General features: G+C 64.4%; 48 protein-coding genes (1 of these 48 running past the window's edge). 29 read left to right on the top strand and 19 right to left on the bottom strand.

Annotated features, from left to right (window positions below; all coding sequences use genetic code 11):
- Positions 1-1,155 carry the 5' portion of an FAD-dependent oxidoreductase gene (locus G3N97_RS02485; protein WP_205991751.1) on the bottom strand. It extends 567 nt beyond the left edge of the window, so 1,155 of the gene's 1,722 nt are visible here — the first part of the coding sequence; it begins with the start codon at positions 1,153-1,155; its stop codon lies off the left edge, out of view.
- A 221-nt stretch (positions 1,156-1,376) separates the two neighbouring features.
- Positions 1,377-2,195, bottom strand: a complete 819-nt coding sequence (locus G3N97_RS02480) for a helix-turn-helix transcriptional regulator (protein WP_205991750.1) — start codon at positions 2,193-2,195, stop codon at positions 1,377-1,379.
- Between the two features lie 323 nt (positions 2,196-2,518).
- Here G3N97_RS02480 and G3N97_RS02475 point away from each other — a divergent pair, with 323 nt between their 5' ends.
- Positions 2,519-3,544: a VTT domain-containing protein gene (locus G3N97_RS02475; protein WP_205991749.1), complete on the top strand. Its 1,026-nt coding sequence runs from the start codon at positions 2,519-2,521 to the stop codon at positions 3,542-3,544.
- Between the two features lie 88 nt (positions 3,545-3,632).
- Here G3N97_RS02475 and G3N97_RS02470 read toward each other — a convergent pair whose 3' ends face one another.
- Positions 3,633-5,072 (bottom strand): DHA2 family efflux MFS transporter permease subunit, encoded by a 1,440-nt coding sequence (locus tag G3N97_RS02470; protein WP_205991748.1) that lies wholly within the window; start codon positions 5,070-5,072, stop codon positions 3,633-3,635.
- A gap of 233 nt (positions 5,073-5,305) precedes the next feature.
- On the opposite strand from G3N97_RS02470, the gene G3N97_RS02465 reads away from it, so the two are divergent.
- Positions 5,306-6,337, top strand: coding sequence for an aldo/keto reductase (locus G3N97_RS02465; RefSeq protein WP_183039269.1), 1,032 nt, complete (start codon positions 5,306-5,308; stop codon positions 6,335-6,337).
- 79 nt (positions 6,338-6,416) lie between these two features.
- On the opposite strand, the gene G3N97_RS02460 is transcribed toward G3N97_RS02465, so the two are convergent.
- The 3 genes from G3N97_RS02460 to G3N97_RS02450 all read right to left on the bottom strand — a co-directional run bounded on the left by G3N97_RS02460 (position 6,417) and on the right by G3N97_RS02450 (position 9,765).
- Positions 6,417-6,593 (bottom strand): hypothetical protein, encoded by a 177-nt coding sequence (locus G3N97_RS02460; protein ID WP_156773948.1) that lies wholly within the window; start codon positions 6,591-6,593, stop codon positions 6,417-6,419.
- 615 nt (positions 6,594-7,208) lie between these two features.
- The gene (locus tag G3N97_RS02455) at positions 7,209-7,910 is read right to left on the bottom strand and encodes a carbonic anhydrase (RefSeq protein ID WP_065065926.1); all 702 of its coding nucleotides are present in this window, start codon (positions 7,908-7,910) and stop codon (positions 7,209-7,211) included.
- A 610-nt stretch (positions 7,911-8,520) separates the two neighbouring features.
- Positions 8,521-9,765: an MFS transporter gene (locus G3N97_RS02450; protein WP_205991747.1), complete on the bottom strand. Its 1,245-nt coding sequence runs from the start codon at positions 9,763-9,765 to the stop codon at positions 8,521-8,523.
- A 124-nt stretch (positions 9,766-9,889) separates the two neighbouring features.
- Here G3N97_RS02450 and G3N97_RS02445 point away from each other — a divergent pair, with 124 nt between their 5' ends.
- The gene (locus G3N97_RS02445; RefSeq protein ID WP_205991746.1) at positions 9,890-10,771 is read left to right on the top strand and encodes a LysR substrate-binding domain-containing protein; all 882 of its coding nucleotides are present in this window, start codon (positions 9,890-9,892) and stop codon (positions 10,769-10,771) included.
- A gap of 641 nt (positions 10,772-11,412) precedes the next feature.
- The gene (locus tag G3N97_RS02440; protein WP_205991745.1) at positions 11,413-11,796 is read left to right on the top strand and encodes a BON domain-containing protein; all 384 of its coding nucleotides are present in this window, start codon (positions 11,413-11,415) and stop codon (positions 11,794-11,796) included.
- Between the two features lie 133 nt (positions 11,797-11,929).
- Here G3N97_RS02440 and G3N97_RS02435 read toward each other — a convergent pair whose 3' ends face one another.
- Entirely contained in the window at positions 11,930-12,883 is a 954-nt protein-coding gene (locus G3N97_RS02435; protein ID WP_205991744.1) for a LysR family transcriptional regulator, read from the bottom strand.
- Between the two features lie 104 nt (positions 12,884-12,987).
- Here G3N97_RS02435 and G3N97_RS02430 point away from each other — a divergent pair, with 104 nt between their 5' ends.
- The 3 genes from G3N97_RS02430 (at position 12,988) to mmsB (ending at position 16,845) form a co-directional block, all read left to right on the top strand.
- Positions 12,988-14,310: an MFS transporter gene (locus G3N97_RS02430; protein ID WP_205991743.1), complete on the top strand. Its 1,323-nt coding sequence runs from the start codon at positions 12,988-12,990 to the stop codon at positions 14,308-14,310.
- An 81-nt stretch (positions 14,311-14,391) separates the two neighbouring features.
- Entirely contained in the window at positions 14,392-15,918 is a 1,527-nt protein-coding gene (locus G3N97_RS02425; protein WP_205991742.1) for a CoA-acylating methylmalonate-semialdehyde dehydrogenase, read from the top strand.
- 27 nt (positions 15,919-15,945) lie between these two features.
- A complete protein-coding gene (mmsB, locus tag G3N97_RS02420; RefSeq protein WP_205991741.1) occupies positions 15,946-16,845 on the top strand; it encodes a 3-hydroxyisobutyrate dehydrogenase in 900 nt (299 codons plus the stop codon).
- 69 nt (positions 16,846-16,914) lie between these two features.
- Here the strand turns inward: mmsB and G3N97_RS02415 are convergent, their stop codons facing one another.
- Positions 16,915-18,000 (bottom strand): squalene/phytoene synthase family protein, encoded by a 1,086-nt coding sequence (locus G3N97_RS02415; RefSeq protein WP_205991740.1) that lies wholly within the window; start codon positions 17,998-18,000, stop codon positions 16,915-16,917.
- 79 nt (positions 18,001-18,079) lie between these two features.
- Here G3N97_RS02415 and G3N97_RS02410 point away from each other — a divergent pair, with 79 nt between their 5' ends.
- The 3 genes from G3N97_RS02410 (at position 18,080) to bamA (ending at position 21,984) form a co-directional block, all read left to right on the top strand.
- On the top strand, positions 18,080-18,868 hold the full coding sequence (locus G3N97_RS02410; RefSeq protein WP_205991739.1) for a hypothetical protein: 789 nt from the start codon (positions 18,080-18,082) through the stop codon (positions 18,866-18,868).
- A gap of 291 nt (positions 18,869-19,159) precedes the next feature.
- Positions 19,160-19,558 (top strand): hypothetical protein, encoded by a 399-nt coding sequence (locus G3N97_RS02405; RefSeq protein WP_065065970.1) that lies wholly within the window; start codon positions 19,160-19,162, stop codon positions 19,556-19,558.
- A gap of 179 nt (positions 19,559-19,737) precedes the next feature.
- Positions 19,738-21,984 carry an outer membrane protein assembly factor BamA gene (gene bamA / locus G3N97_RS02400; protein WP_241030339.1) on the top strand — a complete coding sequence of 749 codons (2,247 nt, stop codon included), beginning with the start codon at positions 19,738-19,740 and terminating at the stop codon, positions 21,982-21,984.
- 7 nt (positions 21,985-21,991) lie between these two features.
- On the opposite strand, the gene G3N97_RS02395 is transcribed toward bamA, so the two are convergent.
- On the bottom strand, positions 21,992-22,942 hold the full coding sequence (locus tag G3N97_RS02395) for a LysR substrate-binding domain-containing protein (protein ID WP_065065919.1): 951 nt from the start codon (positions 22,940-22,942) through the stop codon (positions 21,992-21,994).
- A 134-nt stretch (positions 22,943-23,076) separates the two neighbouring features.
- Here G3N97_RS02395 and G3N97_RS02390 point away from each other — a divergent pair, with 134 nt between their 5' ends.
- The 6 genes from G3N97_RS02390 (at position 23,077) to G3N97_RS02365 (ending at position 32,663) form a co-directional block, all read left to right on the top strand.
- The gene (locus G3N97_RS02390; protein WP_205991737.1) at positions 23,077-24,252 is read left to right on the top strand and encodes a M20 aminoacylase family protein; all 1,176 of its coding nucleotides are present in this window, start codon (positions 23,077-23,079) and stop codon (positions 24,250-24,252) included.
- Positions 24,253-24,334: 82 nt separating this feature from the next.
- On the top strand, positions 24,335-25,660 hold the full coding sequence (locus G3N97_RS02385) for an MFS transporter (RefSeq protein ID WP_205991736.1): 1,326 nt from the start codon (positions 24,335-24,337) through the stop codon (positions 25,658-25,660).
- A gap of 207 nt (positions 25,661-25,867) precedes the next feature.
- Positions 25,868-26,146: a hypothetical protein gene (locus tag G3N97_RS02380; protein ID WP_205991735.1), complete on the top strand. Its 279-nt coding sequence runs from the start codon at positions 25,868-25,870 to the stop codon at positions 26,144-26,146.
- Between the two features lie 276 nt (positions 26,147-26,422).
- Positions 26,423-28,033 (top strand): efflux RND transporter periplasmic adaptor subunit, encoded by a 1,611-nt coding sequence (locus G3N97_RS02375; protein WP_205991734.1) that lies wholly within the window; start codon positions 26,423-26,425, stop codon positions 28,031-28,033.
- A 3-nt stretch (positions 28,034-28,036) separates the two neighbouring features.
- Positions 28,037-31,198, top strand: coding sequence for a multidrug efflux RND transporter permease subunit (locus tag G3N97_RS02370; protein WP_205991733.1), 3,162 nt, complete (start codon positions 28,037-28,039; stop codon positions 31,196-31,198).
- Between the two features lie 4 nt (positions 31,199-31,202).
- On the top strand, positions 31,203-32,663 hold the full coding sequence (locus tag G3N97_RS02365) for an efflux transporter outer membrane subunit (RefSeq protein WP_205991732.1): 1,461 nt from the start codon (positions 31,203-31,205) through the stop codon (positions 32,661-32,663).
- A 46-nt stretch (positions 32,664-32,709) separates the two neighbouring features.
- Here the strand turns inward: G3N97_RS02365 and G3N97_RS02360 are convergent, their stop codons facing one another.
- The 5 genes from G3N97_RS02360 to G3N97_RS02340 all read right to left on the bottom strand — a co-directional run bounded on the left by G3N97_RS02360 (position 32,710) and on the right by G3N97_RS02340 (position 36,986).
- Complete coding sequence (locus G3N97_RS02360; protein ID WP_205991731.1) at positions 32,710-32,940, bottom strand: hypothetical protein; 231 nt, start codon at positions 32,938-32,940, stop codon at positions 32,710-32,712.
- 146 nt (positions 32,941-33,086) lie between these two features.
- Positions 33,087-33,452, bottom strand: a complete 366-nt coding sequence (locus G3N97_RS02355; protein ID WP_205991730.1) for a hypothetical protein — start codon at positions 33,450-33,452, stop codon at positions 33,087-33,089.
- A 335-nt stretch (positions 33,453-33,787) separates the two neighbouring features.
- Complete coding sequence (locus G3N97_RS02350) at positions 33,788-34,318, bottom strand: ankyrin repeat domain-containing protein (RefSeq protein ID WP_205991729.1); 531 nt, start codon at positions 34,316-34,318, stop codon at positions 33,788-33,790.
- Positions 34,319-34,575: 257 nt separating this feature from the next.
- Positions 34,576-35,967 carry a TIGR00366 family protein gene (locus G3N97_RS02345; protein WP_205991728.1) on the bottom strand — a complete coding sequence of 464 codons (1,392 nt, stop codon included), beginning with the start codon at positions 35,965-35,967 and terminating at the stop codon, positions 34,576-34,578.
- A 407-nt stretch (positions 35,968-36,374) separates the two neighbouring features.
- Positions 36,375-36,986 carry an alpha/beta hydrolase gene (locus G3N97_RS02340; RefSeq protein WP_065065908.1) on the bottom strand — a complete coding sequence of 204 codons (612 nt, stop codon included), beginning with the start codon at positions 36,984-36,986 and terminating at the stop codon, positions 36,375-36,377.
- A 228-nt stretch (positions 36,987-37,214) separates the two neighbouring features.
- Between G3N97_RS02340 and hutC the strand changes: the two genes are divergently transcribed.
- The 6 genes from hutC (at position 37,215) to hutG (ending at position 44,116) form a co-directional block, all read left to right on the top strand.
- The gene (gene hutC, locus G3N97_RS02335) at positions 37,215-37,958 is read left to right on the top strand and encodes a histidine utilization repressor (protein ID WP_110328605.1); all 744 of its coding nucleotides are present in this window, start codon (positions 37,215-37,217) and stop codon (positions 37,956-37,958) included.
- 335 nt (positions 37,959-38,293) lie between these two features.
- Positions 38,294-39,982: a urocanate hydratase gene (gene hutU / locus G3N97_RS02330; RefSeq protein ID WP_205991727.1), complete on the top strand. Its 1,689-nt coding sequence runs from the start codon at positions 38,294-38,296 to the stop codon at positions 39,980-39,982.
- The gene (locus G3N97_RS02325) at positions 39,979-40,659 is read left to right on the top strand and encodes a HutD family protein (protein WP_205991726.1); all 681 of its coding nucleotides are present in this window, start codon (positions 39,979-39,981) and stop codon (positions 40,657-40,659) included. Before hutU ends, G3N97_RS02325 begins: the two co-directional genes overlap by 4 nt.
- Positions 40,656-41,879, top strand: a complete 1,224-nt coding sequence (gene hutI, locus G3N97_RS02320) for an imidazolonepropionase (RefSeq protein WP_205991725.1) — start codon at positions 40,656-40,658, stop codon at positions 41,877-41,879. The genes G3N97_RS02325 and hutI overlap by 4 nt, the downstream gene beginning before the upstream one ends.
- Positions 41,876-43,291: a formimidoylglutamate deiminase gene (locus G3N97_RS02315; protein WP_205991724.1), complete on the top strand. Its 1,416-nt coding sequence runs from the start codon at positions 41,876-41,878 to the stop codon at positions 43,289-43,291. Before hutI ends, G3N97_RS02315 begins: the two co-directional genes overlap by 4 nt.
- A gap of 27 nt (positions 43,292-43,318) precedes the next feature.
- Complete coding sequence (hutG, locus tag G3N97_RS02310) at positions 43,319-44,116, top strand: N-formylglutamate deformylase (protein ID WP_205991723.1); 798 nt, start codon at positions 43,319-43,321, stop codon at positions 44,114-44,116.
- Positions 44,117-44,131: 15 nt separating this feature from the next.
- On the opposite strand, the gene G3N97_RS02305 is transcribed toward hutG, so the two are convergent.
- From G3N97_RS02305 to G3N97_RS02295, 3 genes are all read right to left on the bottom strand, one after another.
- A complete protein-coding gene (locus tag G3N97_RS02305; RefSeq protein WP_205991722.1) occupies positions 44,132-45,745 on the bottom strand; it encodes a phospholipase D family protein in 1,614 nt (537 codons plus the stop codon).
- A 178-nt stretch (positions 45,746-45,923) separates the two neighbouring features.
- Complete coding sequence (locus G3N97_RS02300; RefSeq protein WP_205991721.1) at positions 45,924-46,268, bottom strand: hypothetical protein; 345 nt, start codon at positions 46,266-46,268, stop codon at positions 45,924-45,926.
- Between the two features lie 257 nt (positions 46,269-46,525).
- Positions 46,526-47,386 carry a LysR family transcriptional regulator gene (locus tag G3N97_RS02295; protein ID WP_205991720.1) on the bottom strand — a complete coding sequence of 287 codons (861 nt, stop codon included), beginning with the start codon at positions 47,384-47,386 and terminating at the stop codon, positions 46,526-46,528.
- Between the two features lie 142 nt (positions 47,387-47,528).
- Between G3N97_RS02295 and G3N97_RS02290 the strand changes: the two genes are divergently transcribed.
- From G3N97_RS02290 to G3N97_RS02280, 3 genes are all read left to right on the top strand, one after another.
- Positions 47,529-49,166: a gamma-glutamyltransferase family protein gene (locus tag G3N97_RS02290; RefSeq protein ID WP_205991719.1), complete on the top strand. Its 1,638-nt coding sequence runs from the start codon at positions 47,529-47,531 to the stop codon at positions 49,164-49,166.
- A gap of 185 nt (positions 49,167-49,351) precedes the next feature.
- Positions 49,352-50,629: an MFS transporter gene (locus G3N97_RS02285; protein WP_241030336.1), complete on the top strand. Its 1,278-nt coding sequence runs from the start codon at positions 49,352-49,354 to the stop codon at positions 50,627-50,629.
- Positions 50,630-50,797: 168 nt separating this feature from the next.
- Complete coding sequence (locus G3N97_RS02280; RefSeq protein WP_205991717.1) at positions 50,798-51,043, top strand: hypothetical protein; 246 nt, start codon at positions 50,798-50,800, stop codon at positions 51,041-51,043.
- 82 nt (positions 51,044-51,125) lie between these two features.
- On the opposite strand, the gene G3N97_RS02275 is transcribed toward G3N97_RS02280, so the two are convergent.
- On the bottom strand, positions 51,126-52,115 hold the full coding sequence (locus tag G3N97_RS02275) for a D-2-hydroxyacid dehydrogenase (protein WP_205991716.1): 990 nt from the start codon (positions 52,113-52,115) through the stop codon (positions 51,126-51,128).
- 303 nt (positions 52,116-52,418) lie between these two features.
- Here G3N97_RS02275 and G3N97_RS02270 point away from each other — a divergent pair, with 303 nt between their 5' ends.
- The 4 genes from G3N97_RS02270 (at position 52,419) to G3N97_RS02255 (ending at position 56,193) form a co-directional block, all read left to right on the top strand.
- A complete protein-coding gene (locus G3N97_RS02270) occupies positions 52,419-53,609 on the top strand; it encodes a CoA transferase (RefSeq protein WP_205991715.1) in 1,191 nt (396 codons plus the stop codon).
- Between the two features lie 15 nt (positions 53,610-53,624).
- Positions 53,625-54,554: a hydroxymethylglutaryl-CoA lyase gene (locus G3N97_RS02265; RefSeq protein ID WP_205991714.1), complete on the top strand. Its 930-nt coding sequence runs from the start codon at positions 53,625-53,627 to the stop codon at positions 54,552-54,554.
- A gap of 31 nt (positions 54,555-54,585) precedes the next feature.
- Positions 54,586-54,969, top strand: coding sequence for a VOC family protein (locus tag G3N97_RS02260; RefSeq protein ID WP_205991713.1), 384 nt, complete (start codon positions 54,586-54,588; stop codon positions 54,967-54,969).
- Positions 54,970-55,284: 315 nt separating this feature from the next.
- Entirely contained in the window at positions 55,285-56,193 is a 909-nt protein-coding gene (locus G3N97_RS02255; RefSeq protein ID WP_205991712.1) for a LysR substrate-binding domain-containing protein, read from the top strand.
- An 89-nt stretch (positions 56,194-56,282) separates the two neighbouring features.
- On the opposite strand, the gene G3N97_RS02250 is transcribed toward G3N97_RS02255, so the two are convergent.
- The gene (locus G3N97_RS02250; protein ID WP_205991769.1) at positions 56,283-57,614 is read right to left on the bottom strand and encodes an MFS transporter; all 1,332 of its coding nucleotides are present in this window, start codon (positions 57,612-57,614) and stop codon (positions 56,283-56,285) included.
- Positions 57,615-57,671: the final 57 nt, after the last annotated feature.

Raw genomic sequence — 57,671 nt, 5'->3', positions numbered from 1 at the left:
GGGCGGCGCCATGAATTCCGTGCTTTTGGTGCCGTAGCTCAGATTTTCGTGCGCGGCGAACACGCGTTCGTCGGAGTAGCTGTCGAGCAGGCTCGCGTGCGCGCGGCCCTGCGTGACGTAGGCGAGTTTCCACGCGAGATTGTCGGCGTCGTCGATACCCGAATTCGCGCCGCGCACGCCGAATATCGGCACCAGATGCGCGGCGTCGCCCGCGAACAGCACGCGGCCGTGCCGGTAGCGTTCGAGCGTCAGCGCGTTGGCCTTGTAGATCGTGATCCAGACCGGCGACCACGGCGCGGTTTCGCCCATCATGTCGAGCAGGCTTTGCACGCGCGGCATCACGTTGGCGGGTTTGACGGCTTCGTCGGCGTCCTCGTCGTCGCGCAACTGATAGTCGATGCGCCAGACGTTGTCGGGCTGCTTGTGCACCAGCACCGTCGAGCCCGGATTCGACGCCGGATCGAAGTAGGCGAGGCGCTCGGTCGGGCGCGCGCTGTCGAGCAGAATGTCGACGATCACGTAGCGGCCTTCGTAGCTCGTGCCCTGCAGCTTCAGGCCCAGCGCGTCGCGCACCGTGCTGCGCCCGCCGTCGGCGGCCACGAGCCAGTCGGTCTGCGCTGCGTAGTCGCCCGCGGGCGTCGAGAGCGTGAGCGTCGCGCCGTGTTCGTCGTGGCGGATCGCCGTGACCCTGGTGCGCCAGCGGATATCGATCAGGTCGGCGTGCCGCTCGGCCGCGTCGAGCAGAAATTGCTCGATGTGGTACTGGGCGAGATTGACCATCGGCGGCAGCTTCTGGTTGTCGTCCTGCGGCATCGTGAAGTGCAGCACTTCGTCGTGCCGATAGAAGCTGCGTCCGCCGGTCCACGGCAGTCCTTTCGCGAGGAAGCCGTCGAGCGCCCCGAGGCGTTCGATGATTTCGAGGCTGCGGCGCGAAATGCAGATCGCGCGGCTGCCGTAGCAGACCGAGTCGTCGGCTTCGATCAGCACCGAGCGCACGCCGTGCCGCGCAAGACCCAGCGCGATGGCGAGGCCGACCGGGCCGCCGCCGACGATCGTGACCGCATGGCGCTGCGTTTCGCGGCCGCCGACGCAATCGGGCAGGCGTGCGTCGTAGCGCTTCGCGTTGAACGGATAGGGCTGGAAGGCGGCGTTCATTGCGCGGACTCCCGCGCGGAAGTGCCGGAAGCGGCGCACGAAAAACAGGCGTGGTGGGGCATGGCGAACTGTCTCCAATCTGGATTTTTCTCGCGGATCGTGCGGTTCTGTTGAACAGCCGATCCCGCGTCGATGGAGCCAGTATGGAGCGCGCGCGCCGTGGCGCTGTCCTCATTTTGGGTACAGCGCGGCCGCATTGCCCGCGCCGCGCGAGGCGCGTGTCAGCCGTTGCCGTTGGCGAGACAGAGCGCGAAAAGCTGGCGCTGACTGGAAATGCCGAGCCGCCGATACGCGCGCTTCTGGTACGTCACGACGCTGCTCGGCTTCACGCCCATGTGGTCGGCGATCTCGGCGGCGCTGTGGCCTTCGAGCACGCCGCGCAGCGCGTCGAGTTCACGCTTCGAGAGTTCCGGGCAGAGGCTGCGCAGGCGCGCGAGCATCAGCGGCGCAATGCCGGGCTGACGCTGGCCGCGCAGCGCGTAGTGATGCTTCGTGGCCTCGCCGATCAGCGGCGCGAGCGACTCCACGAGTTGCACCTCGCCGGGCTGGAAATTGCCGGCGTCGCGCTCGCGATAGAGATTCACGGAGAGCCAGATGTCGGCGGCGGGCTGCAGCAGCAGCGAGAGCCGGTCCGACACATTGGGCGTAGCGTAGCAGGCCGTGCGATAGCCGTCGTGCTCGATATCGGCGCTGGTCTGCCAGTGCAGCACGAGCGCGTTGCCGGGCGCGCCCGCGTCGTTGTCCGCGACGATGCGCTGGTTGCCGTCGAGCGCGTAGAAGAGGCGCGCGTAGGTGTCGGCGACGTCGCGCAGAAAGCGCCCGCCGCGATGGTCGGCGACCGAGACCGTGCGCGGGCGATTGCCGAATTCGTACGCGAACACCGTGCATTGCGACACCGCGGTGGCCGGCCCGAGCAGATTGAGCACCTCGGCGGCGAGCGCGTTGTCGTCGGCGCCGCCGATCGCGGACACGAGACGGGTGACGCGGGACAGATCGAACTGTCCCGTCTGGCTGGGACGGTCGAGACGCCAGTAGCGCATGTTTCGTAAAGGAAATCGGGAAAAATATCGGCGCGGTATCCGGCGGCGCGCGCGTGCCGGGCTTTCGAGCGTAGCACCGATTGCTTCGCGGGCGCATCGGGGTTACGCCTTGTACACGCGATGCGCCGATCGCATCCGAGTGCTTCCGATCGCTTTGATCACGAAAAGGGCCGGATCTGCGACCGCTCAAACGCTCCATTCAGGCATTGTGCGCGCGCCTGACCGCGAGCAAGAAATCACCTGGATGCGGTAATCTCCCACCTTGTGCTGCAAACGCACATGTTTCCTTTCTTCCCCAACGTTCCCGCGCAGGAAACCTCGACATGTGGACCCTCCCCACCGCCATCCCGCCCGATTTCGGCACCGGGGCGGTATTTCTCAGCGTGCTCGTGACGCAGCTCGGCGTGCCGGTTCCGGCCGCGCCCGTGCTCATTCTCGCGGGCACGATGGCGGCGGGCGGTGAGGCGTCGTATCCGAATCTGCTGGTGGCGGCCGTGTTCGCGACCTTGCTGGCCGATTCGCTGTGGTTCATGGCGGGCCGTCTGCGCGGCCGCAAGCTGCTCAATGCGCTGGTGCGTTTTTCGCTGTCGCTCGACACGACGATCCGCGTCGCGCGCAATGTCTTCGAGCGTCACGGCGCGCCGATTCTCACGGTGGCGAAGTTCGTGCCGGGTCTCGGTCTGATGTCCGCGCCGCTGCTCGGCACCACGTCGATGGAGATGCGCATTTTCCTGCTCTGGGACGCGCTGGGCGCGACCTTGTGGGCGGGCGTCTATCTGCTGGGCGGCGCGGCGCTGCACGCGGAAATCGCGCGCTTCGCGGTGTTCGTGCGCGCGAACGGCGGCACGATTTTCGACGTGCTCGCCGTGGCCGGTCTGCTGTTTCTCGCGTGGCGCTGGGTGCGCCGTCTGCAGTTCCGCCGCTGGCTCGCCACGCACCGTATTTCGCCCGATCAGCTCGACGAGATGATGAAGTCCGCCGCGCCGCCGATCGTGTTCGACGCGCGGCCGCACAGCGTGCGCGAGAAGGAGGCGTACCGCATTCCGGGCGCGCGTCCGCTCGATCTGGATTCGCACGACGAGATCGCGCCCGAACTGGTCGCGAGCCCCATCGTGGTCTATTGCGTGTGCCCGAACGAGGCGACCGCGAAGCGCATCGTCAATCAGTTGCGCAGCAAGCACATTCATCACGCGCATGCGCTCAAGGGCGGGCTCGATGCGTGGGAGCGCCGCGGTTATCCGGTGGAGCCGCTCTCGGCGGAATTCCATCCCGCGTATATTCGCGACGACGACGACTTCGAACCGGACGGCGAACAGGAATTTACGGTGCGCGCGAGTTTGTCGAAGTAATCGGGCCGCGACGGATGTCGTCGCGGCTTGGAATCATCAACTCATCATCAACGCATCGCCTTTTACGCGCGCCTGAAGCCGCACGACTTCACGCGCGCTGCCGGCGCGAGCCGCCGCCCATGTTGCGGCCCGCGTCGCGCGCCATCCGTGCATATCCCCACACCGACATCAGCGTGAGCACGCCCGCGCCCAGAAACGCGAGGCGGAAGTCGTCGAGCGAGAACGCGTGGCCGCTCGCCTCGCCGTGGTAGCTCGCCGCCACGCGCAGCGCGAGCGCGCCGAACGCAATGCCCAGACCGTTGGTCATCTGCGCCGCCGCGCTCCAGAGCGTGCTGGCGGCGCTCATCTGCGGTTGCGCGACGTCGGCGTAGGCGAGCGTGGCGAGCGTCGAGAATTGCATCGAGCGCGTCACGCCGTACACGAACACGACGATCAGCACGATGGCGAGCGGCACGCCGGGCGTGAGCAATCCGCACGCGATCATCGACAGGCCCGCGATCGTCACGTCGACGATCGACACCAGACGGAAGCCCCAGCGTTCGAGAATGCGCGTCGTGAGCGCCTTCATGCCGAGGTTGCCGAGCGCGCTGGCGAGCAGCAGCAAGCCCGACTTGAACGCCGACAAACCGAAGCCGATCTGGAACAGCAGCGGCATCAGATACGGCGCCGCGCCGATGCCGATGCGCGTGACCGAACCGGTCACGACCGTCACCGAAAAGGTCGGGATTTTCAGCGTCGACACGTCGATCAGCGGATGCGCATGGCGCTTCGCATGGAAAAACGCGATCGCGCCGATCAGCACGCCGACCGCCACCAGCGCCGCCGCGCGCCACGGATTTTCGCCGGGCTGGCTCGCGAGTTCGGCGCCATAAAGAATCGCCGTGAGCGACGCGCCGCTCAGCACGAGGCCGACGACGTCGAGCGGTTTGCGCTGCTCGCCGCGCAGGTTCGGCACCATCGCCATGATCGCGACGAGCACCGCGATGCCGAACGGCACGTTGAGCAGAAAGATCCAGCGCCAAGACGCGTACGTGGTGATGAAGCCGCCGACCGGCGGCCCGATCACGGGCGCAGCGATCGCGGGCCAGGTGATGGTGGAGATCGCCTGCATCAGACGGCTTTTGTCGGTGCTGCGCACGACGATCATGCGTCCGACCGGCACCATCATCGCGCCGCCGATGCCTTGCAGCACGCGCGCCGCGACGAACTCCGGCAGGTTCTGCGCGATCCCGCACAGCACCGAGGCGATCGTGAACGTGAGCACGGCGCCGAAGAACACCGTGCGCGAGCCGCAGCGGTCCGCCACCCAGCCGCTCGCCGGAATGAAGATGGCGAGCGCCAGCATGTACGCGGTCACGCCGAGACTCAGGCTGTTCGGGCCGATGCCGAACGAGCGCGCCATCTGCGGCAGCGCCGTGGCGATCACGGTGGTGTCGAGGTACTCCATAAAAAACGTGGCGGCGACGATATAGGGCAGCCAGCCGATGAGCGACGAGCGCGTCTGGGGCGTGGGCGTCGTGCTCGTCATCGGCGGGTCCCGGCGGGGAAAGTGTGGAAAGCGCTGCGCATGAACGGAAAGGCAAGAGAGTTGCCGATCGGAAACGCACGTTCTCGCTCGATTCGCGCGCGTGTTTCCGAAAGGAAAGAAAGCGCAACTGTACAGCGCTGACGTCGAATCCGCTGGCGCGGCAAATAAGCGATGACGCGCGTACACTCGTTGACCGGTTGTTTCGTCAGACACTCACTCGTGGAGGATCGGAAATGGAAACCCGTTTTCTGGGTGCATCAGGATTCAAGGTGCCGGTGTTGAGCTTTGGCACGGGCACGTTCGGCGGCAAAGGCGAATTCTTCGAGGCGTGGGGCGCGACCGACGTGGCCGAAGCGCGCCGCCTCATCGACATCTGTCTCGAAGCGGGCGTGAACATGTTCGACAGCGCCGACATCTACTCGAACGGCGCCTCGGAGTCGGTGCTCGGCGAGGCGCTCAAGGGACGGCGCGACAAGGTCATCATCTCGACCAAGGCGACCTTCCGTTTCGACGACGGCGCCAATAGCGTCGGCTCCTCGCGCATCCATTTGCGACGCGCCGTCGACGCCGCGCTCAAGCGTCTGCAAACCGATTACATCGACCTGTTTCAACTGCACGGTTTCGACGCGAAAACGCCCGCCGAAGAAGTGCTCTCGACGCTCGACGATCTGGTGCGCGCGGGCAAGATCCTCTACACGGGCGTGTCGAACTTCTCGGGCTGGCATCTGATGAAGTCGCTCGCGGTGGCGGACCGCTACGGCTATCCGCGCTATGTCGCCAATCAGACCTATTACTCGCTGATCGGCCGCGACTACGAATGGGAGCTGATGCCGCTCGGGCTCGATCAGGGCGTGGGCGCGGTCGTGTGGAGTCCGCTCGGCTGGGGGCGTCTGACCGGCAAGATCCGCCGCGGCCAGCCGCTGCCGCAGACGAGCCGTCTGCACAAGACCGCCGATCAGGGGCCGCCGGTGCCCGACGAGACCCTGTTCCGCGTGCTCGACGCCATCGACGAGATCGCCCAGGAAACTGGCAAGACCGTGCCGCAGATCGCGCTGAACTGGCTATTGCAGCGTCCGACCGTGGCGACCGTGCTGATCGGCGCGCGCGACGAGGCGCAGTTGCGCCAGAACCTCGGTGCGGTGGGCTGGAACCTCACGGCCGAACAGGTCGCGAAGCTCGACGCCGCGAGCAAGGTGCGGCCGGTCTATCCGTACTGGCATCAGGAAGGGTTCGCGGAGCGCAACCCGGCGCCGGTCGAGTGGTGAGCGGCTAGCGCCGATTTCGCCGATTTTGCCGATTTTGCCGATGGTAGGGCGAGCGATGCGCGGCGCTCGCCGCGCAGACTCAGTTCGCGACGGACGCGCGCAGGATTTCGGCCGCGCCGAGATGGATCGCCAGCGCGAAGAAGTCGCGCTCGGCGATGTTCGCGGAGCGGGCGATGGCGAGCGCGCGGTCGTGGTCCTGCGGATGCAGAAGCAGTTTGACTTCGATCTTCGCGGGCGGCTTGAGGCTGGACTCCATGGCATTGCTCCTTCGGTAACCGGGCGTTTCGCCCGTGTGGGTGCTTGAGCCCATTACCGGCCGCCAGTGCGCGAACGCGCGCGGGCCGTCGTCCGGGGCGAAAGCCTCGGCGGTCGAACGGCGCTTGACGTGGAGTGGGCCTGAAACGCCGCCTGCATCGTGTGGACGCAGCGGCGCGATGCGCGTGCGGGTGCTAGCGTGGCGCGCGCAGTCGCCGGGGTACGGCGACGAAATCGACAACGGGAGAGACGCTGAAACGGACTGCGGAACGGCCACCGAAACTGCCAACGCAGCCGCGGATGGAACCGGTGTCAGACAAAGACGAGTACGGCAAGGAAGCGAACTGCATAGCTGGCAACCTCCGGAATTATTTTTCTCGTGCGGCAGGGCGCCGCATCTGGTACGGGGCAGAGTATAGCCATCTCTTGACCTGGGGTAAACCCCTAGGTGTTACACCCTAGTCAAAAAATTGTTTCAGGAATTGAGGTAATCCAATTTTGAGGCCACCAAACGCCAACGCCGGACGGCGCCCTGAGGCGCGGTCCGGCGTTGGCGGGAACAGCGGGGAGATGCGCGGCCCAGGCTTCGGGAGCCGGGCCGCGTCAGACAGCGGATTTAACCCGTGGTGTCTTTGCGCAGACGCGAACGCGCCTCGCCGAGCGACTCGAAGCGGCCGTGGGTGTCGTCAAACACCGAAATCGTGCCGTGGCCGATGTCGTAGACCCAGCCTTGCAGCTCGAGCTGGCCTTGCGCCACGCGGGCCGCGACGGCCGGGTGGGTGCGCAGATGGGTGAGTTGCAGTCGCACGTTTTCCTCGACCAGCGCCTGCACGACCTGGTTTTCGTCGAGACCGCGCGTCTGCACGACGCTGCGCGCCGCTTCGGCGTTGCGCAGCCAGGCCTGCACGGTCGGCATGCCGGCGGTGGCTTCGGCGCCCTGGGCGAGGCCCTTCATCGCGCCGCAGTCGGTATGGCCGCACAGCACGATCTGGCGCACGTTCAGCGCGAGCACGGCGAATTCCACCACGGCGGACACGCCGCCGAGCATTTCGCCGTAGGCCGGGACGATGTTGCCGATGTTGCGGCAGACGAACAGCTCGCCGGGACGCACCTGCGTGATCATTTCCGGCGACACGCGCGAGTCGGCGCAGGTGATGAAGAGCGTGTGCGGCGCCTGGCTGTGCGCGAGGCTGCGGAACAGCTCCTTGTTGCCGGGGAACACGTTATGACTGAACTCGTCCACGCCGTCGAGCAGGTGCAGCAGATCGCAGCCGCACGATTCGGAGTGGTCGTCGTGCGAGTGAGTGTTGTCTGGCATGGGAGTTTCTCTCTTTATCATGAATCGACACAATCGAATGGCAACAGCGGGAGTTTACGCCGAGGCTACGCGTTTCGGATCGGAAACCTGCCGTCCGACCGTGCGTTTTCTCCTGCATTCCCCCGTTTTCTCCATTTCCTGCGTTTCGTTTTCCGTTTCCGATCGGCAACCGGCTGAGCCGGCCGCCGCATGGCGCGGCCTTGTGGGGGCGAACACGCTTCGGACGGGCGCTGGAGATTCGACACGCATTTTCTCACGCGCCGGGCGCCTGCGTGGCGCTGCGAGCAGCGATCGGTCTTGCGGGTCGAGCTTGTTGTCAATCAACCGGTCAGCGGGTCGGTGAACGCCGGCGCGGTGGCTGTTGAACTAGCCGTCCGACGCTGGCGGGGCAGCATTGTACGCGACCCGGCTGATTACGCGGATGTAGGTTTGTGAAAGGAAAGTGAAGGGAGATGGCGCGAGCACGCGGAGAGCGCGTATCCCGATCGGCGTGGCAAGGCGGTTTGCTGGCAGTTTTGCTGGCCGATTCCTGCCGATTCCCGCCGATCGCACCCGCTCGCCTACGCGCGCGAAGGCTGGCACCGAGCGGCGCCAGCCCTGCGCCATCCGCTCAGGATTCCAGCGCGGCGCGCGTGGCCGGGGCGCGGCGGCCCGGCATGAAGTACCACACGGCGGCCAGGGCCTGAATGGCGATGAGCGCACTCCAGACGGCCTGATGGGCGGCGACCGGATAGTGGCCGTCCACGGCGGTCCAGTGTCCGAGCGCGGCGCCGATCGCGATCTGCGTCACGAAGATGCCGACGAAGATCACGAGCGTGAACGTGGTGTTGACGCGCCCGATCATCCGCGAAGGGAAGTATTCGGCGAGGACCGCGTAGGTGAGGATGCCGGTGCCGCCCAGCGCGCCGTAGGCCGCCCAGAGCACGGGCGCGGGCAGCGGCACGCGCGCGGCGAGCAGCGCCTGCACGACCACGAACAGCACCATCGTCACGCCGGAAAAGTGCGCGACGCTCACGCCGCGCCGCTCGAAGCTGCGCGCCAGCGCGCCGAAACCGATATTGCCGACGATGAACGCCGCGCCCAGCACCGAGATGAGCGACGCGGCGCGGCTCGCCACGTCGGTGGTCCCGGCCGGCACGACATCGCGCAGAAACGCGCCGACCCAGAGCGACTGCATCGCGTAGAACACCGTCTGCGTGAGCGCCGAAAACGACGCCGTCTTCCAGAACGCGTGGCTGCGCAGGATGTGCGCGGTGCCCTTGAACTGTTCCAGCACGCTTGCCTGATGATGGGTGTCGCGGGTGCGCGGTCCGCCGATCCAGATGACCGCGGCGATGACGGCCGTGAACACCGCGAGCCCGACGCTCACCGCGCGCCACGGCGCGAACGAGAGCAGCCAGGAGAGCGGCGCACCCACCGCGACGCCGCCCAGTCCGCCGACCGCCATCACGAGGCCGTTGACGAGCGTCAGTTGTGCGACGGGGAAGTGTTGCGCGGTCGCCTTGAACGCGCCGCCGAGGCAGACGGAAACGCCCACGCCCACCAGCAGCCGCCCGAACATCATCGCGCCCATGCTGTGCGAAAGGCCGAAGACGAGCGCGCCCGTCGCCGCGATCAGCATGACGCACGCGGTCACGCGGCGCGGGCCGAAGTGGTCGAGCAGCACGCCCGCGGGAATCTGCGCGCCCGCGAAGCCGAGGAAGTACAGGCTCGTGAGCGTGCCGAGATCGGTCGCGGTGAAGCCCATTTCGTGCGTCAGGAACGGTGCGAAGCCCAGATTGACGCCGCGAAACAGATAGGAAACGAAGTAGCCGAGCGCGAAAACGGCAAAAACGCGCAATCTGAGAGCGGTCATGAGACGAACGGGCGCGTAGACGAAGCGAACGCGGATTGAATGGCTGGGTCACGATTATTGGCGAAAAGCCGGGCGCGAGGCCAGCGAGAGATTTCAGACGCGATTGTGAGTAGAATTTGACGTCATGTCCCGATCGCTCCCTCCCTTGCAGGCCCTGCGCGCGCTAGAAGCGGCGGCGCGGCGGCGCAGTTTCAGCCGCGCCGCGGAAGAATTGCATTTGACGCACAGCGCCGTGAGCCACCATCTGCGCGGGCTCGAAGCGGAACTCGGCGTCGAGCTGTTCCGCCGCGCCGGCGGCCAGATGATCCCGACCGCCGCCGGTGCGCAACTGGCCGACCGCGTGCGCCGCAGTCTCGACGACCTGCGCGACGCGCTCGACGCCACGCGTCCGGGCGTGAGCGGCGTCACGCGCCTCGAACTGAGCGTGATGGCCGATTTCGCCTCGGTCTGGCTGATTCCGCGTCTGGGCGACTTCTACGATCGCCACCCCGACGTCGATCTGTCGATGCGCATGCACGCCGACGTCACGCCGCCCGATCCTTATCCGTTCGATATCGGCATCTGGCATCGCCGCGTCGACGAGCCCGGTTTCCAGATCCGCAAGTTGCTCGACGACCAGGTCGTGGCCGTCTGCAGTCCTGCGCTGCTCGCGCGCTATCCGGATTTCCGCATCGAGGATCTGCCGGGCATGCCGCTGCTGCGCTTCGCGCGGCGTTCGTGGCGCGACTTCTTCGAGGCGGCGGGCGTGGCGGGCACGGAACCCGAGCGCGGCCCGGTCTTCGACGACGCGGGCCTGCTGCTGCAAGCCACGGTGGCCGGGCAGGGCGCGGCCACCGCGCGGCTGCAACTCGCGCGCGACTTCATCGAGCGCGGCGAGCTGGTGCAACTCGGCCAGGTGCGCATTCCCGCTTCGCTCGACTATTACTTCACCTGGCGCGAGGGCCATCCACGCGAAGCCGCGATCCAGCAGTTCTATCGCTGGGTCAAGTCGCAGCTCGCGCGTTGAATACGCGGGTTTTCGTCTGCGAATCAATGCGGGTAAAACCTGTGTCGATACGCGTCAACGCCAGGCGAATGCCATACGTTGTTTGCGATTATGGCCAGGCTATAGCGTCGAAATGGCATGGCAGTATCGCGTGAATGGCGTGGCAATGCACGCACCAAAAGCGCACCAATGCCGCGCCAATACAGCATCGAATAGCGAGCAATAGCGGGCAATAAAGGTTGAAAAGAAACATGCGTGTGCACTATTCATCGCGCATGCACTCTTCAGGCGCATTGTGCGCAATCCTGGTCATGCGCGTTTCGCGGGCCGTATTGCGCCGGCTTTGAAAATACGTAAATACGATTGAATGGCATTCCTTTGAATGTGCGTTGTCCTGGTGTTGTCCTGGCATTCGGGACAGCCCGTCAGAGCGGATTGCAGAGGCATGCCGATTCGTCTGTGGAAATGAAGTCACAGATTAGCCACAGACGGGCCGCGCGCCGACGGTTTCGCATCAAAGTTGAAATAAATGGAGTATCGTTAGTTCCCGATGCCATTGTCGCAGTCAGATCTGCCGCAATGACCGCGTCTGATTCGAAGTGAAAGCGTAGTGCACGGCCCTCGCGGGCTATCAAAAAACTGTGACAACAGGAGAAAACTGCATGAAGGCTATTCAGGCGTTCAAACTGGCGGCCGGCACGATGCTCGTCGCCGCTTCGCTCCACGTGTACGCGCAGGACGCCGCCAGCGCGCCGGCCGCTTCGCCGACCGACGCTGCCCGGGCCCAGATGAAGGACTCGAAGGCGCAATATCGCTCCGCCAAGGCCGCTAACCGTGCGCTCTCGCGCAAGGTGCGCTCGGCGCTCGCGAAGGCCAAGGACATCAGCGTGGCCAACATCACCGTGCGCGCTCGCGATGGCGCCGTGATCCTGCAAGGCACCGTGCCGGAGCAACCGCAGATCGACCGCGCCACGGAAGTGGCCAAGGGCGTGGCCGGCGTGACGTCGGTGAGGAACGCGCTGACGATCCGTCCGGTCGGGACCTGATCCGCTGCACGCGAACGGAATGCATCGCGCGCGTGGGGCGCGGGATGCAGTCCGGTTCAGCTTCGAAACCGCACAGGCTATTCGCGAACCGAATTGCCTGTGCGGTTTTTCTATTGGGCGCGCGCTCCTGAATTCAGGCCTCGACGTAATGCATCTCGGGCGATTGCCCCATCAGCAAAGGCTGATTCGCATCCGCGGCGGCGCGCAGATAATCCCACAGCGACGTGACGCGCCGCAGCTTGCGCAACTCCTCGCGGCTGCATAGCCAGAAACGCCGCGTCACCACGATTTCATCGGGCAGGATCGAGACCAGACGCGGATCGGGCTCGGCCATGAAGCACGGCAGGATCGCCAGCGCGCTGCCTTGCACGGCGGCGTGATATTGCGCGATCACGCTGGTGCTGCACAGATTCGCCTTGACGTTCGGCGCGGCGCGTTCGAGATAGAGCAACTCGTGGCTGAAGGCGAGATCGGCGACATAGCTGATGAACGCGTGATGGCGCAGATCGGCGGCGCTGCGAATCGGTGCATGCCGCGCGAGATAATCAGGTGTCCCATATAAACGCAGGCAGTAGTCGCTGAGCTTCGTGTACACATACTGGCCGCGTTCCGGGCGCTCCAGCATGATGGCCAGATCGGCCTCGCGTTTCGACAGACTCACGAAATGCGGCACCGGCAGCAAATCGATCGACATGTCGGGATGCTGACCTGTAAAGCGCGCAAGTTGCGGCGCCAGAAAAAAGCAGCCGAAACCCTCCGTCGATCCCACCCGAACGTGCCCCGAAAGCGATTGCGCGCCCAGCGCGAATTGCTCGCTCGCCGATTGCACCGTGGTTTCCACCGCGTCCGCGTAGGCGAGCAGGCGCTGTCCCTCGGCGGTCAGCACGAAACCGCCCGCGCGCGACTTGTCGAACAGCACCGTGCCGAGCGCGGCTTCCAGCTCGCGCACGCGTCGCGCCACGGTGGTGTGATCGACGCCCAGGCGCTTCGCCGCGCCGCTCGCGCGCTGCGTGCGCGCCACTTCGAGGAAGTAGCGCAAATCGTCCCAGTTCAATGTCTCCATCTGTCCCGTTGTGTTTTTTTGCATATCGGATGGGCTTTTTCATCTCTATGCCGTGGATATTCGAATAACTATACTCGTTTGCAGGTCGCTGAAAAGACGGCCGCACACAATATGGATGGAGACAAACGATGCACATGCAGTCCACCCCGGATGGGGCGGCAGTGGCCGTTCCCGTTCCAGAACAAAAACGCAGGGCGCGCGATTACCTGATCGCCGGCTGGGCCAGCATGGCCGGCACCACCATCGAGTGGTACGACTTCTTCCTCTACGGCACCGCCGCCGCACTCGTCTTCAACAAGGTTTTCTTTCCCACGCTCGATCCGATCCTCGGCACGCTCGCGGCCTTCGCGACGTATGGCGTGGGCTTCATCGGCCGGCCGATGGGCGGCATCGTGTTCGGTCATTTCGGCGACCGTATCGGGCGCAAGTCGATGCTGCTCGCCACGCTGCTGCTGATGGGCATTCCCAGCATGGCGATCGGCCTGATTCCCTCGTTCCAGAGCATTGGTTACTGGGCCGCGGTGCTGCTCGTCGCCATGCGATTCCTGCAGGGCATGGCCGTGGGCGGCGAATGGGGCGGCGCGGTGCTGATGGCCGTCGAACACGCGCCGCCGGGGCGCAAGGGCTTCTTCGGTTCGCTGCCGCAAACGGGCGTCGGATTCGGGCTGATTCTGTCGTCGATTGCGATGGCGGCTGTCACCGCGCTGCCCGAAGCGGATCTGCTCTCATGGGGCTGGCGCATTCCGTTTCTGGCGAGCATCGCGCTCGTACTGATCGGCTGGGTGATTCGCGTGCGCGTGCCCGAATCGCCCGATTTCGAACGCGTGAAAAAGGAGCGCGTGCCCGTGCAAGCGCCCGTGCTCGAAGTCATGCGACGCCAGCCGCGCGAGCTGCTCCTCATCATCGGCGCGCGCACGGCGGAGAACACGTGGTTCTATCTGGTGGTGGCGTTCGCGCTCGCCTATGCCGCGAATCAGCTCAAGATTCCCAAGGCGCAGATCCTGCACGCGATCACGGCGGGCGCCGTGCTCTCGCTGGCGATGATGCCGTTCTGCGGCTGGCTCAGCGATCGCATCGGACAGAAGCGTCTCTTTCTTGCGGGCCTCGTCGTGATGGCGGCCTTCGCCGCGCCGTTCTTCGCGATGCTCGAAACGCTGCATCCGCTGACCGTGTGGTGGGCGATGGTGCTCGGTGTCGGCGTGGTGTTTCCGATTCTCTATGCGCCCGAATCGCAATTGTTTGCCGCGCAGTTTCCGGCGGAAATCCGCTATAGCGGTATCTCGGTGTCGGTGCAGGTGGCCGGGGTGCTCGGCGGCGGCGTCGCGCCGATGATCGCGACCGCGCTGCTCGCGTGGGGCGGTGGCAATCCGCATTACGTGGTGGCGTATATGGTGGCGCTGGGCGTGATCGCGTTTCTGTGCACGCTGGCCATGCGCTCGCATCACGATTGATCGATATTTCGTATTCCTGTTCATCTGGTTAATCAAGTCGTCACGACCGGATCCGTTTATCTTTTTCGCAGAGAGTGCATCATGAACGCAGTCACCCAGGATTCCAACGCGCAGGTCTCGACCGTCAAGCTGCTGATCGACGGCGAGTTCGTCGAATCGACGAGCCAGGAATGGCGCGACATTGTCAATCCGGCCACGCAGGAGGTGCTGGCGCGCGTGCCGTTCGCGACCGTCGCCGAAGTCGATGCCGCAGTCAGGAGCGCGCAGGCTGCATTCGCCGAATGGAAGAACACGCCGATCGGCGTGCGTCTGCGCATCATGCTCAAATTGCAGGCGCTGATTCGCGAGAACATGTCGCGCATTGCGAAGACGCTCACGGCCGAGCAGGGCAAGACGCTGCCCGATGCCGAAGGCGATATCTTCCGCGGCCTCGAAGTGGTCGAGCACGCCTGTTCGATCGGCACGCTGCAGCAAGGCGGTTTCGCGGAGAACGTGGCGGGCGGCGTGGACACCTACACGCTGCAGCAGCCGATCGGCGTGTGCGCGGGCATCACGCCGTTCAATTTTCCGGCCATGATTCCGCTCTGGATGTTCCCGATGGCGATCGTGTGCGGCAACACCTTCGTGCTCAAGCCGTCCGAACAGGATCCGCTCTCGACCATGCAGCTCGTCGAACTCGCGCTCGAAGCGGGCATTCCGAAGGGCGTGCTCAACGTCGTGCACGGCGGCAAGGAAGTGGTCGACGCGATCTGTTCGCATCCGCTCGTGAAGGCGATTTCGTTCGTCGGCTCGACGGCGGTGGGCACGCATGTGTATCGCCTCGGCAGCGAGCACGGCAAGCGCGTGCAGTCGATGATGGGCGCGAAGAATCACGCCGTCGTGCTGCCCGATGCGAATCGCGAACAGACGCTCAACGCGCTGGCGGGCGCAGCCTTCGGCGCGGCGGGCCAGCGCTGCATGGCGACGTCCGTGGTGGTGCTGGTGGGCGCGGCGCAGCAGTGGGTGCCCGAACTCGTCGAGAAGGCTAAAACGCTCAAGGTGAACGCAGGTCACGAGCCGAAGACCGACGTCGGCCCGGTGGTCTCGCGCGCCGCGAAACAGCGCATTCTCGGGCTGATCGACGCGGGCGTGAAGCAGGGCGCGACGCTCGCGCTCGACGGCCGCGACGTGAAGGTGTCCGGCTACGAAAACGGCAACTTCGTCGGCCCGACGATCTTCACGAACGTGAAGACCGACATGAACATTTACACCCAGGAGATTTTCGGGCCGGTGCTGGTCGTGCTCACGGCGAATACGCTCGACGAGGCGATCGCGCTCGTCAACGCGAATCCGTTCGGCAACGGCGTGGGCCTGTTCACGCAGAGCGGCGCGGCGGCGCGTAAATTCCAGAGCGAAATCGACATCGGCCAGGTCGGCATCAACATTCCGATTCCGGTGCCGGTGCCGTATTTCAGCTTCACGGGTTCGCGCGGCTCGAAGCTCGGCGATCTCGGTCCGTACGGCAAGCAGGTCGTGCAGTTCTACACGCAGACGAAAACCGTCACCGCGCGCTGGTTCGACGACGCGACCGTCAACGACGGCGTGAACACCACGATCAGCCTGCGCTAAACGCGAACGACCAAGGGGGAGATGCTCATGAAAATCGGTTTCATCGGGCTGGGCCATATGGGCGCGCCGATGGCGCTCAATCTGATCAAGGCGGGCCACACGCTCAGCGTGTTCGACCTCAGCGCCGACGCCATGCGCACGCTCGCCGACGCGGGCGCGACGCTGGCGGCTTCGCCGAAAGCGGCCGCCACGGGCGCGGAGTGGGTCATCACCATGCTGCCCGCCGCCGCGCACGTGCGAGCGGTGCTGAGCGGCGAGGACGGCGTGCTGGCGGGCGTCTCGAAGGGCGTGACGATCGTCGATTCGAGCACGATCGATCCGGCCAGCGCGAAGGCCTTCGCGGCGCTTGCACAAGCGAACGGCAACCGCTTCGCCGATGCGCCCGTCTCGGGCGGCACGGGCGGCGCGGTGGCGGGCACGCTGACCTTCATGGTGGGCGGCACGGCCGAGCTGTATGAGAGCGTGAAGCCGGTGCTCTCCGGCATGGGCAAGAACATCGTCCATTGCGGCGAGACCGGCACGGGGCAGGTCGCGAAGCTCTGCAACAACCTCGTGCTCGGCGTGACGATGGCGGGCGTGGCGGAAGCGATGGCGCTCGGCGAGGCGCTCGGCATCGACGCGAAAGTGCTGGGCGGCATCATGAACACGTCGACGGGCCGCTGCTGGAGTTCGGACACGTACAACCCGTTTCCGGGCGTGATCGAGACCGCGCCTTCGTCACGCGGCTATACGGGCGGCTTCGGCACCGATCTGATGCTCAAGGATCTGGGCCTCGCCACCGACGCGGCGAAGCAGGCGCGTCAGCCCGCGTACATGGGCGCGCTCGCGCAGCAGCTTTATCAGGCGATGAGCAGCCACGGCGACGGCAAGCTCGACTTCTCGGCGATCATCAAGCTGTATCGTCACGAAAGCGGCGAGAAGGGCTGACAGCTTCAGCCCCGATTGAAAACGGCGCGTGCCTCGATGGGCTCGCGCCGTTTTTGCGTCGGCGGTGTTTTAATGCGCCTCGATCGCCTTCATGCGCGACTCGATGCGCTTGAGCAGCCGCTTGAACCACGCATCGAGCAGCGCGTTCGACGGCGCGGCGAGCGTCGAGCACGCGAGAATGCGATAGACGTCGTTGCGCGTGAGCTTGGACGGACGCGCGGGATCGAGCCAGTCCTCGTTGTCGACGAGACGTTCGAGCGTTTCGAGGCCGATCAGGATCGGCCACAGGCACGCGAGGCGCAGACGCAGCGACAGACGCGGCAGCGCGAACGTGTAGTCGATGGCCGCGCGGAAATGATCGAGCGCGATGCGCACGAGGCTGAACATCAGCGGACGCGCGCGCGCCGAGGTGCCCGGCTGCATCAGATCGGCGGGCGAGAGCGCCGCCTGCGCCAGCATCGTGGCGGGCAGATAGCAGCGGCCGATGCGCAGATCCTTGCCGCAATCGCGCAGCACGTTCACCATCTGCAGCGCCTTGCCGAAGCGCACGCCGCGCCGGTACATGGTGTCGCGCAGCGCCGGATCGAGCGCGCCGGGCATGTGCATGTAGGTCATCTTCGTCCAGAACTCGCCCACGCAGCCCGCCACCAGATACGTATAGCGGTCGAGTTCGTCCCACGTGCCGAGCGCGGCCACCTGGCCCGAGCGCTCGTCGGGGAAGGTGCGCAGATCGAATTCCATGCCTTCCGTGAGCGTCGTGACGATCTCGCGCGCGGCCGCGCGGTCGTCCTCGTCGAGCTGGTCGAGCACGTCGAGCGCGCCGTCGAGCGATTCGAGCAGCAGCTTTTCGTCCGATTGCGTCTGCTGACCGGCGACTTCGCTGGCGATGCGCTTGAGCGCGTCGCCGGACTGATCGCCGGCCACGCCGCCGGCGTTGCCGTTGACGCGCTCGCGGAACGCCAGCAGCAGCGCGAGACGCTGGGCCGGCGGGATCAGCGAGGTGTCGGCGATGGTGTCGGCGGCGCGCGCGAGCAGGTACGCTTCGCCCACCGGATCGCGCATGCCGACGGGCAGCACGCGCAGCGTGAGGTAGAACGAGCGGGAAACGCCTTTGAGCAACGGCCCGAGCAGGTAGGCCCGGTTAGAATTCTGCATGTCGGTTGGGGCTGGTGAGACTGGACGAGGCTGAATAACGGCAGCCGCATTGTAGCGTGGACGAGGAGGGACCGACCCGGTGACGCCCGAGCGTGCATTCTTCGACCTGCAACTGCGCTTTGCGAGCGAGGCCGCGCCGCGTCTGGGCTTCGCGCTCGAACGCGCGCTGCTCGACTGTACGAATCTCTACGTGCGTTTCGGGGCGGGCCGCGATTTCGACGCGGCCCGGCCGCTGTGGCGCGACTACACGGGCGGCGTGCGCGTCTGCGCCGACTTTCACGCACTCAGCGAATGGACGTGGCGTTTTTATCAGCGCTGTCCCGTGCAGCGCGCCGCGCCCGTCGTGGTGGCCGCGTTCGGCTGCTTTGCGTGGGCGCGCGATCCGCATGGCGGCGCGCGTGTGCATTTCGATCCGCACGCTGCCGCCTCACATACCTCACATGCCGACCATTCCCGTTCTCCGCTCGACGCGCGTGAAGCGCCACGCAGGCGCGATGAATTGCGCGCGCTGGTCGCCCATATGCATTCGCAAGGACTGAATGACGATGCGATGGTGCACGGCACGTCGTGGCTCTATAACGTGCCTGCGTATCGCCGTTTATTTCCCGACGCGTATGTGAATTCGGCGCAGCGCGTCGAGCGTTTGCGCGCGCTCTCGCTCTGGGGGCAATTCATCGATCGATACGGCCGCGTGCGGAATCACGCAGCGGCGGCGCTGCTCGACAACCTCAAAAGCCGCAATCGAATGGAGAACGACAATGAAACGTCGTGCGATTTCTCCACGCTCGCCCAACACTTCCCCTTGCAGGCGCTCGCCGTGCGCGCCCCATTGCGCGTTTTCGACGCACTGAATCACGCGCATCGTTGATCTTCTGTTCAGCTTGTTGTCGGCTTATCGACAGTCGCGGTAATCGTTTTGGTTACAACGTATTTTTCGCCCCTCTTGCCCCATTTCGCGCGACGTAATTTGAAAGGATTGCATTTAGCGCCTTCAAATACAGGCGGAACGTGCGATGCGGCCCGCATGATCGAGATGTAAATCGCCCATCTCTTACGCGGCAATATTGATGAAAGTAATACGCGTAACGCTAAGGGTAATGGCATCGCGGCGCCATCTCTCTACACTCCGCCGATGGTTTTCGTCACGGAGGCGCCGTCTATGTCCACGTCCACGTCACTTGCCATCGACTCGCTGCGCGGTTTCGAACTCACCGCGGATGGCCAGTATCTGATGGTGAACAGTAATCAGCCGGACAGCGTTGCCGTGCACTGTTCGGTCATGCATGAATTGCTGGCCGCGCTTTCCAACGCGATCGGCCGTTCGGAACGCATTCGCCACAAGAGTGCGAGCGTCAAATTCACCATGCCCTGCGAGGCATGGGAGATCGGCCGCGAGTCGGGGGCCGTGCAGCATCTGGTGGTGAGCTTCCGCCTGCCGGGCGGCGCGGAGCTGTCGTTCCGCCTGCACCCGTCGCAAGCCGCGCACATGACTGAAGTGCTCTCGCTCGCGACTGGTCTCGCCAAGCCGCTGCGGCCCGCTTCGATGCGCGTGCAATAGCGCATGGCGGCCGTGCGCCGGCCGCTTCGTCACGTGGCCGCGGCTCCCGCCGCAGCCGTCCTTCTTGCCGCGCGCGCAACGCGGCGTTCCCGTTGGCCTTACTCTCGACCTCCCGCATGACGGTTTCATCTACCACGCGCTACACCCGCGCGCTGACCTTCGCTGGCCTCGGCCTGAGCATGGCGGCCACCGCACACGCCGCGGATCCTTTCGTGGTCCAGGACATTCGCATCGACGGCCTGCAGCGTATCGAACCGGGCACCGTGTTCGCCTACCTGCCGATCAAGCAGGGCGACACCTTCTCCGACGACAAGGCCTCCGACGCAATTCGCGCGCTCTACGCAACGGGCTTCTTCAGCGACGTGCGCATTTCCACCGAAGGGCGCACGGTCGTCGTGCAGGTGCAGGAACGCGCGGCGATCGGCACGATCGACTTCGCGGGCATTCACGAATTCGACAAGGACAATCTGACCAAGGCGCTCAGCGCCGTGGGTCTCTCGCCGGGCCGCAGCTACGACAAGGCGCTCGTCGATCGCGCGGAGCAGGAGCTCAAGCGCCAGTACCTCACGCGCGGCTATTACGCCGCCGAGGTGACGACGACCGTGACGCCGATCGACCGCAATCGCGTCGCGCTGCTGTTCTCGGTGATCGAAGGCCCGAGCGCGAAGATCCGCCAGGTGAACTTCATCGGCAACAACACGTTCAGCGAAAGCACCTTGCGCGACGAGATGCAGCTGTCCACGCCGAACTGGTTTTCCTGGTACACGAAGAACGATCTGTACTCGAAAGACAAGCTCACGGGCGACCTCGAAAACGTGCGTTCGTACTATCTGGACCGCGGCTATCTGGAGTTCAATATCGACTCCACGCAGGTCTCGCTGTCGCCCGACAAGAAGGACATGTATCTGACGATCTCGATACATGAAGGCGAGCCGTACACGATTTCGAGCGTGAAGCTCGCGGGCAATCTGCTCAATCGCGAAGCCGAACTCACCAAGCTCATCGGCGTGAAGAAGGGCCAGCGTTTTTCGGCGCAGAAGCTCAAGGACACGACCAAGGCGCTCGTCGATCATCTCGGCGAATACGGTTACGCATTTGCCACCGTCAATGCCGAGCCGCAGATCGATCAGCAGCATCACACCGTTGCGCTGACGCTGCAGGTCGATCCGAGCCGCCGCGTGTATGTGCGTCACGTGAACATCACCGGCAATACGCGTACGCGCGACGAAGTGATTCGCCGCGAAATGCGCCAGCTCGAAAGCGCGTGGTTCGATTCGAACCGCCTCGCGCTCTCGAAGGACCGCGTGAATCGTCTCGGTTACTTCACCAACGTCGACGTGACGACGGTACCGGTGGAAGGCACGCAGGATCAGGTCGACGTGGACGTGAACGTCACCGAGAAGCCCACCGGCACGATCTCGCTGGGCGTGGGCTACGGCTCGGGCGAAGGCCCGATCATTTCGGCGGGCGTATCGCAGGACAACGTGTTCGGTTCGGGCAACACGCTCTCGCTGAACGTGAATACGGCGAGTACGTACCGCACGCTGTCGGTCACGCAGATCGATCCGTATTTCACGGTCGACGGCATCAAGCGCATTACCGACGTCTATTACCGCACGACCGAGCCGCTTTATTATTCGAGCACGAACGACACGAGTTTCCGTATCGTTTCGTACGGCGCGGATATGAAATTCGGCATTCCGTTCTCCGAAACCGACATGGTGTATTTCGGTCTCGGCATCGAACAGGATCGTCTGGATATCGACTCGACGACGCCGCAGACGTATAAGGATTACGTCGCCGATTTCGGCCGTGTGTCGAACATTATTCCGTTGACGGTGGGCTGGTCGCGCGACAATCGTGACAGCGCGCTGGTGCCGAGCCGCGGTTACTTCGCGCAGGCCAACGCCGAATACGGCACGCCGGCCGGCCTGCAGTACTACAAGGCCGACGCGCAGATGCAGTATTACTACTCGTTCGCACGCGGCTTCGTGCTGGGCCTGAACTTCCAGGGCGGCTACGGTAACGGCATTGGCGGCGCGTACCCGATCTTCAAGAACTACTACGCGGGCGGTATCGGTTCGGTGCGTGGCTACGAGTCGGGCTCGCTCGGTCCGCGCGACGCCAGCACGGGAGACCCGATCGGCGGCTCGAAGATGGTGGTCGGCAATATCGAACTCACGTTCCCGCTGCCGGGCACGGGCTATGACCGCACGCTGCGCGTCTTCACGTTCCTCGACGGCGGTAACGTCTGGGGCACGGAAGGCAACAGCACCGGCGCGAACGGCCTGCGTTACAGCTACGGTGCGGGTCTGGAATGGATCTCGCCGATCGGGCCGCTCAAGCTCGACATCGGCTTCCCGATCGTCAAGCATGCGGGCGATCAGTATCAGAAGTTCCAGTTCCAGATCGGTACGTCGTTCTAAGCGGCGCTCAGATCAGCAACTCGATCGAGTGATACAGGCGGCGCCGCTCCGGGTCCTGCGAGGCCTCCCCGGAGCGGATCGCCGTTTTGAGGCAATCGAGAAAGCATTCCGCGGCAGCCGAGAGCGGCACGCCGCGCCGCGCGACCACGCTCACCACGGTGCGGTCCACTTCTTCCTGTAGCGACAGCGCGCGCAGATTCTCGCGCGCGATGCGCGTCTCCACCAACGGCCACGGAAAAATGCTGGCCATGTCGGTGTGCATGATCAGTCCCATCGCGACGATGAACGAATGCGCGAGGTGCACCGTACGCGGCAGCGGCAGACCATGACGGCGAAACACGTCGTCGGCGATCATTTCCTTGCTGGCCGGATCCCAGTTGAGCAACCATTCGCAATCCTGAAGATCGCGCAATGAATGCGTTTCTTCCAGCGGATGACCCTTGCGCACGACCACGGCCGATTCGGTGGCGAAAATCGGCGTCTGCGTAAATTCCGTATGCAGCGAAGCCGGTCCCGGTTTGCCGAGCGAGAAGTCGAGCGAGCCGTCGCGCAGACGCGGCATCACGATATTGAGCAGCCCCTCGTAGAACTCCAGGTGCATGTCGGGCATGCGCGCGCGAAACAGCGTGACGGCGTCGGGCAGAAACGAGAGCGCGAGCCATGGCGTCACGCCAATCGCGAGTTTGCCGCCGCCGCGGCCGCGTCGCGCGTCGAGTTCGTCCTGGGCGCGCGACATCTGGTGCACGATCGCGCGGGCGTGCACGAGCAGTGCCTGGCCCGCCTCGGTGAAGGCGATGCCGTTCGCGTTGCGCGTCACCAGCGCGATCTGCTGCTCGGCTTCGAGTTCGCGCACGGCCTTGGTGGCCGCGGCGGGCGAAATGCCGAGCGCGCGGGCGGCGGCGCGGATGCTGCCGGTATCGGCCATGGCGACGAGCGCCCGGAACTGATGGAACTTCATGAGGGAAAACCCGAGTGCATACCTCTGGTTGGCGGGCCAACCATTGTAGGGCTGTCGGCGAAAAAGCGGCGTCATTATCCTGAGACTCGAAACGTATCGACCGTACCGAACCGTATCGAAGCAGGAGATTCCGGATGAACACGATGGCGATCCCGCCCGCAATTGCCGCGATCGAAGCAGAAATGATCGCGCTGCGCCACGCAATTCACGCGCACCCCGAACTCGGCTACGAGGAATTCGTGACCGGCGATCTGGTCGCGCAACGGCTCGTCGAGTGGGGCTACGAGGTCCATCGCGGGCTGGGCGGCACGGGCGTGGTGGGCACGCTCAAGGTGGGCGACGGCACGCGCCGTCTGGGCCTGCGCGCCGACATGGATGCGCTGCCGATACACGAAGCCACCGGGCTCGATTACGCGAGCCGCATTCCGGGCAAGATGCACGCGTGCGGTCACGACGGCCACACCGCGATGCTGCTTGCGGCGGCCAAACATCTCGCGCAGTCGCGCAATTTCGACGGCACGCTTCATCTGATCTTTCAACCGGCCGAGGAAGGCCTCGGTGGCGCGAAGCGCATGCTCGACGAAGGACTCTTCGAACGCTTTCCGTGCGACGCCGTGTTCGCGATGCACAACATGCCGGGCTTTCCGACCGGCAAGCTGGGCTTTCGCGCGGGGCCGTTCATGGCGTCCTCGGATACGGTCGTGATCGACATCGACGGGCGCGGCGGCCACGGCGCGGTGCCGCATAAGGCCATCGATCCGGTGGTGGTGTGCGCGAACGTCGTGCTTGCCCTGCAGACCATCGTGTCGCGCAACGTGCCGCCGCTCGAGATGGCGATCGTCACGGTCGGCGCGATTCATGCGGGCGACGCGCCCAACGTGATTCCGCAGACCGCGCAGATGAAACTCTCGGTGCGCGCGCTGCGTCCCGACGTGCGCGATTTGCTGCAGGAACGCATCACCGCGCTCGTGCATGCGCAGGCGAGCGTGTACGGCGCGACGGCGCGCATCGATTATCAGCGTCGCTATCCGGTGCTCGTGAATGATCCGGCCATGACCGCATTCGCGCAGGACGTGGCGCGCGACTGGCTCGGCGAAGACGGTCTGATTCACGACATGGACCCGCTCACGGGCAGCGAAGACTTTGCGTTTCTGCTCGAACACTGCGCAGGCAGCTACCTGATTATCGGCAATGGCGACGGGGAGGGCGGCTGCATGGTTCACAATCCCGGCTACGATTTCAACGACGATTGCCTCGCCACGGGCGCGGCGTATTGGGTGAAGTTGACCGAACGTTTCTTGCAACCGTGATCGCGAATAATTGATTCGGATATCGAACAATTAGAAACTCGAGCGCACCACGCGCTCGAGTCGAGACAGAAGGAGACACACGATGAACGCCACCTCGCTGCACAGCGGTTCCGGCGCGCCGCCGCATGCGCATTCGCGCGCCACGCGTGCGAAGGCCATCGCCGCGATCACGCTCGGCAACGGACTCGAGTTTTTCGATTTCACGGTGTATAGCTTCTTCGCCTCGACCATCGGCGCTCTGTATTTTCCGGTGCATGGCGCGTTGAATCAATTGATGCTGGCCGTCGGCAGCTTCGGCGTGGGTTTCATCGTGCGTCCGCTCGGCGGCGTCTTTATCGGTGCGTTCGCCGATCGCGCGGGCCGCAAAGCAGCGATGACGCTCACGCTCTGGCTGATGGCGCTCGGCTCGGCGCTCATCGCCTTTGCGCCCACCTATGCGCAAATCGGGCTGGCCGCGCCGGCGCTCATCTTGCTCGCACGTCTGATTCAGGGTTTCGCGGTGGGCGGCGAAGTGGGCGCGTCCACCTCGCTTCTGCTCGAATACGCCGACGACCGCACACGCGGTTTTTACGGCAGCTGGCAGTTCGTGAGCCAGGGGCTCAACGCCGTATGCGGCGCGCTGATCGGCGTCGCGCTCTCTGCGTCGCTCAGGCCATCCGCACTCGAAAGCTGGGGCTGGCGCGTGCCGTTCGTGCTCGGCATGCTGGTTGCGCCGGTGGGCGTCTATATTCGTCGCCATCTCGACGAAACACTCGTTCACGCGCAACCCGCAGAAAGCACCGCCGCTGAGGACATCGCGCGTCCGTTGCGCGAGATTTTCACGCGTCATCGCGTGGCGCTCGTCGCGGGCGTGGTCACGACGATAGGCGGCACGGCGGCCAACTATATCGTGCTTTTTTACATGTCGACCTACGCGATCCGGATTCTCGGCTTGCCGGTTTCGGTGGGCATGAGCGCCGCGCTGGTGGCCGCGCTCGTGACGGCGGTATGCTCGCCATTCGCGGGCTGGCTCTCCGACCGCGTGGGGCGCAAGTGGGTGTTCGGCGTCTCGCGCGTGCTGCTGATCGCCGCGATCTATCCGGCGTTCATGCTGATCCACGCGATGCCCACCGTTGGCATGGTGCTGTCCGTCGTGGCCGTGCTGGGCGCGCTCGTCGCGTTCACCGCGGTGCCGAATATCGTCATGCTGCCCGAATTGTTTCCGCAGTCGATTCGCGTGACGGGTATGTCGATCGTGTACTGCCTGGGCGTGTCGATATTCGGCGGCTTTGCGCAATTCTTCGCGACGTGGCTCATCAAACTGCTCGGTGATCCGCTTGCGCCCGCGTGGTATCTAATTGGCTGTGGTGCGGTTTCGTTGCTGGCTCTGCCGCTGATTCGCGAACCGGCGGGGCGGCCGCTCGATTGAAGCGGTGGCGGTATTGCCGTGCGCTATACGCTTTTGGCGCGCATCGCCCGTTTCTTTACGCGATTTTTGCGCGCGTCTTTCTAGAATCGAGCCATGTTCAACAATACGCGCGCCGCGCAGTCAGGCGGCGCACGACCAGACGACATGGCATCGCTCCTTCCGCATCATCTCGCTTCAATTTCGTCATTCAAACCGAAAGCTCGCCGCGTGCGTGTTGATGCCTCTTACGCCACGCAGCGCGTCACGCGCGTGCAGATGATCGTGCGTGTGGCCACGCCCGATGCGCAGCTCGCGCGCCGGTTGCTGCACGGCATGCTCGGCGATGCATTGGGCGTGCATACGATCGACATCGACCGGCGCAGCGAACTCGCCTGTCTGCATGTGGCGCTCGAACGCAGCCGCGTGCCGGACGCGATGGCTCTGCTGATTCGCACGCTGCCCGGCGCGGAATTCGGCGCAATCAAACGACTGGAACTCGATCATTGAAACACGTTGCAATGCATTGAAGCGTTCGCTGAATCGTTACTTGAATCGCACATGTTTGCAATCCCCGATTTCATTTCATTGCCGCCGATGCAATGCAGTTGGCGATTATTTCGCCATGCGTAGCAAATTAACGAGAATGGCAAACATAAACGTGCACGTACGTGAAACGCAGTAAGATTTGCTCCGAGCTTCAAGGCGGCGCACTACGTCCGGTATTGCCGGACTCGCCTCGGGTTCGTCGGTCCAGCGTAGATCGTCGACAACGGAGAGAACAGCATGTTATGCGGAATCCGGCTTGCCCGTTTGTGCCTGTCGTTGGGATTGCTGCTTGGAGTTGCTGCGTGCCATGAGAAGACGCCCGTTGCGTCGGCGCCGCCGCCTGCCAATGTCGATGTGATCGACGTCGCGTTGCGCGACGTGCCCGTGGTATTCGATTACGTGGCGCAGACGGAAAGCTCGCAGCAGGTTGAAATTCGCGCGCGCGTGAATGGCTTCCTGGAAAAGCGCGTGTATCAGGAAGGCTCGCTGGTTCATCAGGGCGATGTGATGTTCGTGATGGACCGCAAGCCGTTCGAGGCCGCGCTCGATGCCGCGCGCGCCGAATATGCGCAGCAGAAGGCGCGACTCGATACGGCGCAGGCCAACCTGAATCGCGTGCGTCCGCTGGTTGCCAAGAACGCCTTGAGCCAGAAAGACCTCGACGATTCAGTCGGCCAGCAACAAGCCGCAGCCGCCGCGCTCGAACAGGCGCGCGCCAATGTCACGAGTGCGAGCCTCAATCTCGGCTATACGACCATCACCGCGCCGGTGACCGGCTTGTCGAGTTTCGCCAAGAAGCAGGACGGCTCGTATATCGACGCCACCAATAGCCTGCTCACGTATGTCGCCAAACTCGATCCCATGTGGATCAACTTCTCGTTGTCCGAGAACGAGATGCTGGATCTGCGCACGCAGGTCAAGAGCGGCGCGCTCAAATTGCCGCAGATCGGCAAACTCGAAGCGGTCATCGTGCTCGCGGACGGCAGCGTGTATCCGTATCGCGGCCGCATTGCATTTACCGATGCGTCGCTGAGCACGGAAACCGGCACGTATCTGATTCGCGCCGAAGTGCCGAATCCGAATGGTGCGTTGCGTCCGGGGCAGTTCGTGCGAATCAAACTGCTTGGCGCGGATCGCGCGAGTGCGGTGGCGGTGCCGCAGGACGCGGTGATGCAGGGGCCACGCGGCGCGTATGTGTGGACTGTCGACAAGGATGGCAAGGCGCAGCAGCGCTCGGTGGAAACGGGCGAATGGAATGGCAACGACTGGGTCATTCGTTCGGGACTCCACGCGGGAGATCGCGTGGTGGTCGACAATACCTTGCGGTTGATGCCCGGCGCTGTCGTGAAAGCAAACGTGGTGGCGACGCCGCCGGCGAGCGTGAAGATTCCCGGTGCGGATACGGATAACACACAAGTTGGGAATGCTGATAAATTAACAAACCAGCCCGAGGCAAAAAACGGTGCAGGCGCTTCCGGTGCGAAAAGCGCGGCCACGTCGTCTTCGACCGGAGCCAATGCCGCTGCACTGACCCAGCTTTATTTCGAAGTCGGCAGCGCCAGTCTTGACGCACAATCGGCCAGCGCATTGGCCGCCGTCGCGCAGCGTCTCGTGAGCGCGCCCGACACGCACGTGGTCATCTCCGGTTACACCGATTCGAGCGGCTCGTATGCCGCGAACGAACGTCTGGCCGCCTCGCGTGCGGCGACCGTGCGGGCGGCGCTGATCGTGGCGGGCGTGCAGAACGCACGCATCGACATGCGTAAACCCGCGCGCATCGTCGCCACCGATCCTCCCGACAAGTCGCGCCGCGTGGATGTCACGCTCTCGCCCACCGCAGGGGGGTGAGCGATGAAGTTATCCCACTTCTTTATCGACCGGCCGATTTTCGCGTCGGTGCTCTCGATTATTCTCGTGGTGGCGGGCCTGGTGTCGATGTTCAATCTGCCGATTGCGCAGTTTCCCGACATCGCGCCGCCGACGATTACCGTGAGCGCCACGTATCCGGGCGCGAGCGCCGACATCGTCGCGCAGAATGTGGCTGCGCCGATCGAGCAGCAGGTGAATGGCGCCGACAACATGATGTATATGAGTTCGTCGAGCTCGTCGACGGGCAATATGACGCTCACGGTGTATTTCAATATCGGCACCGATCCGTCGCTCGCGCAGGTGGACGTGCAGAACCGCGTGAATCTCGCGCTGCCGACGCTGCCCGATGCGGTGACGGCGCAAGGCGTCTCGGTGCAAAAGCGCTCATCGGCGTTCATGATGGTGATTGCGATCTATTCGCCCGACAACGCCTATGACCAGGCGTATGTGGCGAATTACGCGAACGTGTATGTGCTCGACGCGCTCAAGCGTATTCCGGGCGCGAATCAGGCGTCGATTTTCGGTTCCGCCGACTACGCGATGCGCATCTGGCTCAAACCCGATCGCATGGCGAAACTGGGCATTACGGTGGCCGACGTGCAGAACGCCGTCAGTGCGCAGAATCAGCAATTTTCCGCAGGGCGATTAGGTCAGTCGCCCACCGACTCGCCCGTGCAGCAGACGTTTCCGGTAGCGACCAAAGGGCGTTTGACGGAGCCGGTCGATTTCGACAACATCATTCTGCGCGCGGGGTCGGGCGACGCCGCCATCGTGCGCATCAAGGATATCGGTCACGCGGAACTCGGCGCGAAGGATTATTCATTGCGCGGCCGTTATAACGGCAAAACGGCGACGCTGATCGCGGTTTATCAGCAACCGGGCGCGAATGCTCTGCAAGTGGCCAAACAGGTGCGCGCGACGCTGGAGCAATTAAAGAAGAATTTCCCGCCCGGCCTCAAATACGAGGTGGCGCTCGACACCACCGAATTCGTGCGCGAGTCGATCGGCGAAGTGGTACATACTTTGCGCGACGCCGTGATACTCGTGATTCTGGTGGTCTACATTTTCCTGCAGAGTTTTCGCGCGACGCTCGTGCCGATTCTCGCGGTGCCGGTGTCGATCATCGGCGCATTCATCGGCATGGAGGCGTTCGGCTTTTCGATCAATATGCTCACCTTGTTCGGTATGGTGCTGGCCATCGGCATCGTGGTGGACGACGCGATCGTCGTGATCGAAAACGTCGAGCGCAATATGAGCGAATTTAAATTGCCACCGAAAGAAGCGGCCAAACGCGCGATGGACGAAGTGAGCGGGCCGGTGGTGGCTATCGTGCTCGTGCTGCTTGCGGTGTTTATTCCGGTGGCGTTTCTATCTGGTATCACAGGCCAGCTTTATAAACAGTTCGCGGTGACGATTGCGGTGTCGGTGGTGTTGTCGGGCGTGGTCGCGCTGACGCTGTCGCCCGCACTGGCCGCCATTCTGCTCAAGCCGGGCGAGCATAAGAAGAACCGCTTTTTCCGCTGGTTCAACGAAAAATTCGACAAGATCACCAACGGCTATGGCAGTTGGGTGCAAACCGCGATTCGCCGCGTCATGCTGTCGATCGGATTGATCGTCGTGATGCTGATTGCCACGGGTGGTCTCTTCAAAACCATTCCTTCGTCGTTTTTGCCGGTCGAGGATCAGGGCTATCTGCTCGGCGCGGTCGTGTTGCCCGATGCGGCCAGTCTCGATCGCACCGGAGAGTTGTCGAAGAAGGCGGAAGACTGGTTCGCGAAGCAACCCGCCGTGAGTTCGGTCGCAGCGCCAATCGGCTATAGCCTGATCGACTCGCAATACAAGTCGAATGCGGGCACGTTGTTCATCACGCTAAAAGGGTTCAAGGAGCGCGGCGAAAACGGCACGGCGCAGGATCTGATTCGCGAGGCGACGAAAGTGTTTTCGGGCTTCAAGGAGGGCGCAGTGGTGCCGCTCAATCCGCCTTCGATTCCGGGCCTCGGCACCACGGGCGGATTCGAATTCTGGCTGCAAAGCACGGGCGATGGCAGTTATCAGCAACTCGAGGAAAAGGTGCGCCAGTTCATTGCCAAGGCGCGCCAGAATCCCGCGTTGCGCAGCGTGAATTCGACCATCAATACCAATTCGCGGCAATTGCTGGTGGAAGTCGACCGCGAGCGCGCGGAAACACTCGGCGTACCGATTCAGGACGTCTATTCGGCGTTGCAGACGATGTTCGGGTCGTCGTATGTGAGCCAGTTTCCAAAGGGTAGCCGCTTGTTTCAGGTGATCGTGCAGGCGGAGCCGCAATACCGCACGCGTCCGGAAGATATTCAGCAGCTTTACGTGCGCAATACCAGTGGGCAGATGGTGCCGATCAAGGCGCTGGCCACGGTCCGTTTCGTGCCGGGCGCGGATATCGTGAATCGCTTCAATAATTTCCCGGCGGCCAAGCTGACCGGCGATGCCGCGCCGGGCCACAGTTCCGGTGAAGCGATTGCGGCGATGGAAACAATCGCACGCGAAACGCTCGGCGACGGCTACAACTACGAATGGAGCGGCCAGGCCTACGAAGAAAAGCAGGCGGGTTCGACCGCGGCGCTGGTGTTTGCCTTCGCGTTGCTGATGGTGTTCCTGATTCTCGCCGCGCAATACGAAAAATGGTCGCTGCCGATTGGCGTGCTGCTCGCCGTGCCTTTTGCGTTGTTTGGCGCGCTGGTGGGCATTTTCATACGCGGTATGGAAAACGACGTGTATTTCCAGATCGGGTTGACGGTGCTGATCGCGCTGGCCGCGAAGAACGCGATTCTTATTTTCGAATTCGCGGTGGAAATGCGCGAGAAAGAAGGGCTGTCGCCCTACGACGCGGCGTTGCGCGCCGCGAAATTGCGGCTGCGTCCGATCATCATGACGTCGCTCGCGTTCATTCTCGGTTGCGTGCCGCTTGCGATTGCCAGCGGCGCGTCGGCGGCGAGTCGGCGCTCGCTCGGCACCGGCGTGATTTTCGGCATGCTCGGCGCGACGGCGATCGCACTGTTCTTCATCCCGATGTTCTTCTGGGGCCTCGAAACGCTGTCGTCGCGCAAGACGCCGAAGGCCGAGCCGGATCTGCCGCCGCCGTCGGCGCCGCCCGCGCAGGAGGGTTGAAGCCATGACGCCGATACTCCAGCGCGCGTTGTTACGCACCGCACCGATCGCACTCGCGGCCAGTTTTGCGGCCTGTCTTGCTGCCTGCGCCGTGGGGCCCGACTATCATCGGCCTGAGGTGGAATCGCCGTCGTCCTATCGTTTTGCTGCGCCCGGCGCGGAGGTGGTCGATCCCTCGCTCGACTGGTGGACGCAATTCAACGATCCGGTACTCGACGATCTGATTACGAAAGCGCTCGCGCAAAACAAGGATTTGCGCATTGCCGCCGCGCGTATCGAGGAATATTACGGCCGCTACGTCGTCACACGCGCGGGCCTGTTTCCGCAAATCGGCGCGAACTTCGGCGCGTCGCGCAGTCGTGGTGTGCCCGCGCCCGGTTATCCGCCCGCGGTGGGCAATCAGGTGCAGCTTGAAGGCGTGGCGTCGTGGGAGCTCGATCTGTTCGGGCGTCTGCGGCGTTTGACCGAAGCCGCGCGCGCCGATTATCTCGGCACGCAATCGGCGCAGCAGGCCACGCGGATTGCGCTGATTGCGAATGTGGCGTCGAGTTATCTGCAATTGCGCGATTACGACAATCAACTGACGATTGCGCAGGAAACGCTCAAAAGCCGCCAGGGCGCGCTCGATCTGTTTAACGAGCGTTTTTCGGGCGGCGTGGTGTCGAAATTGCAATTGAGTCAGGCGCGTTCGGAATATGAATCCGCGCAAGCGTCGGTGTATTCAATCGAGCAGCAGATCGCGCAACAGGAAACGGCGATTTCGCTTTTGCTCGGTCAGAATCCGGGGCCGATTCCGCGCGGCAAATCGATTACCGAATTGACCGCGCCCGCCATTCCGGCGGGCCTGCCTTCGTCGCTGATCGAACGCCGCCCCGATATTCTCCAGGCCGAGCAGGCGCTCGTTTCGGCCAACGCATCGATCGGCGCGGCGCGCGCGCTGTATTTTCCGCAGATATCGCTCACGGGTTTATTCGGCGCGGCGAGCACGGCGCTCTCGGGCTTATGGACGGGACCGGCGCGCGTCTGGTCGTTCGCGGGCTCGGTGACGCAGCCGATTTTCGAGGGCGGCGCGATTGCGGGCTCGGTGCATCAGGCGGAAGCGGTGCAACAGGAAGCGCTGCTGAGTTACGAGCAGACGATCCAGCAGGCATTCGCCGACGTCGAGAATGCGCTCGTCGGCGTGGCGCGCACGCGCGATCAGCTCGAAGCCACGACGCGTCAGGTGGAAGCGCTCACGCAATATGCATCGCTGTCGCGCGATCTTTACGAGGGCGGTTATACGAGTTATCTGGAAGTGCTCGATGCGGAACGCAGTTTATTCAGCGCGCAATTACAGCAATCGTCGTTACAGGATCAGCAGCTCGCGCAGATCGTGAGCCTGTATAAAGCGCTCGGTTATGGCTGGACGCCGCCGGCGGCGGAGAAGGGTGTGATCGGCATGACGAAAGCCGCTCCGCAGTCGTGAATGGCGGAGCGGTCGCTGAAAAAATGAGTTTGAATGCGCGCTGCATTCAAGGCGATTCCGCTAGCAGATAGCGCAGCGACTGAGGTTCGGCGCGCGTCGCTTTCGCGACGTGCAGCGATTTGCGGTCGGTCTTCGGCGCGATTTTCTGCACCGGTTTGCCGCTATTCATGCCGGTCATCGGCGCGTCGTGCTGCGCAAATGCCGACGTGCTCGCCGCCGATGCGCACGCGCACAGAACAGCGGCCACGAAGGTGCCGGCAACTCGAGAGGGGATCATCGGAACGCTCCCGCAGCGGCGCGAAGCCGCGAATGCGCGAGCGGGGGCTCGCGCTGCGTTCCAGAGTATGGTCCGGCGTCGCGCGCGCCGCCTCCATCGTCTGATGGAGAAACGTGCGAGGCGCGCGCGGGTGCGCCTGGCGCGAATTAATCGGCGGCGCGGCGGTCGGAGAGCGCGAGCTCGCAGTCCTTGAGCACCTGCAGAACCAGCTTCGCCTGGTAATTGAGGTCGTCGGTGTCGAGGATTTCCTCGACGGCGTCGCGCGCCCAGGTCGCGTCGACGAACCATGCGTGCTGCTTGGCGATTTCCTGCGCGATCGCGGTGAGCCGCGCGATGGCGAGCCAGTCGGCTTCGCGCGCGTGGCGGTCGAGCCACTTGTGCGCCGCCTGCACGTGAAAAGCCGCGTTTGGCCAGGATTCGTTGAGGTAGTAGACCCCGAGGCTCCCGCACGTGAGCCAGCAGAGCAATTCCACGCGGTCGCGCGGGCTTAGATGGTGGCGTACATCACTCATGGCGACGCTCGCGAAGGTGACGAAGTTCGATTGACGGGCACATGCACGTTACGACTCCAGTGCCAAAACAATATCACGTAAACGCGCTGGAGCAACACACGTGCCGCTTTACGCGGGCTACAGGCGTAGCGTCGCCTGGAGGCGCTCGTATGCAAACCAGGAGTGACACCAGGGCTGTGTGCGCCAGCGCGCCAATCCGGCGGGGGATGAATCGGCCGCGAACATGCGTGGCGCATTCGTGCCGGACGGTCGGATCGCGCCAGACTCGAGCAAGTGCGACCGCGCGATGAAGTTGCGATTCGAGCCCTTAAATCGCGGCGTAAAACGACGGCGCGTTATACGGTCCTGCCGCTTGCGCGTGCGAGCCAGGCGGCGGCGTCGGATGCGCCCATGCCGTTCGCGACGTCGAAGGCGGTATTGCCCGCGCCGTCCTGCGCGGAAGGATTGGCGCCGCGCGCGATCAGCATTTCGACGATGTCCACGCGGTTGAACATGGCCGCGATCATCAGCGCGGTGCGGCCGTCGGGCGATGCGCCTTCCACGTCGGCGCCGTTGTCGAGCAGCGCGGAGATCACCTCGGTATAGCCCTTGAAGGCGGCGCCCGCGAGCGGCGTCTGGCCGTTGTCGTTGCGCAGGTCGGGATCGGCGCCGCGTTGCACCAGCGCGCGCACGGCGTTGGCGTGGCCGTGGTAGCTCGCGAGCATCACGAGGCTGTCGCCTTTATCGTTGCGCAGATTGGGCGGCAGGCCCTGATCGATCAGCGAGGCGAGCGTGGCGGCTTCGCCGCGGCGCGCGGTGTCGAAGACTTCACGCGCGAAATCGAGCAGGCGCGGATCGAGATCGTCGGCGGAGGGATTGGCGGTCACGGCGGGCTCCTTCGGTTCGGTCGGTGGCGAAGCCCGCGCGCTGCCGGGCGAGCCTCATTGTCGCCGATTCGCGCGCGGGGTGCGCGAACTACGAAAGTGCACCATGCCGCACGAAAAAACGGCGCCGCGCCGGGCCGCGCGAGAAACACACGCGGCAGGCGCGGCGCCGTTGCGCCGCCGAAGCGGGAAATGCTGCGTCGCTGGTGAATGCGCGACGATCGACTATCAGGCGATCACGGCACCAATCAGGGCACCAATCACGGCACCAGCCAGAGCGCGACCGCGTAGATCACGAGCGAGACCGCGAACGTCACGGCGGTGTAGCCCATCACGCGCTGGATGCGGATGCCCGCGATGGCCACGATCGGCACGGCCCAGAACGGCTGGAGCATGTTCGAGACGTTTTCGGCCATCGCCACGCCCATCGCGGTGCGCGGCACCGACGCGTGCAGGCTCAGCGCGGCGGGCAGCACGAACGGTCCTTGCACGGCCCAGTGACCGCCCGCGCTCGGCACCAGCAGCGTGATGATGAGCGAGCTCAGGTAGCTCCAGATCGGCAGCGAAACCGGCGTGGCGATCGTCACGAACGCCTTGGCGATCATCGACGCGAGACCGGTGCCCTTCATGATGCCCATGATGCCGCCGTAGACCGGGTATTGCAGCAGCATCGAGCCGGTCTGGCGCGCGGCGCGGCGGATCGCGTTCGCGTAGGCGATCGGCGTGCGCTGCAGCGCGAGGCCGATCAGCAGGAAGATCAGGATGGTCGTGTTGATGTCGAGATCGAAGCCTTTTTCGCTCCACTCCATCGCCAGAAAGCCCACGCCCAGCGCGAGCATCAGCAGCGTGCCGAGCATCGACTGTTCGAGGCGCGTGGCGAACGACGGCGTGTCGCTGATGCGCGCGTGCGGGTCGTCGCTCGGGGCGCTGTCTTCGTCCTGCGCGGCCTGATTGAACGCCACCACGTCTTCCGCTTTCGGGTGCATGCGGATGAAGATCGCGGTCATCACGACGACCACCAGCACGGTCGGCACGAACACGAACGGCGCGAACACGGTCTCGGCGAGGGGGATGACGTGGCCCGTGGCCTTTTCGACCAGATTGAGCGCGTTGCCGTGCGAAGCCTGCGAGAGCGCGATGGAACTCGACAGACCGCTATTGCAGATCGACCACGCCGAATAGCTGCCGGCCACGAGCCACGCGAAATCGACCTTCACGCGCCGCGCGATTTCGCGCGAGAGCAGCGCGCCGACGATGAGGCCGAGGCCCCAGTTCAGCCACGCGGCGACGGCGACCACCGGAAACACCAGCAGCGCGGCGCGCGCGGGCGTCTGTGCTTTCGCCGCGAGCGCGCGCAGGCCGCGCTGGACGATCGGCGCTTCGGCGATGGCATAGCCGGTCGCGAGAATCAGGATCATCTGCAGCGCGAAGCCGAGGATGCCGAAGGTGCCCGTGTACCAGGCGTCGAGCAGCGTCGGGAGATGGCCTTGCGGCGCAATCGCGAGCGCGAGCACGGCGACGAACGCCGTGAGGCAGATCGAGAGAACGAAGGGGTCGGGCATGACCCGCTCGAACACATAGACGAGGGCGGCGACGACGCCGCGGCCTTTGGCGGATTGCGGTTGAGCGATGGGAGGGTTGTCTCTTTTCATGCTGTTATGAGTCGCGCAGTGTGTGGCTGCAAGCTGATGTGCGCCACGCGCGGCGTGTCACGAGGTGTCACGGCGACGTGCGGCGGCCTGCTCGTTGTTGTTATCGTGCGTTCGCAATGCGAACTACGTTTCGTTTATCGAACCGGCCAATAGTCGCTTTATGCCCGCTGAATGTCAAGCCGCAATCACGTCAGTTCGCGGCTTTTTCAAGGCAGATCGCGGCTGATTGAATGGTTAATGAAAGATATTGAAAGCGAAAAGGAAAGTGCGGGGCGTCGCTCCGAGCGTGACTCGGGACGTGCGGGCGTGCAGCCGGCACAGCGTGCGTGCGGCAGACGAAAAAGCAGGAGAGCGGAGAAAGCGGAGGAGACAGCGCGCGCGGCAGGACGCCGCGCGCGAGAAGAACATCAGGCTTGCTGCAGGAATTCGTCGACGAGCGGGGCGAGCACGCGCGCATGCGCGTTGGCCAGATCGTGGCCGCCGCCGTTCACGAGATCGAGCTCGGAATTCGGCAGCAATTCGAGCAGCTTTTCGCCCACGGAGAGCGGGCTGATGGGATCTTCGTCGCCCCACAGCAGCATGACCGGCTGCTGGATATACGGCAGTTCGCCCGTGAGATCTTCGCGCAGCGTCAGGAACCAGTCCGGCAGATGCGGGTTCTCCTTGCCGAAGCTCTCGCGCCAGTCGCTCGCGCCCAGCGCCTGCATGTCGAGGCCGCCCGAGGTGACGGCCAGCACCAGATGCGTGACGAGCGCGGGCTTTGCGAGCGCCGCGCGCAAGGCCAGCACGCCGCCCATCGACTGGGCGATCAGCGCGGTCGGACGGTCGATGCGTTGCACGAGGCGGCGCACGAGGTCCTCGAAATTTTCGACGTCGGGATCGGCAGGTTCGGCGCCGAAGCCCGGATAGGCGAGGAACTGATGCTCGGCCTCGTAGGTGAGCGCGTTCGCCATCGGTTGCCAGAACGCGGGGTCGCCCGAGGCGCCCGGCAGGAAAATGAGTTGGGTCGGTGCGTTCAAGGTCGTTTCGCTCGGAGCGCGCGTGAAAGTGGCGTGAAGTGGAGCAGCGTCGCGAACGCGCGCCGCAAGCGGGCCGGACGCGGCCTCGACCGGCCGGGTCTGGGTGCAGTCTGGGTGCAGAAGCCGCCGATCTTAGCACGCAAGCGCGCGGTCCTCGCGCGTGGCGTCAGTGAGACCGGCCGCGCCGCCGACGCCGCGCGCGCGGCGGCCCGGAGCGCGAACGGTACAATGTGGCCGGTTCATTTTCCGCTCGACACCATGCAAAAAAAGCCGGCTCACGGTGCGCCACTGCCCGCCTACGAACAGATCAAGCGTCACGTCCTCGCGCAGATCGAAAGCGGTGCGCTCAAGCCGGGCGACGTCGTGCCTTCCGAAACCGAGATGGTCAAGGAATTCGGCGTCGCGCGCATGACGGTGTCGCGCGCGCTGCGCGAGCTGATGGCCGACGGCGTGCTCAACCGCGTGCGCGGCTCGGGCACTTACGTCGCGCCGCGTCAATACGAGTCGACGGCGCTGCAGATCCGCAATATCGCCGACGAAATCGCCGCGCGCGGCCATCGCCATAGCGCGAACGTGCTCGCGCTCGAAGCCAGCGACGACGAGAACGCCATCGCCGCGCTCGAACTCGAACGCGGGCCGGTGTTCCATTCGCGCATCGTGCACAGCGAAGAGGGCGAGCCGATCCAGTACGAGGATCGCTACGTAAATCCTGAAGTGTTTCCCGATTATCTCCAGCAGGATTTCACGGTCGAAACGCCCAATCACTATATGGTGCGGCTCGCGCCGATCCAGCGCGCGGAATTCCGCATCTACGCGCAGAAGCCCGATGCGCGCGTGCGCCAGTATCTGGCGATGGAGATCGGCGAGCCGTGTCTGCTGCTGCTGCGCCGCACGTGGGTCGGCCAGCATGTGGCCACGTCGGTGCGGCTCTGGCATCCGGCTTCGCGCTTTCATCTGGCCGGCACGGTCTGACGCTTTCTTCCCGTTCTTCTCGCGTTTCCGCTTTCTCCGCTTTCTTTGCTTTCTCCGCTGCGCGCCGTTCCGGGCGCGCACGTCGCATCATCTTGTCTAGTCAATGAGCGCCCGATTGGCGCGCTCGATTCCCTGCTAACACGCTAAAAAATCCCGGAAAATCGCCAGGGTAATTCCCTACGCTCGTTTTATTGAAACGAGTTGTATATACAACTTGGCAGGGTTAGACTTGCTCTCACGTTGCCGCCACGCCTTCACAGGGAACCCTGCAACAGAAAGGCCGCGCGGCTTGCGCCAGAACTTTTCTTTCGAGACTTCCGAGACGAACGAACGCCATGAACCATCCGAACTTCACCGATCCCCGCCTCGATCCTTCCCGCACGATCCGCGCGCCGCGCGGCAGCGAGAAAGTCTGCAAGACCTGGCTGGCGGAAGCCGCCTATCGCATGATCCAGAATAATCTGGACCCGGAAGTGGCCGAGCATCCGCACGCGCTGGTCGTGTACGGTGGGATCGGTCGCGCCGCGCGCAACTGGGAATGTTTCGATCAGATCCTCGCGTCGCTGAAGGACCTCGGTGAAGACGAAACGCTGCTGATCCAGTCGGGCAAGCCGGTGGGCGTGTTCCGCACGCATGCCGACGCGCCGCGCGTGCTGCTCGCGAATTCGAATCTCGTGCCGCACTGGGCCACGTGGGAGCATTTCCACGAACTCGACCGCAAGGGCCTCATGATGTACGGCCAGATGACGGCGGGCAGCTGGATCTACATCGGCTCGCAGGGCATCGTGCAGGGCACCTACGAAACGTTCTATTCCGTGGCGAACCAGCATTTCAACGGCAATCCGAAGGGCCGCTGGATTCTCACGGGCGGTCTCGGCGGCATGGGCGGCGCGCAGCCGCTCGCGGCCACGATGGCGGGCTTTTCGATGATCGCGGTCGAATGCGACGAGACGCGCATCGACTTCCGTCTGAAGACGCGCTATGTCGACCGCAAGGCGAAGACGCTCGACGAGGCGCTCGCCATCGTCGAAGAAGCGAAGCAGACGGGCAAGCCGGTCTCGGTGGGTCTGCTCGGCAATGCGGCGGACGTGTTCGCCGAATGCGTGGCGCGCGGCATCACGCCCGACTGCGTGACCGACCAGACCAGCGCGCACGATCCGATCAACGGCTATCTGCCGCAAGGCTGGAGCGTCGAGCAATGGCGCGAGGCGCAGAAGGTCGCGCCGGAGAGCATCATCAAGGTCGCGAAGCAGTCGATGGCGCATCAGGTGCAGGCGATGCTCACGCTGCAGGAGCGCGGGGCGGCCACGCTCGATTACGGCAACAACATTCGCCAGATGGCGCTGGAAATGGGCGTCGAAAACGCCTTCGATTTCCCGGGCTTCGTGCCCGCGTATATCCGTCCGCTGTTCTGCGAAGGCAAGGGGCCGTTCCGCTGGGTCGCGCTTTCGGGCGATCCCGAGGACATCTACAAGACCGACGCGAAGGTCAAGGAACTGATTCCCGACGATCCGCATCTGCACAACTGGCTCGACATGGCGCGCGAACGCATCGCGTTCCAGGGCCTGCCCGCGCGCATTTGCTGGGTCGGCGTGAAGGATCGTTATCGTCTGGGTCAGGCGTTCAACGAGATGGTCAAGAACGGCGAGCTGAAGGCGCCGATCGTGATCGGCCGCGATCATCTGGACACGGGTTCGGTCGCGAGCCCGAATCGCGAAACCGAATCGATGAAGGACGGTTCGGACGCCGTGAGCGACTGGCCGCTGCTCAACGCGCTGCTGAACACGGCGGGCGGTGCGTCGTGGGTGTCGCTGCATCACGGCGGCGGCGTGGGCATGGGCTTCTCGCAGCACGCGGGCGTGGTGATCGTCGCGGACGGCACGCAGGCGGCGCACGAGCGTCTGGGCCGCGTGCTGCACAACGACCCGGCCACGGGCGTGATGCGCCACGCCGACGCCGGCTACGAACTCGCGCAGCAGACCGCGCGCGAAGCCGGTCTCAAGCTGCCGATGCTGGGCCGATGAGCGAGGCTCGCACGACGCACGCGCCGCGGCTGACGCTGCTGCGCGGCGCGGATCGGGTGGCGTCGCCGTGGAAGAACGGCGGCGGCGTCACGCGCGAGATCGCGGCGGAATCCGCGCCTGTGTCGGCCGATGCGGTTGCGCACGACGTCGCGTTCGCGTGGCGTGTGAGCGTGGCCGATGTCGCGCAGGCCGGGCCGTTTTCGCGCTTTGCGGGCGTGGATCGCACGCTCGTGCTGCTCGAAGGCGCGGGCATGTTGCTCGATGAGCGCGATGCCGACGGCGCGAATGTGTTGTCGACGCATGCGCTGACGCACGCGCTCGATATCGCGCGCTTCGACGGCGCAGCGTCGATCGACGCGCGTCTTGTCGATGGCGCCACGCGCGACTTCAATCTGATGGTGCGACGCGACGTGGCGCACGGTTCGCTCGAGGTCTGGCGCGAGGCGGGTTCGCATCGTATTCCCGCGCAAACGGATACCGTGCTGCTGTACGGCGCGCAAGGCGTCACGCGCGCGCGCGTCGGCGAGGGTGATAACGAAGGCGAATGGATCGCGCTCGAAACCGGCGACACGCTGCGTATCGACTGCGCCCAGCACGTCACCATCGAAACGCAAGGCGAGGGCGTGCTGCTCGCCATTACGCTGAACGTGCAACGACATCCGAAGAAAGCGCCATGAATCAAACCGTCTGGCACCACCTCAAACTCTGCGCGCAGGGCGACCCGCGGGACACGCTCGACGACGCGGCCATCGCCGTCGACAACGGCACGATTGCGTGGCTCGGCGCGGCGGACGATCTGCCCGCTGCGTTCGCGCAATGGCCGCGCGAAGACCTCGGCGGCGCGTGGGTGACGCCGGGTCTCGTCGACTGCCATACGCATCTGGTCTACGGCGGCCAGCGCGCCGATGAATTCGCGCAACGTCTCGCAGGCGTGAGCTACGAGGAAATCGCGCGCCAGGGCGGTGGCATCGTCTCGACCGTGCGCGCCACGCGCGCCGCGAGCGAAGCCGAACTCTTCGCGCAATCGGCCGCGCGTCTCGAACCGCTGCTCGCGGAAGGCGTGACGGCCGTCGAAATCAAATCGGGCTACGGTCTCGAACTCGATGCGGAGCGCAAGATGCTGCGCGTCGCGCGGCAACTGGGCGAGCGTTATCCGGTCACGGTGCGCACGACGTTTCTCGGCGCACATGCCTTGCCGCCCGAATACGCCGGACGCGCCGACGCCTATATCGACGAAGTGTGCGAGCGCATGCTGCCCGCGCTCGCGGACGAAGGTCTCGTCGATGCCGTCGATGTGTTCTGCGAGCGCATCGGTTTTTCGATCGCGCAAAGCGAGCGCGTGTTCGAAGCGGCGGCGCGTCGTAATTTGCCCGTGAAAATGCATGCGGAGCAATTGTCGAATAGCGGCGGCGCGGCGCTGGCGGCGCGTTATGGCGCGTTGTCGTCGGATCATCTGGAGTTTCTCGACGAAGCGGGCGTGGCCGCGATGAAGGAGGCGGGCAGCGTGGCCGTGCTGCTGCCGGGCGCGTATTATTTCATTCGCGAGACGCAGTTGCCGCCGCTCGATCTGCTGCGCCGCTACGAGGTGCCGATTGCGATTTCCACCGACAGCAATCCCGGCACCTCGCCCGCGACTTCGCTGTTGCTGATGATGAATATGGCGACCACGCTGTTCCGCATGACCGTGCCTGAAGTGCTGCAAGGCGTGACGCGGCACGCGGCCCAGGCGTTCGGCGATACCGCGCGCCACGGCACGCTCGGCGTGGGACGTCCCGCCGATTTCGCGGTCTGGCAGGTGCAGTCGCTCGCCGAACTCGCCTACTGGATCGGCCGTCCGCTGTGCGCGCGCGTCGTGCGCGGCGGCCAAACCGTTTTCGAACGCGATCAACGCGCATGAATACCTTGAATTCCGATTTCCCTCAGCGCGCGCTGTTCGCCGCGCATGCGTGGCTGCCGGATGGCTGGCGCCGCAACGTGTTGCTCGAATGGGACGCGCACGGCACGCTGCTGCGCGTGCAGCCCGATCTCGCCTCCGCGCCCGCGGGTGTGGTAACGGCATCGGGCCCGGTAATACCTGGGATGCCTAATCTTCATTCGCATGCGTTTCAACGCGCGATGGCGGGCCTCACCGAGTATCGCGCGAATCCCACCGACAGTTTCTGGAGCTGGCGCGATCTGATGTATCGCTTCGCCGCTCGCATCACGCCCGACGATCTTGGCGCGATCGCGCGCTGGCTCTATGTGGAAATGCTCAAGGCGGGTTATACGTCCGTCTGCGAATTCCATTACGTGCATCACGCGCAGGACGGTCAGCGTTATGCGAGTCCCGCCGAACTCGCGCAGCGCGTGGTGGGCGCGGCGCGCGAGACGGGCATCGGCATGACGATGCTGCCGGTGCTTTACCAGTACAGCGGCTTTGGCGCGCGTGCGCCGCGCGACGATCAGCGGCGCTTCATCAACACGCCCGCGCAACTGATTGAGATTATCGAGGCGCTGTGCGAAACGTATCCCGAGCAGGGCGCGTTGCGTTATGGCGTCGCGCCGCATTCGTTACGCGCGGTCTCGCAGGATTCGTTGCGCGACATGCTCAACGGTCTCGACGCGATGTTGCCCGGCGCGCCCGTACATATTCACATCGCTGAACAAACCGCCGAAGTCGAGGCGTGCATCGAAACCGAAGGCGCGCGTCCGGTGCAATGGCTGCTCGATCGTTTCGACGTGAATGCGCGCTGGTGCCTCGTGCACGCGACGCACGTCGACGCGCAGGAGACGCTCGCGCTCGCGCGCAGCGGCGCGGTGGCGGGCTTGTGTCTGACCACCGAAGCGAATCTCGGCGACGGCATTTTCCCGGCGCACGATTATCTCGACGCGCAAGGCGCATTTGGCGTCGGCTCGGACAGCCACATCGGCGTGGATTGGCGCGCGGAATTGCGCCTGCTCGAATATGGCCAGCGTCTCGTGCGCCGCGAGCGCAACGTGCTCGCTTCGCCGCAAACGGCTTATGTGGCCGACCGGCTGTATGCCGGTGCGCTGGCGGGCGGCGCGCGGGCGACGGGGCGTCGCGTGGGCGCGCTCGAAGCGGGCGCGCGTGCCGACTGGATCGTGCTCGATCCGCAGCATCCGAATCTGGCCGGGCAGACGCCGCGCACGTGGCTCTCGTCGGTGGTGTTCTGCGAACACGGCGAGACGCCGGTGCTCGATGTCTATACGGGCGGCGAGCAAGTGATCGCGCAGCGCCGCCATCGCGACGAAACGCGTCTTTACGCCGACTATCGCCAGACGCTCGCGCGTCTGCTCGCCGATGCGTAAGCACACAGCCATTCAACGGACCGGATCATGACCGAACTCTTTACGCTCGAACGCGGCACGGCGCCGTTGCTCATTTCGATTCCGCATCTGGGCACCACGATTCCCGCCGATTTGCGCGATCGCTACAGCGACATTGCGCTGAGCGTCGCCGATACGGATTGGCATCTCGATCGTCTTTATGCCTTTGCGAAAGAACTCGGCGCGACGATTCTGGGCGCGCGTATTTCGCGTTATGTGATCGATCTGAATCGTCCGCCGAACGACGAAAGCCTTTATCCGGGGCAAACGACCACGTCACTGTGTCCCACGGAAACGTTTCGCGGCGAGCCGCTTTATCGCGAAGGCCAGGCGCCGGATGCAGCGGAACGTCAGCGCCGCGTGCAGATATATTGGCAGCCGTATCACGACACGTTGCGCGCCGAGTTGCAGCGCTTGCGCGCCGACCATGCGAACGTGCTGCTCTGGGAAGCGCATTCGATTGCGAGCGTGCTGCCGCGACTGTTCGAGAATAAATTGCCGGATTTGAATATCGGCACGCAGGACGGGCGCACGACGCATGCATCGGTGCAGGCGGCCGTCGAGCGAGGCGCGGGCGCAAGCTTTACGTCGATTGCAAATGGCCGTTTCAAGGGCGGTTATATCACGCGCCATTTCGGCGCGCCGCAAGACGGCGTGCATGCCGTGCAGCTCGAAATGTGCCAGTCGACCTATATGAACGAAGACGCGCCGTTCGACTATCGGCCCGATCTCGCGCAAAAAGTGCAGCCGGTTCTGCGCGCGATGGTGGGCGGCGCGCTCGACGCGGTACAGGCGCTGAATCGTTGATTGACGTGGCTGCGGTTACAGCAGCCACTCGATCGGCAGAATCGAAAAGAACCACACGGCGAGGCGCGTGCTCCAGCGCGAATTCGGCTCGACGTCATAGCGGATCGTGCTGTCGCCATCGCGGCGTATCCAGTAGATCGAGCCGTCCGGCGCGAGTCGCGTTTCGTAGGCAAGCTGCGGAATCTGCACGACGAACGCATGCTCGATCTGGCTGGCCAGTTTCGGACTTTCGATCACGAGGCCGAGTTCGGTGTTGAGATTCGCCGAGCGCGGGTCGAAGTTGAGCGAGCCGACGAATACGCGCTTCGCATCCACGGCGAAGGTCTTCGCATGCAGGCTCGAACCGGAGCTGCCGAACATGCCGGGCGCCTGTTCCTTCGCGCCGCTCGCGCCTGCCGCGCGGCGCAATTCCCACAGTTCGACACCGCTTTCGAGCAGCGCCTTGCGCCGTCTCGCATAGCCGCCGTGCACCGGCATGACGTCGGTGGCTTCGAGCGAATTCGTGAGCACGCGCACGGTCACGCCGCGTTGGGCAAGCTCGGTGAAATAACGCGTGCCGAATTCGGCGGGGACGAAATACGGCGAGACGAGATCGAGTTCGCGTTGCGGCTCGCCGAGTATGTCCTTGAGCTGACTGAGAATGAGCGAGTCTTGCGGCGCTTTGCCAAGCGCTTTCGCAGGATCGTCGCTGACGAGCCGCGCCGGTGCCCATTCGAATTCGAGCGTGCCGTCGAGCAAATGGCGCACGTCGGTTTTCGCTTCGAGCGACGCGATAAAGGCGCTGGCAGCCGGATTGGTCTGCACCGCCAGCGCGGCGCGGTCGAGCACCGCGAGCTGGTCCGCGGACACGGCGGGCAGGATTTCCTTCGCGGGCCACGCCGATGCACTCGACCAGTAGCGGTCGAAATCGTGCGCGACGTCCGTGGCGGCGGGACCGATTGCGAGCACGTCGAGATCGGCGAATACCACGCCGTCCGTCGCGCCGAAATATTCGTCGCCGATATTGCGCCCGCCGAGTATCGTCGCCACGCCATCGGCCGTCAGCGACTTATTGTGCATACGCCGGTTCAGACGCGAAAAGTCGGTGATAAAGCCGATGAATTTGGGCTTGCGAATCACGAAGGGATTAAACAGGCGTACTTCGATATTCGGATGCGCGTCGAGCGCCGCGAGCGTGCTGTCGAGCGAAGAGGGAATGCCGTTGTCGTCGAGCAGCAGGCGCACGCGCACGCCACGGTCAGCGGCTTTGCGCAATTCTTCGAGCAGCAGCGTGCCGGTGAGATCGTCGCGCCAGATGTAGTACTGCACGTCGATCGTGCGTTGCGCCGTGCGGACCAGGTCGACGCGCGAGGCGAAGGCTTGCAGCGGCTCGGTCAGCGGATCGATGCCGGTCAAACCAGGGTGACCGGCTCGCTCCTTGTCGATCGCCTGGCCGAGCTGCGTGCTGCTCGCCTCCTCCGAGGTGAGCGCCACCGATTGCGTGCGCGGCCCGGGTGCGGGCAATTGCTGGCATGCCGTGAGCGTCGTTGCGCCGAGCGCGGCGCACAGGCAGGCCGCGAGCCAGACCGTGGCCGAGCCGATACGTCTGCGAATAGCGATCACCACCGTGGAGGAAGGCAAGCTGGGCATGGACGATCCGCGCGTGAATTGACGCTAGCTTACGCGAATGCCCGGCCACGCTCCACGCGCGCGTCCGGGGCCGGTCGTCTATCAGCCGTGAACGCACGAAAACTCACGCAAACGCACGAAAGCCGCGCCCGCGCGATGGCGGTAGCGGCTTAAGGTGGCAGTGCTTTCGACGGAGGCGTTACTGGGTGTTCGGTGCGATATTGGGCGCGCCGCCATTCGGCGCGTTGAGCGCATTTTGCGCGCGTGCGCGGGATTCCTGAGCGGATTGATTGCGTTCGCTGCGAGCCTGTTTGGCTTCGTTCCTGTACACCTTCTTCGCTTCGGATTTTTTCGCACGCTGTTCGCGATTCGCTTCACGAATTTCCATGCGCTTCTGGACGATCGGGTCGTTGTGCGTGGCGGCGGCCGGCGGTGCGGGTTGTGCCGGATTGACCGGTGCGGGCTGCTGCGCGAGCACCGAGCCGGCGATCATGGCGCCGACCAGGGTCAGCACGACGGCTGTCGTTGCGATTCTGGATCTCATTCTTGACTCTCCGATGGATTATACGGATGACTAACTATCGGCAATGGATCGGTAAATCCAGCCGAATTAATAACGGCGAAACGAATCGGTAAATGCGTTCGCGCGTTTTGCTGCGTTGGTTTTCATTTTACTTACAGAGCGCCGTAGGTCAAGCTGATTGATGCGATATTGCCAGGCGTCTGCTTCTATTTATCGAAGCGAAAACGCCTTAAAACAGGGCGACATAGACATAATGTCGCGATTCGATTCATGATGAATTAACGCAGCATCGTCGCGAGCGTTTTGAACAGCAGCGTGCGCTTATTCGATTTCCGGTGAATCATGCCGACCGTGCGCATGAAGGGCGGATTGCAGAGCGGAATCAGCCGCAGATTCGCGTCGTCGTGCCAGTTGCCGTTGTGAAGCACGGGCAGCACGCTCACGCCCACGTCGTTGCGCACCAGCGAAACAATCGTTTCGATGGAATTGAGTTCGAGATATTCGAGCGGCTTGATGCCGAGCGTGCGCAACGCGTCGTCGATGACCGCGCCCGTCGGCACGCGCCGGTCGAAACGCAGAAAGCCGCGTTCGCGCAAGATGCGCCGGGCGTCGGTGCCTTTCGTCGCGCCGCTCGTGACGAGCATGAGCGGTTCTTCGTAGAGTGGCGTCCAGGCGAGCGAATCGTGCAGCGTGCCGTCGATATTGCCGACCACGACAGCCAGATCGACTTCGCCGGCTTCCACCATATCCGCGAGTTCGGTGGAGCGCGCGGAGGTCAGGCGCACTTCGAGTTCGGGATGCTCGGTCTTCAGATGCGCGACGGCCAGCGAGAGCGCGCCGATCACCGAGACCACCGCGCCCACGATCACCGAGCCGCGTATGGCGTCGTCGGCGCCGGCCGGCAGTTCGTCGATCAGTTCGAGAATGCGTTCGACCTTCGTGCAGATCTCGCGGCCTTCGCGCGTGAGCGCCACCTGGCGCGCGCGGCGGTCGAAGATCTGGCGGCCGAGCGCTTCTTCGAGTCCGCGCATCTGCAGGCTCACGGCGGCCTGGGTGAGCGCGGTCTTTTCGGCGGCGGTGGCGAACGAGCCGCTGCGCGCGACGGCCTGCAAGGTACGCAACATCCGGAGCGTGAGCATGTGAGAAAAATTTAAGTGTCGACAACAAAATATTAATATTTTTTTGGTCAAGCCTTCAAGATAATCGAAGGATCGGTCCGTGCCGGACTGTCCGGCACCGTCGCGCTTCCATTCATCCGCATTCACCCGAATCGATACCCTCATGACGCGCTTCAACTGGCACAACCCGTATCCGACACCGCGCCTGCCGGTGTTCGCCCGCAACATCGTCTCGACCTCGCACCCGTTGGCGGCGCAGGCGGGGCTGCGCATGCTCTGGAAAGGCGGCAACGCCGTCGATGCCGCGATCGCCGCGGCGGCGGCCCTCACGGTCGTCGAGCCGGTGTCGTGCGGCCTCGGCGGCGACGCGTTCGCGCTCGTCTGGGACGGCTCGCAACTGCACGGTCTGAATGCGTCTGGCACGGCGCCGGCCGGTTGGAGCGTCGACTATTTCCGCCGCAGGCACGGCGAGGAGCACGGGATCGCGAAGCAGCCCAAGCGCGGCTGGGACACCGCGACGGTGCCGGGCGTGATCGCCGGTTGGGAGGCGCTGCATGCGAAGTTCGGTTCGCTGCCGTTCGCGGACCTGATGGCGCCCGCCATCGAGATCGCCGAGCGCGGCTATGCCGTGGCCTCGATCGTCGCGCGCAAGTGGCAGGCGGCGATTCCCGAGTTGCGCGATCAGCCCGGTTTTGCGGAGACGTTCATGCCGCGCGGCCGCGCGCCCGAAGTGGGCGAGCACGTGCGTCTGCCGGGCCACGCGTCGACGTTGCGTCGCCTCGCCGAGCAGGGGCCGCGCGCGTATTACGAAGGCGAACTCGCCGAGCGCATTGCGGCGTTCGCACGCGAAGGCGGCGCGGCCCTCACGCTCGACGATCTGCGCAACTATCGTGCGCAATGGGTTGAGCCGATTTCGAAAACGTATCGTGGCTACAAGGTGCACGAGATTCCGCCGAACGGGCAGGGCATCGCCGCGCTCATCGCGCTGGGCATTCTGGAGCAGTTCGACGTGGCGTCGCTGCCGCGCGACGGGATCGAGTCGCAACATCTGCAGATCGAGGCGATGAAGCTCGCGTTCGCGGACGTGTACCGTTATGTGTCCGATCCGCGTTCGATGGACGTGACGCCCGAGCAGATGCTCGACGACGCCTATCTGAAGTCGCGTGCGAAGCTGATCGATCCCGCGCGCGCCACGCACTTCGGCTTCGGCATGCCGCGTTCCGGCGGCACGGTCTATCTGTCCGCAGCGGATGAACGCGGCATGATGGTGAGCTTCATTCAGTCGAATTACATGGGCTTCGGCTCCGGCGTGGTGGTGCCCGGCACCGGCATCGCCATGCAGAATCGCGGCTGCGGTTTCTCGATGGATCCGGCCTCGCCGAATGTGGTCGAAGGCGGCAAGCGGCCATTCCATACCATCATTCCGGCGTTCCTCACGCAGGAGGTGGCGGGCCGCGACGAGGCGGTCATGAGCTTCGGCGTGATGGGCGGCGACATGCAGCCTCAAGGGCATCTGCAGACGGTCGTGCGCATGCTCGATTACGGCCAGCAGCCGCAGGCCGCGTGCGATGCGCCGCGCTGGAAGGTCAATCGCGACTTTACGCTCGACATCGAATCGACTTTCGATCCGCACACGGCGCAGGCGCTGGAGGCGCGCGGTCACCGCATTCAGGGTATCGACGATCCGTATATGGATTTCGGTTCAGGCCAGTTTATCTGGAAGCTCGACCGCGAGAATCCGGATCACGGTTACGTCGCGGCCAGCGATACGCGTCGCGACGGTCTGGCAGCGGGATTCTGAGCGGAGCAAGGCCGTGTCGCGTGCGCGGCCTTGCTTGTCAATACGCGGATCGATTGCCACACAATAAAATTAGCATCACGAATTAAAGGGAATGAGGAGACACGATGGACACCGGATCGCCCACAGCGTCGAACCTGAGCGAAGCGCAGCGCAATCACGCGGACCCTGCGCCGCTCACGCGCGGCATGGTGCGCCGCATCGTCTTCTCGTCGTCCATTGGCAATGCGCTCGAATGGTTCGACTTTCTCGTCTACGGTTATTTCGCGCCGATCATCGCAAAGCAGTTCTTTCCCGTGCACGACGAATGGCTGTCGACGTTGCTTGCGGTGGGGACGTTCGGCATTTCATTTCTCATGCGGCCACTCGGCGCGATCGTGCTCGGCATCTATGGCGATCGCAAAGGGCGCAAGGCGGCGCTCACGCTCTCGATCGCGCTGATGATGGCCGGCACGTTCGCGATGGCGGTCATGCCGCCGTACGCGTCGATTGGTCTGGCCGCGCCGTTGCTGATTCTGCTGGCGCGTCTCGTGCAGGGCTTCGCCGTGGGCGGCGAGTTCGGCAGCGCCACGGCGTTCATGGTCGAGCATAGCCCTGCCAGACGCGGCTATTACGCGAGCTGGCAATTCGCGAGCCAGGGCGCGGCGGCGATTCTCGCGGCGGCTTTCGGCGGGCTGCTTGCATTGTGGCTGCCGCCTGACCAGCTTGCCGCGTGGGGCTGGCGCATTCCGTTTTTCTTCGGGCTCGTGCTGGGGCCGGTGGGCTATTACATTCGCTCGCATCTGGACGAAACGCCGGAGTTCATTGCGAATCGAGAATCGAAGCGCAAGCATGAAACGGTGCAGGCGAATCAGGCCGAAAATACCGATGCCGGCGCGCAATGGCTTAATTTGCTGCTCGCGGTGGGTATCGTCGCGCAATCGACGGTGGGCGTGTATATCCTGCAGCTTTATATGCCGATGTACGCCGTCAAGCAATTGCATATGGCTGCGGCCACGTCATTCGGCGTCGTGGTGCTCAATGGCGGATTGCAATTCGCGCTTTCGCCCGTGATGGGCGCATTGTCCGATCGCATCGGACGCGTGCGCATCATGCTGACCACTTCGATTCTGCTCGCCGCATTCACCTATCCGATGTTCGCGCTATTGCAGCGTCATCCGACGCTCGGCTGGCTGCTGGTATTGCAAGGCGCGGCAGGCATTTTCAAGGCGGCGTATTCCGGACCGATGCCCGCGCTCATGTCCGAGATTTTTCCGGTGCGCGTGCGTTCGGCCGGATTGTCGATTGCCTATAGTCTGGGCGTGACCTTGTTCGGCGGTTTTGCGCCGACGATTGCCGAATTGTTGATGCACTGGACCGGCGATACACTCGCGCCCGCTTATTACGTTTCGGCGGCGGCCGTGATTTCGGGCGTATCGCTGGCTGTCGTGGGCTGGCGCATGCGCATGATGAAGCGGCGTGCATGAACGCTTCAATCGAGTGTGAAGCAGGTTTTAAATCGTCATGATTTTTTTCGCTCCAGATCGTGATTCGATCGGCGTTTCCACTGAAGGGCCGACGCAGCAATGCTATATTCGGGCAACCGCTGCGGGGCAGCGATTCATGCTTACGTTTTGTCAGGTGCCGGAGAGAAAATGTCGATCGAATACCGTGGCTTTCAAATCGTCGTCGATACGAAAGCAGACGCGACGGACACGCAATGGCTGTGTCACGCGGAAATGACTGGCGTTGAAGGTCACGCACGCGACGTCGTGCTGCCGCCCGTCGAACTGGCGCTGCCCAAGCTGAAGATCGACGTGTTGATGGGTGTGAGCATGGTCGAGCACAAGGCACGTCAAACGGTCGACGAATGGCACATCGCGCATCCCACGCCGGTTTGAGCACGAATGCAAACATCCCGGGTCATTGACCGGACGGATGAAACGGATTAAACGACAAGGCCCGCAAGGGCCTTTCGTTTTTTCATGGCGTGGCGGTGACGATATTGCGCGGCGCGCCCGCATAAAACGCGGCGATATTGTCGATCAACTGGTCGGCGAGCGATTGCACGGCTTCGTCGCTTGCCCACGCCACGTGCGGCGTGAGAATGAAACGCGGATGCCCGAGTATGGCCTGGAACGGATGCGCCGCTGGCAGCGGTTCGGTCGAGACGACGTCGAATCCCGCGCCCGAAAACGCGCCGTTTTGCAGCGCCTCCACGAGCGCGGCTTCATCGACGAGTCCGCCGCGTGCCGTGTTGATCAGCAGCGGACGGCGTGCCATGCGCGCGAACGCGCGGGCATCGATCAGATGATGCGTCGCGGGCGTGAGCGGGCAGTGCAGCGAAACGATGTCGCTTTGCGCGAGCAGGTCGTCGAAGGGCACATGATCGTTCGCCGCCGACTCGGACGCTCGCTCGCCGTGCGCGGCGAACAGCACGCGCAGCCCGAGCGCCCGTCCCATCGCCGCCACTGCCTGACCGAGCGCACCAGCGCCGACGATGCCGAGCGTCGAGCCCGCGAGGTCCCGGATCGGGAAGTCGAAGAAGCAGAACTGTCCCGAGTCGAGCCAGCGCCCGGCGCGCACGGCGTCGCGATACGCGACGAGACTGCGCCGCAGCGCGAAGATCAGCGCGAACGTATGTTCCGGCACCGTGTGGACCGCGTAGTCGCGGATGTTGCTGACCACGATGCCGCGTGCCGCGCACGCGCGTAGATCGACGTTGTCGGTGCCCGTGGCGGCCACGGCGATCATGCGCAGCGAGGGCGCGGCGGCGAGCGCGGCCGCGCTGATCGGCGTCTTGTTGGCGATCACGATGTCGGCGTCGCGCAGGCGCGCGGCGACGTCCGCTGCGGACGTGTGGTCGAAGCACTGCAAGGTGTGTGCGAACGGCAAACTGCGCAGGACGGTTTGCGGCGACAGCGTCGCGCGGTCGAGAAAGACGATGCGGGTGGGCGGAGTCGGGCTGGACATGAGCGGTTGCGAAATTTTCTTTCGGATCGGAAACACGCGCATAAAACGCGGCGGACGTTTATTTCGTAAAGGAAACGCACTGGATTGTCAGTCCGCGCTGCCCGCCGCGGTTTGCCGTTTGCGCCGCCTTCCTTTCCCGTATGGAAAACGGCCTCCCGATCCACATACGCACCATGACGTGCAACGGACCTTACGCCGTCGCAGACTTTCCATTTCGTCAAGTGGCGTTGAGCAACCGTCGATTATCAAAATCGCCCGGCGCGCTCATCATGACGTCCAGAAACGACACACTCTGGAGACGTCATGTCACGACCCCTCACCGGTATTCGCGTGCTCGAACTCGGGCAACTGATCGCGGGTCCGTTCGCCGGCAAGATGCTCGCCGAATTCGGCGCGAGCGTGATCAAGGTCGAGCCGCCCGGCACCGGCGATCCGCTGCGCAAATGGCGTCTGCTGCACGAGGGCACGTCGGTCTGGTGGGCGGCGCAGTCGCGCAACAAGCAGTCGCTCACGCTCGATCTGCGCGCGCCCGAAGGTCAGGACGTGATCCGGCGTCTCGTCGCGCAGACCGATGTGCTGATCGAGAATTTCCGGCCCGGCACGCTCGAAGGCTGGGGGCTCGGCTGGGAGGCGCTCAGCGCGATCAATCCGGGGCTCATCATGCTGCGCGTGTCGGGTTACGGTCAGACCGGGCCGTATCGCGACCGGCCGGGCTTCGGCGTGGTGGCGGAAGCGATGGGCGGTCTGCGCCATCTGAGCGGCGAGCCGGGGCGCACGCCGGTGCGCGTCGGCATTTCGATCGGCGATTCGCTGTCGGCGCTGCATGGCGTGATCGGCGTGCTGATGGCGCTGCGTCATCGTGAGCAGCAGGGCGGCAAGGGCCAGGTCGTGGATGTCGCGCTCTATGAGTCCGTGTTCAACATGATGGAGAGTCTGCTGCCCGAGTATTCGGTGTTCGGCGCGGTGCGCCAGCCGGCCGGCAGCAGTCTGCCGGGCATCGCGCCGAGCAATGCCTACCGTTGCAGCGACGGCAAATACGCGCTCATTGCGGGCAACGGCGACAGCATTTTCCGCCGCCTGATGGAGCTGATCGATCGCGCCGATCTGGGCAACGATCCCACGCTCGCGCAGAACGACGGACGGGTCGCGCAGGTCGAGCGCATCGACGCCGCGATCGCGGCCTGGTGCGAGCGCCGCCCGCTCGACGACGTGCTCGCGGCGCTCAACGAGGCGCGCATTCCGGCGGGGCGCATTTACGACGTGGCCGATATCGACGCCGATCCGCACTATCACGCGCGCGAGATGATCGTCGACGATCATCTGCCCGATGGCACGCCCGTGCGTGTGCCGGGCGTCGTGCCGAAACTGAACGCCACGCCGGGCACGATCGAGCAGAGCGCGCCGGAACTCGGCGCCCATACCGACGCGGTGCTCGCGTCCATCGGCGTGGACGCGGCGACGCGCGACGCCTGGCGCGCACGCGGCGTGATCTGAACGGAGACGCACACCATGACGCAGCAATCCAGAAGGCTCTATCTGAACGAAGTCGCCACGCGCGACGGCTTCCAGAACGAAGCGGTTTTTATCGACACCGACGACAAGATCGCGCTGATCGACCAGTTGAGCGCGTGTGGTTACGCGAAGATCGAAGTGACCTCGTTCACGTCGCCGAAAGCGATTCCCGCGCTGCGAGATGCCGAAGCCGTGATGCACGGCATCGCGCGCGCGCCCGGTGTCGTTTATACGGTGCTCGTGCCCAATGTGCGCGGCGCGGAACGCGCGTTGTCGTGCAAGGTCGACGAGGTGAATCTCGTGATGTCGGTGAGCGAGAGCCATAATCGCGCGAATCTGCGCATGTCGCGCGAAGAATCGTTCGGACAGCTACGCGATGTGATCGGCGCGGTGCGCGGATCGGGCGTGGCGATCAACGTGTCCCTGTCGACGGCGATGGGTTGTCCGATGGAAGGCGACGTGCCGGTGGAAACCGTGCTCGGCTGGATCGACCGATTCGCCGGTCTTGGCGTGAACGGCGTGACGCTCTGCGATACGACGGGCATGGCGCATCCCGCGCAGGTACGCGACTTGTGCGCGCAGGCGAGCGCGGCGTTCGCGCCGCTCGCACTCACGCTGCATTTTCACAATACGCGCGGCATGGCGCTCGCCAATACGCTCGCGGCGCTCGATGCGGGTATCGTGCGTTTCGACGCCTCGCTCGGCGGCCTGGGCGGCTGTCCCTACGCGCCGGGCGCGACCGGCAATGTGTGTACCGAGGAACTCGTTCACATGCTCGAACTGGACGGCTACGATACGGGCGTGAATCTCGCGGTGGTGCTCGACGCTGCCGCGCGTCTGCCCGCGCTCATCGGCCATGACGTGCCGAGCCAGATCCTCAAGGCAGGGCGTCGGCTGGATCTGCATCCGATGCCCGCCTGCGCGTGACTGTCACCGGAACTATTCGAAGGAGTGAACCATGGCTTTGATCGATCAACTCGACCATCTGGTCCTGACCTGCGTGGACCCCGAGGCGACCCGGCACTTCTATACCGAAGTGCTGCAGATGCAACTCGAAACCTTCGGCGCAGGGCGTCTTGCGTTTCGCTTCGGCAACCAGAAGATCAATCTGCATGTGCGCGGCGCGGAGTTCGAGCCGAAGGCGCATGTGCCGGTGCCGGGCGCGCTCGATCTGTGCTTCATTGCGGCCGTGCCGCTCGACGAGGTGATCGCGCATCTGCGCAAGGTCGAATGGCCGATCGTGGAAGGGCCGGTCGAACGCACGGGCGCGACGCAGAAAATCCGCTCGGTGTACGTGCGTGACCCCGACCTGAACCTGATCGAGATTTCCGAACTGATCTAAGCCGGGCGTTTCCGATCGGAAAATCGCCTGGTTTCCGATCGGAGAAAAAGTTTTCTCGATTTTCCCGCTTTTTCGTTTTCGCCACGGCGTCGGGGGGCGCCGACGTCGCGGCGATTTGCGCGGGCCTCCGGCTCGCGAGCGGGCGCGCCCGAACGGCGCGTCCGCGCCTCCTGCCGGGCTGTCCAGCGTGCTTGTCCGCGTTTCCGGGCCACGTGCGGGCCACGTCCGCGTCGCGTCCACATCGCCCGCCACTTTCCCCGCCGTCGCTAATGCAGCACAATCGCTTCTGCATCGGCACTTCTTCAGCCTTTCCCTATGGTCAATCCGCTTCATTTCGATCTGCAGTCGCTGCGGGTCTTTCTGCTCGTCGCCGAGCACGGCAGCCTCACCAAGGCCGCGGAAAACGGGCAGCTCACGCTGTCCGCGGTGAGCAAGCGCATCGCGGAACTCGAAAGCGTCACCGACTGCGCGCTGTTCATCCGGCGCGCGCGTGGCGTCGAGCTCACGCCCGCGGGCGTGGCGTTGCTCGATCATGCGAACCGCGTCGTCGATCAGGTCAACCGCATGGCGAGCGAGATGGGCGATTACGCGGCGGGCGTGCGCGGCCATGTGCGCATGTGGGCCAACACGTCGGCGATCGTGCAATTCCTGCCGGTCGATCTCGCGGGTTTTCTCAACGCGCATCCGCGTATCAAGGTGTCGCTCGAGGAGCGTTTGAGTCATGAGATCGTCGCCGCGCTGGGCGCGGGCAAGGCCGATCTCGGCGTGTTCGCGGACAACGTGCCCGCGCCCGGCATCGAGCGCCGTCTCTATCGTCGTGACGAACTCGTGCTGCTCGTGCCGCAGGGGCATCCGTTCGCGCAGCGCGACGTCATCCGCTTTTCGGAAACGCTCGACGAGGATTACGTGGGACTCAGCGACGGCAGCTCGCTGCTCGCGCGCATGACGGATGCCGCGTTCGCCGCCGAGCGCACGCTCAAGCTGCGGATTCAGGCGTCGAATTTCGACGGCGTGTGCCGGATGATCGAGGCCGGGCTCGGCATCGGCATTCTGCCGCGCGATTCGGTGAGCGACGCGCGCGGCAAGATCGGTGTGTCGAAGGTGAAGCTCGCGGACGCCTGGGCCACGCGCACGTTGTGGGTCGGCGTGAAGGCGGGCGAGGCGCCGAGTTCCGATATCGCGAGCCTGTTCGATTACATGTCGGCGCGCAACGGCGAAGGTTGAACGTGGTGGCCAGAATGAAGCAGCCGCGTGCGCGCAAAGCGCGGCACGCGGCCTGTTGAGCACCTCAAACGCAATTCAATCTCAGGCGCTCATACGGGATTGATCTCGTCCTGGCTGCGTCGCGTGGTGAGCGGCCCGAGCGTGCGCAGCGTAATCGCGACAATCGCGAGCGCCACCGAAATCACGCCGAACATCGCCAGCGGACCATGCTGGTTGAGCACGGGCAGCAGGATGAACGGCAGCGCGCTACTGACGATGCGCGACAGCGAATAGGTGCTGCCGATCGCCGTCGAACGCACGCTGGCCGGGAAGATTTCCGCCTGATAGACGTGATACGCGTTGCTGAATACATTGGACGCGCAAGTCGTCAGGAATCCAAAGCAGACGATCAGCGCGATGCTGTTGGAGTAGGCGAAACCGAGGCCGAACAGCGCGACCGAAACGAGCGAGGCGATCACCAGCGTGCGCCGCTCGATCCAGTTGAGCAGCGGCACGGAGAGCAGCGAGCCGATCGGATAGCCGAGAAACGAGAGCGCGACGAACAAGGTGCTGCCGGTGACGTCGAAACCGCGGCTTTTCACCACCACGCCCGCCAGCGTGCCGAAGCCGTAATAGCCGAACGCCTGGAACAGATGAAACACGGTCAGCATGAAATAGCGCTTGCCATATGGTGCGCGGCGCAGCAAGCCAATGCGTTCGCCGAGCGTGAGCGCATGCTTGCGCTCGCCGGTTTCCGCGAACGCGGCGGGCAGGGCGACGCCCGCGCTATCGGCGAAACGGGCCAGCGTGGCGCGCGCTTCGTCGGCGCGGCCTTGCGCGAGCAGCCAGCGCGGGCTTTCGGGCAGGCGATGCTTGATGGCCAGCACGAACACCGCGCCGAGGCTGCCGATCGCCAGAATCACGCGCCAGCCCGCCACGCCGCCGAGATGCAGCGGATTGAGCCACACGGCGAGAAAACCGACCAGCGGCACAGCGATATACGAGGTGGTGTACGCCCAGGCGGCGAGGCGTCCGCGCCGGTCTTTCGGCAGGATCTCCGAGAGATAGCTGTCCGCCACCGGATAGATCGCGCCGACGCCCACGCCCGTGAGAAAGCGGCAGATCACGAGCATGCCCGCGTTGACCGAGAACGCGGCGAGCAGCGAAAACGCGCTGTACCAGACCAGCGTGAGCAGAAAGGCGCGGCGTCGGCCGATACGGTCCGCGAGACTGCCCAGGCACAGCGAGCCGAAGAACATGCCGATGAACGCCGAGGCCAGCAGCAGCTTGAAGCCTGTGCTGTGCCCGTCGAGCCCGTACTCGTTTTGCAGCGCCGAGCCGATCGAGCTGACGAGGAAGATCTCGTACATGTCGAAGAACAGGCCGATGCCGACGACCCACACCACGAAGCGATGCAGCGCGCCCACCGGCATCTCGTCCATGAAGCCGCCGAGCGTGACGCCCCGCGCGGCGCGTGCGGCCACGTCGCGCGCGGCGGC

It is taken from the genome of Paraburkholderia sp. Ac-20347 (assembly GCF_017104805.1).
Classification (GTDB): Bacteria; Pseudomonadota; Gammaproteobacteria; order Burkholderiales; family Burkholderiaceae; genus Paraburkholderia; species Paraburkholderia tropica.
The sequence above is the reverse complement of the archived record's forward strand: the minus strand, read 5'-3'. Positions and strand labels throughout refer to the sequence as shown.

Excerpts from the sequence above, each read along its gene's own strand:
- G3N97_RS02275 (WP_205991716.1), bottom strand. The coding sequence starts at position 52,115 with ATGTCCAGCCCGACTCCGCCCACCCGCATCGTCTTTCTCGACCGCGCG.
- G3N97_RS02480 (WP_205991750.1), bottom strand. The coding sequence starts at position 2,195 with ATGCGCTACTGGCGTCTCGACCGTCCCAGCCAGACGGGACAGTTCGAT.
- G3N97_RS02445 (WP_205991746.1), top strand. The coding sequence starts at position 9,890 with ATGTCCCGATCGCTCCCTCCCTTGCAGGCCCTGCGCGCGCTAGAAGCG.
- G3N97_RS02280 (WP_205991717.1), top strand. The coding sequence starts at position 50,798 with ATGTCGATCGAATACCGTGGCTTTCAAATCGTCGTCGATACGAAAGCA.
- hutC (WP_110328605.1), top strand. The coding sequence starts at position 37,215 with ATGTGGCCGGTTCATTTTCCGCTCGACACCATGCAAAAAAAGCCGGCT.
- G3N97_RS02425 (WP_205991742.1), top strand. The coding sequence starts at position 14,392 with ATGAACGCAGTCACCCAGGATTCCAACGCGCAGGTCTCGACCGTCAAG.
- G3N97_RS02360 (WP_205991731.1), bottom strand. The coding sequence starts at position 32,940 with ATGATCCCCTCTCGAGTTGCCGGCACCTTCGTGGCCGCTGTTCTGTGC.
- G3N97_RS02460 (WP_156773948.1), bottom strand. The coding sequence starts at position 6,593 with ATGGAGTCCAGCCTCAAGCCGCCCGCGAAGATCGAAGTCAAACTGCTT.
- G3N97_RS02435 (WP_205991744.1), bottom strand. The coding sequence starts at position 12,883 with ATGCAAAAAAACACAACGGGACAGATGGAGACATTGAACTGGGACGAT.
- G3N97_RS02265 (WP_205991714.1), top strand. The coding sequence starts at position 53,625 with ATGACGCAGCAATCCAGAAGGCTCTATCTGAACGAAGTCGCCACGCGC.
- G3N97_RS02375 (WP_205991734.1), top strand. The coding sequence starts at position 26,423 with ATGTTATGCGGAATCCGGCTTGCCCGTTTGTGCCTGTCGTTGGGATTG.
- G3N97_RS02250 (WP_205991769.1), bottom strand. The coding sequence starts at position 57,614 with ATGGACGAGATGCCGGTGGGCGCGCTGCATCGCTTCGTGGTGTGGGTC.
- G3N97_RS02255 (WP_205991712.1), top strand. The coding sequence starts at position 55,285 with ATGGTCAATCCGCTTCATTTCGATCTGCAGTCGCTGCGGGTCTTTCTG.
- G3N97_RS02430 (WP_205991743.1), top strand. The coding sequence starts at position 12,988 with ATGCACATGCAGTCCACCCCGGATGGGGCGGCAGTGGCCGTTCCCGTT.
- hutI (WP_205991725.1), top strand. The coding sequence starts at position 40,656 with ATGAATCAAACCGTCTGGCACCACCTCAAACTCTGCGCGCAGGGCGAC.
- G3N97_RS02475 (WP_205991749.1), top strand. The coding sequence starts at position 2,519 with ATGTGGACCCTCCCCACCGCCATCCCGCCCGATTTCGGCACCGGGGCG.
- G3N97_RS02395 (WP_065065919.1), bottom strand. The coding sequence starts at position 22,942 with ATGAAGTTCCATCAGTTCCGGGCGCTCGTCGCCATGGCCGATACCGGC.
- G3N97_RS02270 (WP_205991715.1), top strand. The coding sequence starts at position 52,419 with ATGTCACGACCCCTCACCGGTATTCGCGTGCTCGAACTCGGGCAACTG.
- G3N97_RS02440 (WP_205991745.1), top strand. The coding sequence starts at position 11,413 with ATGAAGGCTATTCAGGCGTTCAAACTGGCGGCCGGCACGATGCTCGTC.
- G3N97_RS02465 (WP_183039269.1), top strand. The coding sequence starts at position 5,306 with ATGGAAACCCGTTTTCTGGGTGCATCAGGATTCAAGGTGCCGGTGTTG.
- bamA (WP_241030339.1), top strand. The coding sequence starts at position 19,738 with ATGGCGGCCACCGCACACGCCGCGGATCCTTTCGTGGTCCAGGACATT.
- G3N97_RS02315 (WP_205991724.1), top strand. The coding sequence starts at position 41,876 with ATGAATACCTTGAATTCCGATTTCCCTCAGCGCGCGCTGTTCGCCGCG.
- G3N97_RS02300 (WP_205991721.1), bottom strand. The coding sequence starts at position 46,268 with ATGAGATCCAGAATCGCAACGACAGCCGTCGTGCTGACCCTGGTCGGC.
- hutG (WP_205991723.1), top strand. The coding sequence starts at position 43,319 with ATGACCGAACTCTTTACGCTCGAACGCGGCACGGCGCCGTTGCTCATT.
- G3N97_RS02470 (WP_205991748.1), bottom strand. The coding sequence starts at position 5,072 with ATGACGAGCACGACGCCCACGCCCCAGACGCGCTCGTCGCTCATCGGC.
- G3N97_RS02455 (WP_065065926.1), bottom strand. The coding sequence starts at position 7,910 with ATGCCAGACAACACTCACTCGCACGACGACCACTCCGAATCGTGCGGC.
- G3N97_RS02295 (WP_205991720.1), bottom strand. The coding sequence starts at position 47,386 with ATGCTCACGCTCCGGATGTTGCGTACCTTGCAGGCCGTCGCGCGCAGC.
- G3N97_RS02305 (WP_205991722.1), bottom strand. The coding sequence starts at position 45,745 with ATGCCCAGCTTGCCTTCCTCCACGGTGGTGATCGCTATTCGCAGACGT.
- G3N97_RS02365 (WP_205991732.1), top strand. The coding sequence starts at position 31,203 with ATGACGCCGATACTCCAGCGCGCGTTGTTACGCACCGCACCGATCGCA.
- G3N97_RS02285 (WP_241030336.1), top strand. The coding sequence starts at position 49,352 with ATGGTGCGCCGCATCGTCTTCTCGTCGTCCATTGGCAATGCGCTCGAA.
- G3N97_RS02390 (WP_205991737.1), top strand. The coding sequence starts at position 23,077 with ATGAACACGATGGCGATCCCGCCCGCAATTGCCGCGATCGAAGCAGAA.
- G3N97_RS02405 (WP_065065970.1), top strand. The coding sequence starts at position 19,160 with ATGTCCACGTCCACGTCACTTGCCATCGACTCGCTGCGCGGTTTCGAA.
- G3N97_RS02325 (WP_205991726.1), top strand. The coding sequence starts at position 39,979 with ATGAGCGAGGCTCGCACGACGCACGCGCCGCGGCTGACGCTGCTGCGC.
- G3N97_RS02450 (WP_205991747.1), bottom strand. The coding sequence starts at position 9,765 with ATGACCGCTCTCAGATTGCGCGTTTTTGCCGTTTTCGCGCTCGGCTAC.
- hutU (WP_205991727.1), top strand. The coding sequence starts at position 38,294 with ATGAACCATCCGAACTTCACCGATCCCCGCCTCGATCCTTCCCGCACG.
- G3N97_RS02370 (WP_205991733.1), top strand. The coding sequence starts at position 28,037 with ATGAAGTTATCCCACTTCTTTATCGACCGGCCGATTTTCGCGTCGGTG.
- G3N97_RS02415 (WP_205991740.1), bottom strand. The coding sequence starts at position 18,000 with ATGCAGAATTCTAACCGGGCCTACCTGCTCGGGCCGTTGCTCAAAGGC.
- mmsB (WP_205991741.1), top strand. The coding sequence starts at position 15,946 with ATGAAAATCGGTTTCATCGGGCTGGGCCATATGGGCGCGCCGATGGCG.
- G3N97_RS02355 (WP_205991730.1), bottom strand. The coding sequence starts at position 33,452 with ATGAGTGATGTACGCCACCATCTAAGCCCGCGCGACCGCGTGGAATTG.
- G3N97_RS02345 (WP_205991728.1), bottom strand. The coding sequence starts at position 35,967 with ATGAAAAGAGACAACCCTCCCATCGCTCAACCGCAATCCGCCAAAGGC.
- G3N97_RS02260 (WP_205991713.1), top strand. The coding sequence starts at position 54,586 with ATGGCTTTGATCGATCAACTCGACCATCTGGTCCTGACCTGCGTGGAC.
- G3N97_RS02290 (WP_205991719.1), top strand. The coding sequence starts at position 47,529 with ATGACGCGCTTCAACTGGCACAACCCGTATCCGACACCGCGCCTGCCG.
- G3N97_RS02385 (WP_205991736.1), top strand. The coding sequence starts at position 24,335 with ATGAACGCCACCTCGCTGCACAGCGGTTCCGGCGCGCCGCCGCATGCG.